Source organism: Chloracidobacterium sp. (genome assembly GCA_025057975.1).
Lineage (GTDB): Bacteria > Acidobacteriota > Blastocatellia > Chloracidobacteriales > Chloracidobacteriaceae > Chloracidobacterium.
The window spans coordinates 1-57,671 of sequence record JANWUV010000009.1 but is presented as its reverse complement, the minus strand read 5'-3'; the positions used below and the strand labels follow the sequence as shown (position 1 = coordinate 57,671).

The window sequence follows — 57,671 nt, the reverse complement described above, 5'->3', positions numbered from 1 at the left end:
TTTGAGGGAACGGAAGAGTTGTTTATGGATACGCCATTTGGGAAGCCCTCGGATGCGATCATCACCGGCCGGCTTGACGGCGTACCAGTGGCGTTTCTACCGCGCCACGGACGCGGACATCTACTGCTGCCGTCGGAACTACCGTTCCGCGCCAACATTTACGCCCTCAAAATGCTCGGCGTCGAGTTCATTATCTCAATCTCCGCGGTCGGCTCGCTCAAAGAAGAACTCAAACCGCTCGATGTCGTCATTCCCGACCAGTTTTTTGACCGAACGCGCGGGCGGACGCAGGAATCCACCTTCTTCGGCGACGGCATCGTGGCGCATGTGACCTTCGCTGACCCAGTTTGCTCGCTCCTATGTGATTATCTCGAAGCCGCCGCCCGCGAACTAGACAACGTTCGGGTCCACCGGGGCGGGACGTACCTGTGCATGGAAGGCCCAGCATTCTCAACCCGCGCCGAGTCCAACGTTTATCGCCAATGGGGGATGTCGGTCATCGGCATGACGAACCTACAGGAAGCCAAGCTCGCCCGCGAAGCCGAAATGAGCTATGCGACGCTGGCCATGGTGACGGATTACGATTGCTGGCACGAAGGCCACGCCGATGTCACAGCCGAAATGGTCATTGACTTCCTCAACCGCAACGTCGCCACGGCGCAGCGCATTGTCCGGGGGACGCTGCGCCGGCTGGCCGCCGACAACCCAACCTCGCCCTATGCTTCGGCGCTCAAAAACGCCATCATGACGCGCCCGGATTTGGTTTTCCCCGAAACTCGGCGGCGGCTAGCTGCGATCATCGGGAAATACTTGCCGCTGTGACTACCGCCAACTCTCCACCACGCCTCCTTGGTCGCGGCAAGCGGCCTTTGTCGGGCGGCATACGTTGCCTAGGGCAGGCGGGCGACGCAGGTGTAAAAAAATGTTTTCCATCTGGTCGAACGGCGAGTCCTACGCCATACTTCGTGTTCCCCACACCGTCTTAGCCTTCGACGGGACGGCGGACTGCACCCCCAAAGCGTTTTCCTGTGCTCAGGTCGTAGTCGTTCAATGATCAAAGCCACGCTTCCGGTTCTGCTTTGCCTGCTGCTTGGCGGCGCGTTGCAAACATCCGCGTTTGCCCAATCCGAGCGACCGGGCGATGTGCCGCGCCCACGCGCCTACGCCATCGTTAACGCCCGCTTGATTCCCGTTGCGAAGCCGCCCATCGAACGGGGGACAATTGTTGTCCGCAACGGTCTCATCGTCGCCGTCGGCGCGGATGTCAAGCCGCCGGCTGATGCACGCCAACTGGATGGAACAGGCCTCACCGTCTATCCCGGCCTGATGGACGCCGTAAGCCACGTCGGCTTTCAGGCCGCCCCCGCGCCGGCAGCGCCGCCGACCGGCGTTGTCCGGGCCGCGCCTAACGCGCCGCCGCCCGCCGTCCCCGTCGGCGGTCTCGTCAACTCAACCCGACCAGCCGGTTTCCAACCGGAGCTGCTCGCCGCCGAACTGGTGCGTCCTAATGGCGATGGTCTAGAACCGGCTCGGCAGGCCGGCTTCACCACAGCGCTTACTATCCCGCGCGACGGCATCGTGATGGGACGGTCGGCGGTCATCGCCCTGGCAGGGGACACCCCCCGCGAGATGGTCATCCACACGCCAGTGGCGCTACACATCACCTTTCGCGTTGTCGCCGGCGACCGCTATCCGAACTCACTAATGGGCGTCTTTTCAATGGTGCGGCAGGCGTTTTTGGACGCACAACAGTACCAAGCGCACTGGGCGGCCTATCGCGCCAACCCGCGCGGTATGAAGCGCCCAACCGACGACCCTTCGCTCGAAGCGTTGCTTCCGGCGCTCAACCGCGAGATGCCAGTGGTCTTTCACGCCGATACCGAACGCGAAATCATTCGCGCGCTCGACTTCGCTCAGGAATTCAACCTGCGACCCATCATTGCCGGTGCGCGCGAAGCGGACAAAGTCGCCGACCGCCTCAAGGCGGCCAAAGCGACGGTGCTGCTGTCGTTGAACTTCCCGAAGCGGAATACGGCTTTCTCGCCGGAAGCCGACCCAGAACCGCTGTCGCTCCTACGGGCGCGCGTGGCGGCGCTCAAGACGGCCGCCGTGCTCCACACCGCCGGTGTGCCTTTCGCCTTCCAAACTGGCGGACTCGCCCCGGCCGATGCGCTTTCCAACGTCAAGAAAGCCATAGACAACGGACTTCCGGCCGATGAGGCGCTGCGGGCGTTGACCATCCGGCCGGCGGAAATCTTCGGCTTGGCCGACCGGCTTGGCACACTCGAAGTTGGTAAAGTCGCCAACCTCATTGCCGTGCGGGGTGACCTCTTTGACGCCAAGCGCAAAATGGCCTTTGTCTTCATTGACGGCGTGATGATGAACTTGCGCGGCTCAAACATCGCCCCCGTCGAAGTTGTCGGCGCTTGGGAAGCCAAAGACATTAAGCTGACGTTCACCCGTGAGAACGGGGAACTCAAAGGTAAAGCTCGGATCGGCGACAAAGACTTTGAGTTGCGCGAGCTGCGCTTGGGTCTCGATGACGACGCCTCGCTGTCGACCATCCGCTTCGTCGCTGACCTCCCGCGCGACGGAGCGACCAAAACGGCGACGTTTACCGGCAAATACCACAGCGACGAACTACGCGGCGGCTTTGTGGTGGACGGCCGCGCCGAACCAGAGCTTGTTTTCAAGCGCAGCGCCGCGCCGCCGCCCGCAAACACCGCAGCCGAAAATGCTGGGGCGTCTGTTTTTGACTTCACCGGCACATGGAGTCTGACGGTTTCGTTCGGCTCGCAGAGCTTCCCGGCGACGCTGACGCTGCGCCAGAGCGGAACCGACCTAAACGGAACGCTGGCGCTGGGACCGCTGGGCAACGTTGAACTGAGCGGCGGCAAAGTCACTGGCAATCGGATGGAGGCGACAGCACGAGTGGATTTCGGCGGGCGTAGCTTCGAACTGCAACTTAGCGGCGTCGGCAACGGCGACAGCCTTGAGGGTTCGGTGACATCGCCCCAAGGAACAGCCGCCTTTACCGGAACACGCCCTCGGTAACTGGATGCGCCCGGCGGGCGAAACGGTATGAAGTTCTGGTCGTTTCTACGCGCATTTTCAAGACGACGCCCGGCGGCCGAGCTGTCCCTCACGTTTGCGGCGGCCGCCGAGGCCGGAGCGCTTTCAACGCCGCAGGTGTTGGATTTTGACCCGGCGACGCTGCGTTGGAGAGACCGTTCTGCAGCGGATGTCGAAGGGTACATTGCCGCGTTGCCTACTGCAGAACGCGCCGCCTTCGGCGATGCGCTGCGGTCATGGCGCGACCTAGGCTACGCCGTTTTTCCGCAGGCGATTGACCACGCGCTCATTGACGCCTACTTGGCCGATATTGAAGAACTTTACGACCGGCGTGGCCGCGGCGCGCTGATTCTCGGTGAAAGGTTTGGGATTCGGCCGGCGCGCGAACTGACGCGCGAATTCCGCCGAGGTGAAAGGTTCTAACTTCGCCGCGCCGCCGCAGTAAGGCTTGTCCAACGTCGGCGGCGGGCCGCCGTCAAGCTTGCGTGAAAAAGGAGTCTGAAAGCGATGACATTCTGTTTGCTTATCCGGCGCTTGGCGTTCGCCTCGGCTCTGGTTGTGGCGTTTTGCCCGACCGGGCTGTGGGCGCAGCAGAGGTCCAAAGCAACGCTCATCAAAAATGCGACGCTGCTGACGGTCACGAAAGGCACGCTCGAAAACAGCGACCTGCTGATTGAAAACGGCAAAATCGCCAAAATCGGCAAGGGACTGACCGCTCCCGATGGCGCGCGCGTCATTGACGCCACGGGCAAGTACGTGCTGCCGGGCATCATTGACTGCCACTCACACTCGATGATTGACGCGGTCAACGAAGGCTCGCTGTCGGTGACTTCGATGTGTCGCATCCGCGACGTCCTCAATCCGAACGATGTTGACCTCTACCGCGCGCTAGCTGGCGGGGTAACGGCGCTCAACCTGTTGCACGGCTCGGCTAACCCTATTGGCGGACAAAATCAGGTCGTCAAAATTAAGTACGGCCGGCCCATTGAGGAGTTTCTCTTCCCCGACGCCCCGCCTGGCATCAAGTTCGCGCTGGGCGAGAACCCCAAGCGATCGAACTTCCGCTTTCCAGGTCAGACTCAGCGCTACCCCAACTCGCGCATGGGCGTTGAGGAAACGATTCGAGACGCCTTCGTGCGGGCACGGGACTACAAGCGGCAGTGGGACGAGTATGCGGCGGCCAAGGCGCGGGGTGAAAACGTCCCGCCGCCCAAGCGTGACTTGCAGCTTGAGCCGCTGGTCGAGGTGCTAGAAGGCAAGCGGTACGTTCATGCGCACTGCTACCGCGCCGAAGAAATTCTCATGCTGATGAACTTGGCCGAGGAGTTCGGCTTTCGGGTGCGGACGCTTCAGCACGCGCTAGAGGGCTACAAAGTCGCGCGTGAGATCGCCAAGCACGGCGCCGGCGCGTCGGCCTTTGCGGATTTCTGGTCATACAAAGTGGAGGCCTACGACGCCATTCCGCATGACGCGGCGCTGATGATGCGCGCCGGCGTCCTCGTCTCGCTCAACTCGGACGACGACGGCCGCGCGCGGCGGCTCAATATGGAGGCGGCGCGGGTGATGAAGTACGGCGACCTGACCGAAAACGAAGCCTTGCGGCTCATCACCATCAATCCGGCGATCCAGCTTGGGATTGACCGGCGCGTCGGTTCACTTGAAGTCGGCAAGGACGCCGATTTGGCCATTTGGACGGCGCATCCGTTGAGCGTCTATGCGCGCGTCGAGACGACATTTGTGGACGGCGAAATCTTCTTCGACCGTCAAACCGACTTGGCGCGGCGTGCGGAACTGGCAAAAGAGCGCGCCGAACTCGAAGCCGCTGAGGTGAATCGTCCGCAGGCGGGCGGCGCGCCGCCGCCGGTCCCGGCGCGACGGCGTCCGGCCTACCGCCTGGGCGACAACTGTCTGCAGATGACGAAGGAGTAAGACGATGTGTGTGGAGTGGTTAGCTCGGTTACCTCGGGCCGTCCGGGGCGGGATCGGGGCGCTTGTCCTCGGCGGGTTGGTTTCAGGCGCTTCCGCACAGCAGAAGCTGGACATCGCGCCGCGCGCGACGGTCGCCATTCGGGATGCGCGGCTCGTCACAGTCAGCGGCGAGGTCATTGAACGCGGAACGCTGGTCATTCGGGACGGCAAGATTGCGGCCGTCGGTGCCCCGGCGGCGATCCCCGCCGGGGCGCAGATCATTGACGGCCGGGGTCTAACGGTTTATCCGGGGATGATTGACGCCGCAACTTCGCTGGGACTGGTGGAAATTCCGGCCGTGGCGGCGACGGTGGATCAGGGCGAAGTAGGTGACTACAACCCCAACGCGCGGGCGCTGGTCGCCGTCAACCCGCACAGCGCTCATGTGCGCGTCACGCGCTACAACGGGATTACAACAGTGGCGACGATGCCCGACGGTGGCGTGATTTGCGGGCAAGCGGCGCTTATCAATCTCTACGGCACGTCGCCGCAGGAAATGGCGGTCGTTCCGTCGCTGGGCCTCGTCGTCAACTTTCCGCGTCTGAATCTAGGTGGCGGCGGACCGTTCGGGGCGTTTCGCCAGCCACCCCCAGCCAACTTGGCGGAAGCGATCGCCACACGCGACCGGCGCGTCGAAGAACTACGCCAAGTGCTGCGAGAAGCAGCCGATTACCTGCGCGCTAAAGAAGCCGCCGCCGCCGACCCAAAGATTCCGCGTCCGGCGACGAATGTCGTGTATGAGAGCCTCATCCCGACGCTGCGCCGGGAAACGCCGGTCTTTTTTCGCGCCGACCGAGCGCAGGACATTCGCGCCGTCTTAGCATTCGCCGAAGACATGGGCTTGCGTCCGATCATTGTCGGCGGCAATGACGCTTGGATGTGCGCTGAAGAACTCAAAGCCAAGCAGGTTCCAGTCATCCTCACCGGCGTCCTAGATTTGCCAGCGCGTGAAGACGACCCCTACGACGTACTCTACGAAAACGCAGCAAAGCTGCACCGGGCGGGCGTAAAGTTTTGCATTTCGACGGGTGACAACGGCGCGCATGTGCGCGACCTGCCGTATCATGCGGGCATGGCGGCCGCTTTTGGGCTTGATCCAAAGGAGGCCCTGCGCGCCGTGACGCTTTCGCCAGCCGAGATTCTTGGGGTGAGCGACCGGCTCGGTTCGCTCGACGTTGGGAAAATAGCCAACGTCGTCGTCGCAGACGGTGACCTGCTCGAACCGCGGACGCGCGTCAAGTACGCCTTCATTGACGGCCGCCCAGCGCAGTTGACAAGCCGACACACCGAGCTTTACGAGCAGTTTAGGGAGCGCAAGTAAAAAGGATGGTGCTGTGCGTCTTCGGCTGACCGACGCCGGACGCCACACCCCGATGGCGTCTTGGTCGCCTCATGGTGGGAGCTCGTCCTAGTGAACCGCCTTCTCGGTTTCTACAGCGGAGGGTTGAGCCGCCAGTTTCGGTTTACGCCGATAGTCGCCGCGACTGAAGTACTTTTCCAGCCATACGTAGCAGCAAATGAAAAAGTACCGGCTGCCCATTTCCTTGATTTTGAGCTTGGCTAAACCGGTTCGCCGATTGCGCCACGTAATCGGAACCACCGTCCACGTGTAACCCCGAACAATCGCCTTGAGCGGTAATTCAACCGTCAGGTTGAAGTGCGGCGAAAGGAACGGGCGGCAACCTTCGATGACCTCGCGGCGGTACGCTTTGAAAGCGTTTGTCGTATCGTTGAGTCGAATGCCAAACAACACACGCAAAAAGGTGTTCGCCAGCCGGTTGAGGATCAACTTCACGATGGGATAGTCAATCGTACCGCCACCCTTAATGAACCGGCTGCCAAAAACGCACTCGTAGCCCCGATTGAGTTCACGCCAGTACCGAACGACATCGCGGCAGTCGTCCGATTCGTCGGCCATCATAATCACCACGGCGTCGCCCCTCATGTGCTCGAAACCACAGGTGACGGCGCGGCCGAAGCCATGTTCACCAAGGTTGCGCACCGGCCGGAGTGTCGGAATGTCGGCGCAAGCGGCCTGAAGAACCTCCCACGTGGCGTCCGTACTGCCGTCGTCCACAACAATAATCTCATGGGGGATGTTGTTGAGGCGCAGTTCGACGTGCAAATGCTCGATCGTCGAGCGAATGCATTCGGCTTCATCCCGCGCAGGGATGACAACCGAAAGCAACTTGAGCGGCGGTAGTTCAGGGTCGGGCGCAAGCATCGGATTGGCGTTGGGTTGTTTACGGCACAGGCCGGGATGCAAAACCAACGGAAGGCGCTCACCAATGGACAATCAACCAGCAGACGCCTTCACTCAGCAGAGACAGCCGACACCAGTTGTTACTCATTCATGTACTTCTGAAACTCCTTGGCGAAGTACACGAAGGTTTTCATCCACTCTTTGATGTTTTGCTCCGTCACGCCGCCGGTGAGTTCATAGTCACTTTCCAGAACGGGGTCGTTTTCGTCATCAAGGTAGGCTTTAGCGAACCGCTTGGCCCGATTCCACTCGTTGATACGGCTCAGCGTCATACGCTGACCGCCCCAGGCGGCTGATAGCATCAAGCTCTTGTCGCGTTTGACTAGGCGTATTTTCAGCCCGTCGCTGAGCTGGATGAGGTAGTCGTTGTTGTCCAACTCACGCCACTGCACGTCGGTAAACGAACGCAGAATGCGCTCGACGCGCGTCGTCGTCATCGTGTCAAAGACTTCCTGCTGTTGCACCGTTGGTTGCACCGTTGGAAACTGCATGCTAACAGCCGCCGGCGTTTGGAGCGCCGGCACTAGCAGGCCAATCAGCAACATCCCGACCAAGCCGTAACGAACAACCATCGGTTTGTGGAAAACAAACCGGGAAAAGTTATCGTGGGTCATCGAAAAACATCCTTTCTCGTCATTGGGCATGACAGAGCTGAAGGCAAACAATAGCCGGACGACCGAGCTAGTCCACAAGCGGCGACCCGCCCACGCCAGCCAATGATAAAGCCGCCGGACAGTGGGACGCTGCATCATAGGTGGTCGTCCCGAACCGCACAAGAAGATGGTTGACAAGGCTGCGCGTCATGCGTTCCCTATGAAGCGCATATATGAGTTGGATTCAGTTGTTCCATCAAGCTCCTGAAAGTTTTCACACACATACTTTGTTATTTGAGCCGAGGAATTGCCAATGAACCTAAGCGCACCGCAACGCCGAGCGTCCATCCGGCTGTTAGTCGGATTGTGGCTCATGCTGCAACTTTTCAGCTTGTGGCAGGGTGAGCCGGCGCAAGCCCAAACCACCACCGGCACCATTCTCGGTACGGTCATTCAGCGCGACGCCACGCCGGTGTCCGGCGCTATTGTTCGCATTATCAACAAACTCAACGGCCTGACCCGGACGGCGCGCACCGACGCCAACGGCGTCTATCGTTTTGACCTAATTTTGCCGGGCCTGTATGACATCCGTGCGCAAGCCGAGGGGTTCCGCGAGAACGCCATCGAAAACTTCGTTGTAGAAGTTAACCGCGAGAAAATCATCCAACCGCCACCCATTATCCTAGAGCCGCCGACGGCGCCTGCGCCTGCGCCGCCGGCCCCGACGCCAACGCCGGGCGCGCCGCCGCCGCCTACGCCGGGGACGACGCAGGCGAATATCGCCGACCCTGCATTGCGCGGGAGCGCCACGGCAGAGTTTATTTTGGCCCTGCCTCTGCGCGGGATACGCAACTTTGACACCTTTGCGCTGCTATCGCCGGGCGTCGCCCCGCCCCCGGCCTTCTTCGGCGTGAGCGGCCCTGGCATTGGCCCGAACGTGGGCGGCGGCGATTTTGTGGTCAATGGCGTCCGGGCGCGCGGCAACAACTTCACGATTGACGGCGCGGATAACAACGATCAGGAAGTCGGCGGCCGGCGACGCGGCTACGTAGCGACCGCTCCCCAGACGATTGAAAGCTTGCGTGAGTTTCAGATCACGACGCTGCTGGCCGACGCCGAAAGCGGGCGCAACGGCGGCGGACAAATCAATGTCGTGTCGCGCACCGGCGAAAATGAGTTTCATGGCAACTTTTATTCGTTTTTCAACGACGCGCGGCTAAACGCACGCGATCCGTTTGACTTCCGCGCCGGTTCGGTGCGAATCGGCAAACCAGCTTTTACTCGTCACCAGTCAGGGGGAACGCTGGGCGGGCCACTGCGGCGCAACCGCTGGCACTTCTTCACGGCTTTTGAACGCATCGGCGTCAATCGTACGCAGGCGACGCATTTCGCCGTGCCCACTGCTGCTGAACGCGCGGCGGCGCTGGCAATTGGCCAGCCTCAAAGCCTGCTTGGACGCGATTTACTTGACCTCTACCCGCTGCCGAACAATCCCCTTGGGCCGCACGGCGGCAACACGCTGACGCAGTTTTTGGCGGGCAACAGCGCAGCAACGCTGTTTTCCATCCGCAGCGACTACCAGTTTGAGCCGTTCGGCCGCCCGACGCTCTTCACGGCGCGCTACAACCTCAGCGACGACCGGGGACGCCTTCCCAACGTCGGCGACGCCATCAACTCCGGGGTGGACTCGCATACGCGAACCCACAACGTCGCGCTGGATTTCACAACGCGCTTCTCCGACCAATTCTCAAACCAGCTGCGACTCTCCTACGGCCGCCAACGGTTGGGCTTTGACGAACTTCCGAGCAGTCCATTCATCTTCCAAACCCGCTCGATTGGCGTGGACCTGACCGGCGACGGGCGTCCCGATGGCCGCAGCGGCCCGGTGGGGCGTGTGGTCGCCCTACCCTACAGCAGCATCGGCGTTGATCCGAGTATTTTCCCGCAGGGGCGCGTCACCAACACCATCCACGTCGCGGATACTTTCATCTGGAATCACGGCCCCGGAACGCTCAAAGCCGGCGCGGACATCCGCGTGATTCGCTCCAACAGCTTCGCCGATCTCAACTACCGGCTGACGCTAAGCTTTGCGCCGAACATTGTCATCACGCCTACCGGCTCGCCACGTTACGCCAGCGGGATTGACTTTGTTGGCCTGGGATTGCCGTCTGACATCCGGCAGACATTCGTGCAGGACCCAAACTCCACTTTGGGCTTGCAAACGACGGAGTACAACGTTTTTGTGAGCGAGACGCTACGGCTCGGTTCGCGCGTCGTCGTCCGGGGCGGCGGTCGGTATGAGCTTAACACCGTGCCGGAAACCGCCGACGGACGGTTGCGCCGCCGGCTCGCCGTCCGTCCGGAAGACTTCCCCGTCGCGCCGACTGACCAACCCCGCACCGCAGCGTTCTTTGCGGCGCTGAACAACTACCGGGCATTCGTTAACGGACGGCGCGGTATATATGACCCGGCGCGCACCAACGTCGCCGGCCGCGCCGGGTTGGCGTGGGATGTTTTCGGGGACGGTCGTACGGCGGTGCGCGCCGGATACGGCATGTTTTTTGACATCATCCCCCTGACGATCGTCGGACAGTCGCGCAACCTGTTTCCCAATAGCACGCAGGCCAATTTCCGGTCAGGAATTGTTTTCCCCGACATTTTGCGCTCCAATCCGGCGATCTTCTTGGGGCCGTCCGGCGGCGGTACCTGCGGCGGGCGCGTGCCGGGACTGCCCGCTGCGACGAGTGAGCAAACCTCATCGCCGACAGCGGCAGGCTGCGTACCAATCATTGTCGGCTCACCGGCTGTGTTTCTGGGCGACTTGTTTGACCGCCGGAATTTCGCGCTGGCTTTCACCCTGCCGCGCCGCAACATGCAGGTGGCGCGGGTACAGCAGGTGTCGCTCTCTATCGAGCAGGTCATTGCCGACCGATTGACGGCGACGGTAGCGTATGTCGGCACATTCGGTGGGAACATCATTCGTCCCGGCACGCCCAACGGCGGGCCGCTGACGCCGCTTTACTATGTTCAGGCTGGGCCGGGACGGCCGTTTGACGAAGTCATCGTTCTTCAGCGCCGCAACGACAACCGCGCCGGCGCGATTTCAGGGTTTTCAACGGACACGGACGCCACCTACCACGCCCTCCAAATCAGCGTTCGGCAGCGGTACGCCTCCGGACTGGCGTTCCAGTCAGCCTACACGTGGTCGCATGCGATTGACAGCATTTCCGACCTCTTTGATACCGCTGGCAACGCCAATCGGTCGCAGAGCGAGTTGGACCTTCCCAACATCACCCGCTTGGAGCGCGGCAGCGCCTCATTTGACATCCGGCATCGGTTTACAACAGCCGTGCAGTACGACCTGCCGTGGGGGGCGTCCAACCGCTGGCTGGGAGGCTTTCAGGTGTCGGGGATTGTGACGCTCCAGACCGGACAGCCCTTCACGGTCATTACGGGACTGGACACCAACCGCGACGGCAACCGCACCGACCGGCTAGCGACGACGCAGGGTTTGATTGTACGCAACCGTGGGGCGCAGCGGCTGGCCCTTGCGCCCGGCGTGAATCCGCTTTCATTGACGGCCTTTAGCCTGACGCAACCGGGCGAGGGCGTCGTCGGACGGAATACATTTCGCGCGCCGGGCGTGGCGTTGGTGGACGCCGCCGTCACCAAACGCTTCGCCTTCTCGGAACGGTACGCACTGCTGCTGCGCGTGGAGGCGTTCAATCTCTTCAACCGCAGCCACTTTGGGACGCCGGTGCGCATTCTGGAAGCCCCGGCTTTCGGCCGCGCCGTAGCGACGGCCGTCCCACCACGGCAGATGCAATTCGCCATGAAGTTTCAGTTTTAGCCAAGTTGCAGGGGCAGGCGCACCGTAAAGGTTGTTCCCTGCCCCACCACACTTTCCACGGCGATACTGCCACGGTGCGCCGTCACAATCCGCTTGACAATGGCAAGGCCCAGACCAAAACCAAGGCTGCTGCGCCTGGCTCTCTGACGGTAGGGTTCAAATATCGCCGCCTGAAATTCCGGCGGGATGCCGGGCCCGGTGTCGGCGATGCTTACAACGACCCACCCGCCGTCCGTCGCGCCGCACACCGTGATGCGCCCGCCCTCCGGAGTGAACTTGACGGCGTTGGAGAGCAGATTGGAAAACACCCGCTCCAGTTTCGGGCCGTCGCCGACAAACGGGGGCAAGTCCTCAGGCAGCTCCACCGCCAATGTAATGCCCTTGTTTTGCGCCTGAAGGGCGATTTCGTTCAGGCAGCGTCGCAACAGCAGGTTTGGAAACACGACGCCTTTCAGCAACGTCATACCGGTCTGGTTGGCGCGGAACAGTTCCAGAAGATCGCCGGCTAAGCGCAAGACTTTGTCGAGACCTTGCCGGGCGACCGTCATCATTTCCCGGAGCGTAGCGTCGGTGTAGGCGTCACGCTGCTCGAAAAAGTCCAGCGCCATCTGCATCGCCGTCAGGGGCGAGCGGATGTCGTGCGCCACCATCGCCGTGAAGTCTTCGCGCAGGCGTTCCGTCGTTTTGCGCTCCGTGACATCCCGGATAATCGCTACAAACGCTTCGTCTCCATCTGGAATGACCCGCGCTTCGAAATCACACCATCTCCCCTGACACTGCGCGCGATATTCAACAACCTGCTGGGATTCGCCTCGCAAGCACTCGATGGCTTTTTGAATCGCGGCGGCGCCCTCCGGAGGCAGGACGTCGGCTATCTGCGTGTCGTGGTTCAGCGTCAGTTCGAACATCTCCGGTGGACAAGTTTCACCGGGCTTGAGATAGGTCAACACGCCGTCGCGCCGCCCACGAACAACCATATCCGGCAGGGCTTCCACCAGCGTGCGATACTGTCGCTCCTGCGCACGGCGTCTGACTTCGCTTTGCGCCGAACGAATCAGATGGTGCAGGCGACGAGCAAGCACCTGAAGATTGATGGGTTTGGCGATGAAATCCGTCGCGCCGGCCGCAAAAGCTTCGTCGAGAGCCGATTCAAAGTCATAGGCGGTCATCAGCAAAATCGGCAACGTTTCACCAGCCGGTAGAAGCCGGATTTGGCGACAGACCTCCATTCCAGAGCCGTCAGGGAGCATAGCATCGAGCAACAACGCATCCGGCAATCCATCCCGCCCGTACGCCAAAGCTTCCGCAACGCCGGCCGCGCTCAAAACACGATACCCATGTTGCTCTAAAAAGAGTTTGAGCAGTCGTCGCTGAGCGGCGTCATCCTCAACAACCAAGATCGTAAGAGGCGAGTCTGATGACATAGCGGGCGGAAAAAATTGACGAGTGATAGTAACATGCCCCGGCATGGGAGCGAATGTTGGCCTGTGGAGGTCGCCTGTCATGCGTTGTTTGCAGCCGTCGCTTTGGTGCTTAGGCCTACTTGGTTGGCTGTTTTGGGTTGGGCAAGGGCCGGTTTCGGCGTCGTCGGTGCGGCTCTTGGAGGTTGAGACGCCGCCCACTGCCGCATCGGAGGCCTTTGAGCGTTTGCGCGCCGCCGGTTTTGACGCACTCTACAACCTTGACTACCGCCGTGCGCGCGCCGCGTTTGAAGAACTCACCCGGCTCGACCCAACCCACCCGGCCGGCTACCTCGACATCGCCAACTGTATGTGGGCTGAGAAACTCTACCGGCTACGCCGCCTACAGGCCACGACATACGCCGGAACGTCCTTTTTCGCCGATACGACAGAAATCTTCGACCGTGATTTCGATCAACGCTACCGAGAAGCCATTGCGCTGGTCATACGAGTCGCCGACGCCCGGCTCAAAACCAACCCGCGCGATACGGTGGCCTTGTACTACAAAGGCGCAGCCCATGGTCTGCTTGGGGCTTATGAAGCCACCATCACCCGCGCCTTTCTCGCGGCGCTTAGTCACAGCAACCAGGCGGTCGCCCTGCATCGCGAGGTGCTCAAACTTGCCCCCGACTACACCGACGCCAACCTTTCCATCGGGCTGTACAACTACGTCATGGGGTCGTTGCCGCTGCCGGTCAAAATCCTTGCGGCGCTGGGCGGTGTTCGCGGTTCGAAGAAGCGCGGGCTTGCATTGGTTGTCAAAGTCGCCGACGAAGGGCGTACGGCGCGTGAAGTAGCACGACTTCTGTTGATCGCGCTCTACAAACGCGAGAAACGATACGCGGAGGCGCTCCCCTATCTGGAAGCTTTTGCGCGCCAGTATCCGGCCAACTATGTAGCGCGCCTCGAACTGGCGGACACCTTGGTGCGTCTGGGGCGAACGGATGAGGGCATCGCGCTTTTTGAGCAACTGGTCCGGGAGCCGTCCGCCAGCGCTTACCGAGACGCCATTCATTATCAACTCGCGGATGTCCTCATCACCGTTGGGCGCATTGACGCCGCCCTGCCGCACCTGCGCGCCGTCACAACATTGACTGGCGCAAACCCCGATTTGGTGACGCTGGCGCAGTTGCGGCTGGGTGAGGCGCATGACGCCGCCGGCCGCCGCGCCGAGGCGGTTGCCGCCTATCAGGCGGTTCTTCGGCGGCGCAACGTCTTCGACGCTCACGCACGGGCTCAAGCCCACCTGAAAAAGCCCTACACCCTGGCTACGCCAGACACTACCGCGCCTACAGTGGAAGAATAAACGCTGCAGCCATGACGCACAAAAAGCCTCACCTGCCGGAGAAAATTTGTCCGGTATGCGGACGACCGTTTACGTGGCGCAAAAAATGGCGCAGGGATTGGGAGCATGTCGTGTATTGCTCAAAGGCCTGCGCCGGACGCAAGCATGACGCGCCAAACGCAGGAACTATTTTCGCGAAGTCGCCCAAAGCGTGAGAGACGGGGGAACTTACGTGAAACCACGCTAGGCGGCGCAGCGCCGTCGTTTTTGGGTTGACAAGACTCTTTCACTACTGCCTAGGCCCTTCCGAAGGATTTCCTCGGCGGTAAATAGCTTGTAAAGCAGGTTGTTTGTGAAGGCGACCAGTAAGGAGCTTTATCGTTATGTCACCCTCAGTCCGGCGGCAATGGACGCCGTGGATACTCATCATCAGCTTCGCACTGATCAGCGGTTTGGCCTCCAACCTGTCAGCTGTACGGTTGGGGTATACAGCTACCGTACCACAAACAACCACTTCCGACGGTTTTGATGTCGCCGCGCACTACACCAAAACCGAAGTCGCTATCCCGATGCGTGACGGCGTCAAGCTCTTTACGAGCATCTACGCGCCGCGCGACACCTCCCGCCCCTACCCCATCATGCTCAACCGGACGCCCTACAGTTGCGCGCCCTACGGCGAGGGCTACCGGCAGCGGATCGGGCCGTCGGATGAAATGATGCGCGACGGTTACATCTTCGTGTTTCAAGACGTACGGGGGCGCTACATGTCGGAAGGCGAGTTCGTCAACATGCGCCCGCACAACCCCAACAAGCGCGGACAGGAGATTGACGAAGCCTCCGACACCTACGACACCATCGAGTGGCTCCTCAAGAACGTCCCAAACCACAACGGGCGCGTCGGCATGTGGGGCATTTCCTATCCGGGCTTCTACGCCGCCGCCGGCATGATTGACGCGCACCCGGCGCTCAAAGCCGTCTCGCCGCAAGCCCCCATCGCCGACTGGTTCATCGGCGACGACATGCACCACAACGGCGCGTTCTTTCTCATTGACTCGTTCACGTTTTTTTCATCGTTCGGTCAAGCGCGCCCGGAACCGACCACCAAATCTCCGCCCGGCTTCCGCTTCCCGACGCCCGACGCCTACCGGTTTTTCCTTGATGTCGGCTCGCTGCGCAACATCGAGGAACGCTACTTCAAAGGCAGTATCCGGTTCTGGACCGAGATGGCCGCGCACCCGAACTACGACGCCTTCTGGCAGTCGCGCAACCTCGTTCCCCACATGAACCGCGTCGCCCCGGCGGTGCTCTTCGTCGGCGGCTGGTTTGACGCCGAAGACCTGTACGGGCCGCTCAAGCTCTACGCCAGCACCGAGCGGCGCAACCCAAACGTCCGCAACATGCTCGTGATAGGGCCGTGGTCGCACGGCGGCTGGGCGCGCAGCGACGGCCGCCGCCTTGGAGTTATTGACTTTGGGCAGCCGACGGCTGAGTTTTACCGCCGCGAAATCGAAGCCAAGTTCTTCGCCCATTACCTCAAGGATGCGCCCGACCCGCAGCTGCCCGAAGCCTACATCTTCCAAACCGGCTCGAATGAATGGCGACGTTACGCGCAGTATCCTCCGGCCGGTCTCAAGCCGGCCAAACTGTACTTCCACGCCGACGGTCGTCTGGCGTTTGAGCCGCCCACCGCGCCGTCCGGCGCGGACGACTACCTGAGCGACCCGCGCACGCCCGTGCCGTACACGAACCAGATCACAAACCGGCGCGGCATCACTTACATGGTCGAAGACCAGCGGTTTGCGGCGGCGCGACCCGATGTGTTGACCTACGTGACCGAGCCGCTCACTGCGCCGGTGACGCTGACAGGGCCGCTGGAGGCAGAGCTTTTCGTGACAACCACCGGTACGGACGCCGATTTCATCGTCAAGCTTATTGACGTGTTCCCCGACGACACCCCGGACCCCGAAGGGCTGCCGCCGGGCGTTCACTTGGGCGGCTACCAGATGCTCGTCCGCGCCGAAGTCATGCGGGCGAAGTTTCGGAACAGCTTTGAACGTCCTACGCCACTCCGGCCCGGGCGAGTCGAGCGGATCGCCTTCGCGCTGCAAGACGTGGATCACTGCTTCAAGCCCGGACACCGCATCATGGTGCAGGTACAGAGCACGTGGTTTCCCCTAGTGGATCGCAACCCACAGGTTTTTCTGGAAAACATCTTTCAGGCGCGCGACAGCGACTTTCAGCGCGCAACGCACTGGATTCACCGGAACGCGCGGCATGCGTCGGGCGTCCGGGTTAACCTCGCGCCGTAAAGCCTAGGTGTGGGAGCCGCCGGCCCGCAGCAGGATCGCAACGAAAAAACTTCAAGCCGTCTTGGAGGCCGTACACCCGGTGCGGTGTCCCCAGTTGGAGCTTGATTACGCCTTCAGCAAGAATGGACTGAGAGCCATGATTCACCGGCTGTTGGTGCGCGGCGTCAACTGGGTCGGCGACAGCATGATGACCTTGCCCGCGCTGCGCGAACTGCGCCGCCTCTTCCCCAACGCGCATCTGACGCTCATGGTACGCCCATGGGTCGCCGACCTCTTCGCCGATACGCCGCTGGCCGACGACCTGCTGCCGTACGACAACCGACAGGCGTCCTTCCTCTCCGGCGTCGCCAAACTGCGCGCCGGCCGCTTTGACGCGGCCGTTCTTTTCCAAAACGCCTTTGAAGCCGCCGCGATGACGTTCGCCGCACGCATCCCGCGCCGCATCGGCTTCGCCACCGAAGCGCGCGGCGTCCTCCTCACCGACGCCTTCCCCGTCACGGCGGCGACGCGACGCAAACACCAGATCTACTACTACCTCGACCTTGTTGCGCAGTTGGAGACACGGCTGACCGGCGCGACGCAGGTCAACTACGCATCGCTTGACTACCGGCTGCCGGTCGCACCGTCCGCCTACGCCGCGCTCGACGCCAAGCTGCCAAACGTAGGGCGAAACGGCCGCCCCGTCGCCGTCGTCCCCGGTGCCGCCAACAGCCGCGCCAAGCAGTGGCCGCCCGCGTCGTTTACGGCGCTCCTCGACCGACTGGCCGACCACCCCGACCTGCAACTGTTTCTCCTCGGTGCTTCCAACGAACGCCCGTTGTGCGACGCCATCCGCAGCGCCATGCGCCGTCCCGAACGCGCCGTCGTCTTGGCCGGCGAACTCGCCTTGCGTGAAAGCGTGGCGCTGCTGTCCCGCTGCGCCGTCGTCGTTAGCAACGATACGGGTCCGGCCTACGTCGCGGCGGCGCTGGATCGTCCGTTGGTGACAATCTTCGGCCCAACCGATCCCAACCAGATTTCACCCTTCTCGCCGACAGCCCGGATCATCCGGCGGCTTGTTCCATGTGCGCCCTGCCTGCTCAAGGACTGCCCGATTGACCACCGCTGTATGACCGGACTGACGCCGGAAATGGTCTATCAGGCGACGCGCGACGCCCTCGGCCTCACATAGGGCTTGCGTCCGAGCGTCCGAAACGCTAAGGTCACCACAACTTATTCGTTTCTCGTTCTTGTATGCACGCGCGCAACTTTACGTTTAGCGGCTATTGGTACTGGTGGAGCCTCATCGGGAAGGCTTCGGCCGGCCGGCCGGCGCGCGCGATTGACGACTAAACCAACGCTCCGCCAGCTTTCTTCAGAGCCGCCGACCTTCCCAAGCTGGGAGGTCGGCGGTTTTGCTTTTGGTCACTTTTTCAACTGTGAGGAACCGCCACGATGCTTGCTCGCCGAAGTTCTCCGTCCCACCACACCACGGTTTCCATCGCAGGCGTCCCTATCGGGGAACAGCCGCTCGCCGTCATCGCCGGCCCCTGCGCCGCCGAATCCGAGACGCAACTCCGCACCGTCGCCGAAACCCTCACCGCGCTTGGCGTCCGGCTGCTGCGGGCCGGCGTCTATAAGCCCCGTACGTCGCCCTACAGCTTTCAGGGTCTTCAGGAGGAAGGGCTGGAACTCCTCAACGCCGTGAAACGGGACTACGGCCTCGGCGTCGTCAGCGAAGTTATGTCAGTCGCCCACCTCGAACGCGCCTACGACGTGTTCGACTGCTTTCAGGTCGGCTCGCGCAACATGCAAAACTTTGAACTGCTGAAGGCGCTGGGACAGGTACGCAAGCCGGTGCTTCTCAAGCGCGGGCTGGCCGCCACCATCGAAGAATTCCTTGGCGCGGCAGAGTACATCCTTGCGGGCGGCAACCCGCAGGTCATCCTCTGCGAACGCGGAATTCGGAGCTTTGATCCGGCGACGCGCAACGTCCTCGACCTTGGTGCCGTCGCCCTGCTCAAGCGCCTGACGCACCTGCCGGTCATTGTGGATCCCAGCCACGCCACCGGACGCCGGGATTTGGTTCTACCGGCCGCGCGGGCGGCGGTCGCCGTCGGTGCCGACGGCCTCATCGTGGAATGCCACCCAGTACCGGAACAGTCCGTCTCCGACGCGGCGCAGGCGCTGTCCCTTGACGAGTTGGCGCAGCTTGTTGCCGAAGCGGCAGCCGTCGCGCAGGCGGTGGGACGCCACCTGCCCTACCGAATGGAGCGCGCGGCATGAGTTGTCTGACGGTTCTTTCCGACGCCGTGACCCCGGCGGCGCTCTACAATGAACTGGCCGCCGCCTCGGATGTGGCGTTCCTGCTGGAAAGCGCGGAAGGCGACGCGCGTCTGGCGCGGTATTCTATCATCGGCGTCGAGCCGCGTTTGGTGGCGGCGTTTCACGGCCGCCGCGTGACGGTTCACGACCTCCACCGCCGAACCGAACGCCACACCCAAACCGACGATCCGCTGCGGTTTCTTAGCGAACTGCTTGACCGGGAAAGCGCCTTGGTCGCCGACCAGCGCCGGTCGCTTCCGCCGACGCTGCCGTTTTACGGCGGTTTCGTCGGCTATCTGGGCTACGGCGCGACGGCGACGCTCGCCGGCGTCCCCGTACAGTCGGCGGCGCCCTACGCCGCGCCGGACGGTTGCTTCGGTCTCTACGACACGTTTGTTGTGTTCGACCACCTGTACCGCAAGCTGCACATCGTCTCCTACGGCGGCGACGCCATGGTTGAACAGGTGTACGACCGCGTTCGCCGCCGAGCGCCGCTGCCGCCGCTGCGCGACGCCGCCGACGCTCTGCGCGGGCGCGATGTCTTCGCCGGCGTCGAGACGACGCTGGACGACGCGGCCTTTGCACGGCTGGTCGAACAATGCCGCGCCTACATCACCGATGGCGAAGTGTTCCAGATTGTCCCGTCGCGGCGTTTTTCGCGGCGGACGACGGCCGCGCCGTTCACCATTTATCGCGCGCTGGTGGCGCTCAATCCCTCCCCTTACGCCTACTGCCTGAAGTTTGGGCGTTACACGGACGCGCCCGGCTTTACCTACGTCGGATCGTCGCCGGAAACCTTCGTCACGGTGCGGGACGGCGTGGTGACGCTGCGCGCGCTGGCCGGGACGCGGCCGCGCGGCGCGACGCCCGAAGAGGACGAGCGACTGGCCGCGACGTTGCGCGCCGACGAAAAAGAACTCGCCGAACACCGCATGCTGGTTGATTTGGCCCGCAACGATGTCGGGCGCATCGCCGAAATCGGGACGGTCACGGTCGGCGAGATAGCACGGCTGGTACGCTACACGCACGTCATGCACCTCGCCACGGATGTCGCCGGACGTTTGCGGTCGGGACTAACGGCGTTTGACGCCATGCGCAGTTGCTTCCCGCGCGGGACGGTGACGGGCGCGCCGAAAATCCGCGCCATGGAACTGCTGGCGCAGCTTGAACCTGAACGGCGCGGTCTCTACGCCGGGATGGTGGGCTACATTGACTTCGCCGGCCACGCCGACAGCGCCATCGCCATTCGCTCCGCGCTGATTCAAGACGGCGTCGCGCACGTCAACGCCGGAGCCGGGGTCGTGTTCGACTCGCAGCCGCAACTCGAAGCCGACGAAACACGCAACAAAGCGCGCAGCGTTATCACGGCGCTGCACCTAGCTGAAGCCGCTGAAGCAACGCTCGAACCACGACAGCCGCTTGACGGCAGCTGACACCTTCCGCAACCGCGCTCAACGCCATGCTGGTCATCATTGACAACTACGATTCGTTCACGTTCAACCTCTACCAAATGCTCCAGATGCAGACGACCGAGGAAGTCGTCGTCGTCCGCAACGATGCGGTGGATTTGGCGACTTTGCGCGGGTGGCGGCCGACGCGCATCGTGTTGTCGCCGGGGCCGGGGCGTCCCGACAACCCGCGCGACTTCGGCGTGTGTTGGGACGTGCTCACCGCCGCCGCGACGCTCGCCGTCCCCATCTTGGGCGTCTGTTTGGGTCATCAGGGGATTGCGGCAGCGTACGGCGGGCGCGTCATCCGCGCGCCGCGCATCGTTCACGGGAAAACTTCCGAAGTCATCTTGACCGCGCCTTCGCCGCTTTTCGCCGGTCTGCCGGAACGCTTTTCGGCGATGCGCTACCATTCGCTCATCGCGGACGAAGCGACGCTGCCGGACTGTTTGACCATCACGGCGCGCACTGTCGCCGACGGCCTCATTATGGCGGTGGCGCACCGGGAGCTGCCGGTGTACGGCGTGCAGTTCCACCCGGAGTCCATCGGGACGCCGGACGGCGCGCGGCTGCTCGCCAACTTCCTGCGGCTTGGCGGGTGAACCAGCGACATTAGGCGTCACGCAGGTACGCCAGAAACGTTTCGACCTGTCGCCGGACAATCCCGCTCGCCAGCAAGTCGGCGGCCAGCGCCGCCCCTTCCGCCAAGGTCGCCGCCCGTCCGGCGGCGACAAAGCCCAGCCCGGCATTGAGCCGAACGCTATGGTAAGCCGTCGAAGTGGTATCCACGCCCGCCACAATCCGCCGGAACAGCGTCAGGTTGGCTTCCGGCGCGCCGGTTGGGATGTCTTCCATCACCGGCTCAAGCGCCTCTTCGGACGCCCACGGACACTTCCTGACGCACTGCGGCGCGACATCGTAGATGACGGACGTTCCCAGCGGCGTGAGTTCATCACAGTCCCCCTCGCCGCGCACGACCAACGCGCGCTGCGTCCGCCCATCATTCGCCAACCACTGCGCCGTAAACGCCTGCATGCGCGGATGCGAGACGCCGACCAGCCGGCGCGTCGGTCGCAGCGGATGCAGCAGCGGCCCAATGTAGTTGAAAAGCGTCGGTCGCCCGAACCGTCGTCGCGCCGCCGCCGCTGCCTTGAGCGCCGGGTAGCACTGCGGCGCATAGAGAAACGCCAGATTCGTCGCTTCCAGTAAGGCGGGCAGCTGTTCCAACGGGTACTCGACCGGCACGCCCAATCGTTCGAGCAGATCAAAACTCCCACTTGCGCTCGTGGCGGCGCGATTGCCGAACTTCACAACCCGCACGCCGCCAGCGGACAGGACGAAAGCGACCGTCGTGGAGACGTTGAAACGCGGACGCCCACCGCCGCCCGTCCCGCAGCAATCCAGAATGTCGCCGTCCACGGCCGGCGGCGGGACGGCGGTGGACGCGACGGCCGCAATCAGCGCCGTGAACTGCTCATAGGTTGCGGCGTCGGGCGTCAAACGGGCCAGCAGGGCGTCGGCTTCGGCGTCCGCCAGCTGGCGGCCAGCGAGCCAATCGGCGACCAAGTTTGCAACGGCGGGGTCGTCCATGGCAGGCGTCGCAGTGCCCGGCTCAGATGTCGCACCGCCCACCGGCGCACGCGACGACATCCCTGAAACTGGTGTAGTCCGCCGCCTCGTTGAGCGCGGCATAGTCCACCGGGTTGTACTTCAGGGCGTTCCAGCGCGCGATGTCCTGCGGCGTCGTCACTTCTTCAAGCGGCGCTTGCGGGTAATCCTTGTCGCCGCTGGCGGGCAGAATCGAAATGCCGGTGAAATAATCGCGGTTTTCCCAGATGTAGTCCGCGACGGCGTCCCACTCATGCGGCCGGACGACGACCGTGTTCGAGACGTTGTGGTACAGCCCCGGATTGTAGTCCTCGTGCGCCGTACCGGGCTTGACCCAGTTTTCCTGCACCAGCTTCACAATCTCCAAAAACTTCGTCGCGCTGAGGTCTTTCTTCGTGATCGCGCCTTCGGGCGCTTCAACGGGGAACGTGATCACGTCGGTGGTGTCCGCCTTCATGCCGTACACCTCGGTCATGTGCGGGTTGTACCGGCGGAAGAACTGGTAAACCACCTCGGTGCGTGCGGCTTGGACGCGCCGGAAATAGCGTTTGGCATGGTGAGGATGGATGCCGCTCGCCGTACCCAGCAGCAGCGACGCCGTCCCTTCCGGCTTGACGCAGGTGACGCGCGCGGCGCGATTGATGCCGATGACCTTCGCCAGCGCCGCATTCGTCGCCTTGGCGATGTCCGCGCCGCGCCGCAGAACGGCCGGGTCGAGCAGGACGGTGGGGTTGTCCATGACGCCGCAAATCGAGACGCCAAGCAGCGCTTCACGTTCGTTGATGACGCGCGTCACAGGCCCTAAGTAGGGCATGTCGGTGTACGCCGCCTGCAACGTCCCGATGACCGCGGCCGTGCGACACAGCGCGTAGAAGTCTTCCGGGGTTCGGCACGCGCGGCCGTTGATGGTGGAGAGGTTGCAGTGCTGCCAGCCCGAAACGGTATCGCCGACTTTTAGCGGTTGGTCGTAGCCCAGCGCCCGGAGTTTGGCCAGGGTCGGCTCGTCCACCGTCATCACCGGCATGAGACCAATCTCAACACACGGGTTGGCGCCATACTCCGTGTTCTCGGTGAAGTAGAAACCGGGTTCGCCGAACTGTTTGACAGCGTTGAACAAGGCTTGGAACTGCTCGCGGGAAGCCTCGCGGCGGACAAGGACAGCACTGTTGTTGGAAAACTGCCGCTGCGGATGAGCGACAAACCAATCACCGGTCTTGGCGTTGGTCATTTCCTCGTCGTCGGCGCTGAACAGCGCGATGGTGGCGCTGCGGCGGACGCCGCCCGAAATGACGGCGCTCGCGGCGTACATCAAAATGTCGTACGCCTCGATTGGCTTGAGCTTCCGGCCTACCGCCCGATCCAACACGCCGCGCATGGCTTCCAACGCCCGCTTGAGCGGGAGATGTCCCGGCGCGCGTCCGCCCGACGTGCGTAGCAGGCTGCCTTTCGGTCGAATCTGCGAGTAGTTGAACTCAACATAGACACCCGCATAGTAACTGTGGATGAGCTGATCCACCGCATCCGCCCAGCCTTCAATACTATCGGGAATCGTGAAGTGAACCACCGGCAGCTCGTCGATGCTTTTCCGCAGGGGGAGCGGCGGCAGCTTAGCGACGTGGTGTTTCTGAACGGAAAATCCGACACCCGTTCCTGACAACAGGAGCCACGTCGCTTCGGCGAACTTACGGGGGTGGTCAATGTGGCCGAAGCAGCAATTGTACATCCGGGCGTGATTAACCTCAATGGCCTTGCCGCCGAACTGCAGCGAACGCATTGAAGGTAGCGCCCGGCGGTCGCGGACATCCCGCTCGGCCTGATCAATCAGCTCACCGACGGTGAGCCCAAGTTCGGGGACGGAACGGTCGAGGACAGCGCGAAAATGCGCTCGGTGCATCTCGAAGACGCGCGCAACGGCTTCCGGCCACAGTTCACGTCGTCCCAAATCTTCGCGGTAACGGGTGTACCGGCTGACGGCGATGTAATCGGCGAGACCGTTCTCCACATGCTTGTGGATACGCGCTTCGGCTTTCTTTGCCCGATAGAGCACGTAGCTTTTCGCTACGTCGAAATGACCAGCGCCGGCAATCATCATCTCAACGATGTCTTGCACCTGTTCGACAGTGGGGTTTTCGCCCCGGTGGAAGCGCAGATCAACGTTGTTGATGACCATGTTCGTGATGCGGAGCACTTCGGCATGGTCTTCTTCGCTCAGGCCGTAGCGGGCTTCACGGTCGTTGCTGAAGGGGTTGGGCGCGTTGTTGTGCCGAACGGCGTAGAAAGCCAACGAAATCGCGCGGACGATGCGCTCCGGGTCCCAGCCCACCGTACGCCCGTCGCGTTTGACAATCACCCGGCGTTCAACAGACGGGGAGACCTTTTCGAGAATAACAGCGGTATGCATAGTTTCCTGCCTGTAGGCTTGTAATGCTTGTGTGCGCTATGAATAGCGTTTTATGCGTGCCGTATCAACGACATATAGTGCTTCTAGGCCGAACGGTTTGCGGACGCCTCGGCTTGGGCGGCGGCTGGTCGCTCCAGTTGCCGCCAGATGATGACGCCGATGACCATGGCTCCACCTAGTACGGCCGTCGCCGCCGGACGTTCGCCCGTCGCCAACGCCACCCAGACTGGATTCAGGATTGGCTCCAGCATCGCCAACAGCGTACTTTCCAGCGCCGAAACGCGACTGACGCCCATCGCAAAAAACACGTAGGCGACGCCGATCTGGAGGACGCCCAACCCGGCCAGTAGTCCCAACGTTGACGATGGCAGAGGCAACGCGGCAAGCATCGCAGGCGCGCACAGCACGGCGGCTAAGGCGTTGCCGAGCGCGATGAGGACAAGGCTGGACGGCGGCGAACCGCCCGCCGGCGGTTGCGTCCGGGCGTCGGCGCGCAGACAGAGGGCGATGGCGGCGAAGCCGATCCCGGCGACAATCGCCAGCAGGTTGCCGGCCATCCCTGCCCAACTCAACTTACCGAAGAAGAACCACGCCATGCCGAATAAACAGCCGCCGATGGCCCAGCGGTCGCGGCGGGTGATCGGCTCATTGAGCAGCGGTCGCGCCAACAGAGCGACGAAAATTGGCGCCGTGTACTGCAGCAGAATCGCGTTGGCGGCCGTCGTCAGCTTGTTGGCCCAGGTGAAGGAAACCATGGTCAGCGCGTAGCCGGCCGCTCCCCACCACACGTAGCGCCGCCGCAGCGTATCACTTGCTTGGAAGCCCTCGCGTTGCATCCGCCACAGCAACACCGCGACCAGAACAAACAACGCGAAGAAGCTCCGAAAACCAGCGATGGCGAAGGGATTTGTTTGTGCCGTTTTGATGCCGACGCCGCCTAGACTCCATAGGGCTGCGGCTGCGATGACACAGGCCGCGCCGATGAATCGTTCGCGTTGCATGGGGCGATGCTCTTCCAGCCGGTTAGGCGCGTCAAGCCACCGCTCGCCGGAAAGCATCCGGCCAACGGCCGCTGCACCGGCCATAGCCCACCTACATTGGTGGGCTTTTGAAGGATGAAGCGCCGTCAGGACGGTCTATAGTGAAAGTGCATAGGGGTTTAGGAAAAACGCCCAACATCGTCGCAGCGCTCCAAATTATGCTTTCCGTTGACAGGTACGAGGTTTACATCCTTTCCTTACATCGTGCATAACACGTCCTAGGGCGTCAGCGCCGGCCCGGATGTCCCGGCGCAAGTCACTTGGAAGGACATGCTCCGCCATGCCCACCGTCAGCTCCAACCACGCCAAAACCATCGAACTCGTCTACCAAATCCTGTGCGACGACGTACGTCTCGAAGTCGGCAACAAGCTCAGCTTTATGGGGGTGTTTCAGGAAATCTACGCCCCGGAAATCCCCTTCGGACTGGTGCGTATGGCGGTGTGCAATCACTGGCGCGGGACGGGCGAGTACCTGTCGGAAGTCCGCATCCTTTCTCCCGGACGCCGTGAAACGCTCGCCGTTTCGACGCCGTCGCGCCTGAGCCTGCCGGCGCAGGGCTTCAACACGAACGTGACGTTTTTTCTGAACCTGCATTTTCCGCAGGCTGGGGAGTACGTTGTGCAGACGCTGCTTGACTCGCGCTTGTTTTGCGAGACGATCTTGCGGGTTGGACGCCTGACGCCGCCGTCCGACCACCACCCCAATCCGCTGCTGAACTGAGGTGTGACAGGGAGCAGACGGCTGCACCTGAACCTTTAGCCTTGCCTCCACTCTTGCATGGTATGCGCCGTACGCCCCCCTTCTCCGAAAAACAAGGCGACCGTCTGACGCGCTGCGCCGTGGCTGGCTTGACACGTTTTTTTGACCGATGCTATCTTGCTGTGACATTTTTGTGCTAAGAAAAACAACAGTTTATGGGCAAAAGGCGGGCGGTTCACAAACTGGACGAACGTAGCCACGAGCTGTTGTTGACGCTCGTACGCCTTCACATTGCCACTGGTGAACCCATCGGCTCGCGGACGCTCTCCAAGCAAATTGGGCAAAAGCTCAGCCCAGCCTCGATCCGCAACATCATGGCGGATTTGGAAGAGCAAGGGTATGTCACCCAACCCCATACATCAGCTGGGCGCATTCCCACCGATCAAGGCTACCGCTACTACGTAGATACGCTGGTCGCCAACTTTGACGCTCGCCCATCGCGGACGGATGAGGAAATCATCCAACGTAGCCTGTTTTCCGACCCCAACGTCACTGGAGAAGACGTCCTCGCCCGCGCTTCCCACGTCCTGTCCAACTTGTCGTCGTACGTTGGGATTGTTCTGTCGCCCCCCCTGTCACGCGACATTCTGCAACATATTGAGTTTATTCGGCTGGAAGCACGCCGCGTGCTGGTCGTCACAGTCTCACGCACTGGACTCGTTCGCAACTTTGTCGTCCGGGTAGATGAAGACCTTGCCCCGGCCGAACTTAGCCGGACAGCGCACTACCTGAATGAACACTTCGCTGGGCGCACTTTGTCTGACATTCGCCTTGAGTTGCTCAAGCGCATGTCGGAAGAAAAACATCTTTACGACCGGTTGCTCAAAAACGCGCTGGTGCTATGCAACCGTGATCTCGACGCCGATGCTTCCGAAGCTGACGTGTATGTGGACGGTACGGCCAACATCCTTGACGCGCCGGAATTTGCGGACACAGCCCGGATGCGCGCCCTCTTTCGGATGTTTGAGGAAAAAGGGCGGCTGGTGAAAATCCTCAACGCCTGCTTGGCGCAGGCGGAAACAACTGGCGGCGTGGTGGTGCAAATCGGTATGGAGCATCACGTACCCGGTCTGCGGGATTGTGCCATCGTCACGGCTCCATACCACTATCGGCATGATTCAGTTGGAAGCCTTACGGTCGTTGGGCCAGTGCGAATGAAGTACGGGCGCGTTATGCGGCTGGTTGGGTATATGGCCAAGATATTTGATCAGCTTTTGAACGACACCGCCCCTGCGCCCTTTCCGCCTACGCTGGTGGGACAAGCCGGTGGTCGCATCCAAGTTGTACACCTCACTGGGTGAATCCTTCGCCGGTTAGTCGCCTGTGACCGTACGGGTTTCCCACTCCCTGCCTAGTGTTACAGCGTCCCAGCCCAACGCCGGACATACTTTTCTGGCGAGCTGTTTTAGGAGGACATCACGGTGAATACGCCCGCCGGGAATGTAATGCCACAGCTTGACGTGGCGCCGCCAAAGCGGCGCACGGTTGAGATCGAACTGCCAACGGACGCCGCGCTATCGGAAGCTTCGCCAAGCCGCCGCCCTTCCCCGCCGTTTACCTCATCCCTCTCGTCCGGCGGCGGGGACGCTTTCTTCACCGCCGCCCCCCTTGCGGCTGGTGAAACGCCAGCAGCTTCAGCAGCGACTCCCTATGAGACCGAAATGGGAGCCGCCGCGCCGCTCTCCGATTCCGCCGAAGAGTCAGCCGGCGAGGCGTCTCCCTCGCCCGCCGACACTTCACCACACACCTTACCGGCGGCTGAGTCGGATCAACCGGTTGTTGCGGAGAGTACATCCGGCGGCCCACGCAAAGGCCTCTCGGAAGATGAAACCATTCGGCTGTTGATGGATTTGGCCAGTCTGCAGGAAGACCTAGAACGCGCCCGCGAACAAACCAACTCGGCGCGACGCCATGTCGAACTCGTTAAGGAGCAGTTGGCCAAGGCCACCAGCGAGAAAGCGGCGATGCAACAACAACTCCAGCGCTTGATGTTCGAGTTTGACAATTACCGCAAGCGCGCTGAACGCGAGAAAGCGGAGGCGGCGGAGCGCAGCAAACACGCTGTGTTGCTCAAGATGCTGGACGTACTTGACAATCTGGAACGCGCGCTGCAAACGGGGCGCGCCGAGGGCGGTAGCCTCGCCGACTTCTTAGCTGGCGTCGAACTGATCCAACGGCGGCTCATGGATGACCTTGCTGGCTTTGGCGTCCAACCCATTGCAGCGGTTGGTGAAGTTTTTGATCCAAACGTTCACGAAGCGATTGCCACAGACGAAACAGACGAGTACAAACCCAATACAATACTGGCGGAACTCAAACGCGGGTACAGAGTCGGCGACCGGCTGTTGCGCCCGGCGATGGTGCGTGTCGCCGTCCGCCCGGCTGTTTCCTGACGCTGATAGACTCCGCAGGAAAGGCCTTGCAAACGGGTTGGGACAAACAAGAGCAATCCCCTGTGCATGTCGGGTGGACATGCCTAGACTGACGCCATGGGTAAAGTAATCGGCATAGACCTTGGGACAACCAACTGCTGCGTCGCCGTGATGGAAGGTGGAACGACGCAGATCATCCCTAACAAGGAGGGAGGACGCACAACGCCGTCAGTTGTTGGCTTTACAGACAAAGGTGAACGACTGGTTGGGCAAATCGCGCGTCGGCAGGCGATCACCAACGCTGCCAATACCATCTATGCCGTCAAGCGACTCATTGGCCGCAAGTTCAACTCGCCTGAAGTCCAGCGCGCGCGGGAAATCTGCCCGTACGAGATTTGCGAGTCCTCCAACGGTGACGCCTGGGTGCGGGCGCAGGGCCGCGCTTACAGCCCGCCCGAAATCTCCGCCATTATCCTGCAGCGCCTGAAAGCCGCCGCCGAAGACTTCCTCGGTGAACCGGTGGAAGAAGCCATCATTACCGTCCCGGCTTACTTTGACGACTTCCAGCGGCAGGCGACCAAGGACGCCGGTAAGATTGCAGGGCTGAATGTGCAGCGCATCATCAATGAGCCGACGGCGGCGGCGCTGGCGTACGGCGTCGGCAAGCGGGAGTCCGAACGAATTGCCGTCTATGACTTGGGCGGCGGCACGTTTGACGTGTCGGTGCTTGAAATGAACGACGGCGTGTTTGAAGTACTCTCGACCTGCGGCGACTCTTTCCTCGGCGGAGAAGACTTCGACCAACGCATCATTGACTGGCTGATTCAGGAATTCCTACGCGAAACAGGCATTGACCTACGCACCGACCGGCTGGCGCTCCAACGCCTAAAGGAAGCGGCGGAGCGCGCCAAGTGCGAGCTGTCTTCGACGCTCGAAGCCAACATCAACCTACCGTTCATCGCCGCCGACCCAGCAACGGGCCCGAAGCACCTCAATCTTACTCTCACCCGCGCCAAGTTTGAGGAACTGGTCAGGGATTTGGTTGAACGGACGGTCGAGCCGTGCCAGAAGGCGCTGTGGGACGCACGCCTCAAACCCGAAGATATTGACCAAGTGTTGCTGGTTGGCGGACAAACGCGCTCGCCGATTATTCACGAGTGCGTCAGGAAGATTTTCGGGCGCGAACCCAACGCGAGCATCAACCCGGATGAGGTCGTGGCAATTGGCGCAGCGATTCAGGGCGGCGTCTTCACTGGACAAGTCAAAGACTTGGTGCTGCTGGATGTGATTCCGCTCTCGCTAGGCATTGAGGTGCGCGGCGGCCTATTCCAGAAAATCGTTGAGCGAAACACCACCATTCCTGTCCGCAAGTCGCTGACCTTTACGACCGTTGTCGACAACCAGTCCTGCGTCGAAATTCATGTCCTGCAGGGCGAACGTGAAATCGCCAAAGGCAATCGTTCGCTGGGACGATTTGAACTGGTCGGCATTCCGCCAGCGCCGCGCGGCGTCCCGCAAATCGAAGTTTCGTTTGAGATTGACGCTGACGGCATCGTAAAGGTGTCGGCGCGTGACAAAGCCACTGGGCTTGAGCAAAACATGCGCGTTACGCCGTCGTCGGGGTTGTCGCCGGGCGAAATCGCCAACCTCATCGCGGAAGCCCAACGCAACGCCGAAAGCGACCGCCGGTTAAAGGAGTTGCTGCTCATGCAAAGCCGTCTCGAAGGCTTGCTACAAAACACGCAGCGTTCTTTCGGCGAATTCGGCTGGATGCTGCCGGCGGAAGAGCAGGAACTGGTACGTGAAACGATCACCGGCGCAAAGGAAGTCCTCAACATCCAAGATGCGGCGGTGCTCAAGCAGTGGCTTGAAGCGCTCGAAAATGTCGCTCAGATTATCACCAATGCCATGTTCAATACGCCGGCGAGCGATGCGCCGCCGCCACCGGAAACCGGCGGCGTAAAGATGTTGACGGAATAACGATCGGCGGTGATGGTAGAGCCTAGGGCGGACTTGCCGTCACGCTCGTGCCGCCAGTTGGTAGTGTGCGAGCGCTCGGCGGGAGGCCGTCGTACGCAACCTTGGCTCGGTTTCGGAAGGATGAGGGCATGGCAAGTAAGCGGGATTACTATGAAGTGCTAGGCGTTGCGCGGAACGCGACCGAGACGGACATCAAAAAAGCGTACCGTCGCCTGGCGATGAAGTACCACCCGGACAAAAACCCCGGCGACAAGGCGGCTGAGGAGAAGTTTAAGGAAGCCGCTGAGGCCTACGCCGTGCTTTCTGACCCCGAACAGCGCGCACGGTATGACCGCTTCGGCCACGCTGGCGTCGGTGCGGCGGCAGCCGGCGGTTTCAGCGGGTTTGCCGGCTTTCAAAACTTTGAAGATATCCTTGGCGACCTCTTCGGGTTTGGTTTTGGAGGTGGCGGCCGCCGTAGTCAGGTGCAGCGCGGAGCTGACTTGCGCTACGACCTAGAACTGACGCTGGAAGAAGCCGCCAAGGGCGTGACGACGCAGATTCGCGTACCACGTTTAGAAACCTGCGATGACTGCGGCGGCAGCGGCGCCGCCGCTGGCACGACGCCGGAAACCTGCCCAACCTGCGGCGGCCTCGGCCAAGTTCGGTATCAACAGGGCTTTTTTAGCGTCACTCGGACCTGTCCCCAGTGCCATGGCGTCGGGCGGATTATTCGAAACCCATGCCGTACCTGCCGTGGCGAAGGGCGCGTCCGGCGTGAAAAACGCATCGAAATCAAAGTGCCGGCCGGGGTGGACAATGGTATGCGCCTCCGCGTCGCAGGCGAGGGGGAAGCTGGCGTTGGCGGCGGTCCGCCAGGCGACTTGCAGGTGGTTATCCACATCCGGGAACACGAGATTTTCGAGCGGCAGGACAACAACCTGCTGTGCCAAGTTTCCATTGACTTTGTGGAAGCGGCGCTTGGGGCTGATATTGAAGTGCCGACCCTAGATGGGTACGCCATGCTGAAGATTCCTGAAGGGACGCAAACCGGGACGGCCTTCCGCCTGCGCGGTAAGGGCATGCCAACGCTGTCTGGGGAAGTCGGCGATCTCTTCGTCATCGTCAATGTGGTCACACCGACCAACCTGACCCGTGAACAGCGCCGACTGCTTGAGGAGTTCGCCGCCTTGCGCCCCGGCGGCGACGGGCGCAAAGCGACGCGCAAGCCTGAAGAAAAGGGTTTTTTCGACCGCGTGAAGGACGCCATCTTCGGCGGTTGAAGCCGCGACGCTGGCACGCCGTCCGGTCGCCTGCACCCGGCGGTTTCACCGGGCGGCGACGTTCTGGCGGAGGGTGTTCCGCAACTGCCCGAGGTTGAAAGGCTTCGGCATTACCGTCACATTCGGCCAGTCGCGAAGCCGGTTTAGGCGCGCGTCATCCTGGAGGGCTGTGATGAGGATAATCGGTAGGTCAGGCCGTGCTTCGTGGAGACGTTCGATCAACTCTTCGCCGTCCATGCGTGGCATGAACAAGTCAGTGATGACACACTGAATCACGTTTCGGTGCTGCATGTATGTCTCAAGGGCTTCGACGCCGTCTTCAGCCGTCAGTACTTTGTACTCAAGGCTTAGCACGGAAACGAGCAAGTCGCGGATATACGACTCATCATCTACAATCAGAATCGTGTGTGAAGACATAACCCTGAAACTACGCAGCACCGGAGCCAGGCCGGCGCATCAAGATCATCGAACGCAAAAGTCACTCGGCTTCGCGCCGGCCGGTTGCGCCGGAACGAGCACCGCCAAAGAACCTCATACCGGTGGGGCTGAAATTTTACGCCTTTCGGATTGAAAATACTCTCACATTCGCCTTCTGGCTGTCCACCTTGAGGTATATCGCCGAAACAATTCGGTCGAATGGAATTTCCGTCAGGCGGAAACGGATTGGCAACCGTGGATTTGTCTCACCTTGAAGTTTTCACGGCGGTCGTCGAAGAAAGGCACTTTTCGCGGGCGGCACGGCGGTTGGCGCGGACGCAGGCGGCGGTGAGCCAGACCATCAAGAAGCTGGAACATGAGCTGGGAACGGCGCTGCTTGACCGCAATGCGAAGGGCGTCATCCCCACCGCTGCCGGCCGTCTGCTCTACGACTATGCGCGACGCCTGCTCGACCTCCGCAACGAAACGACGCAGGCGCTGCGTCAACTGGACGAACTGACCGCCGGGCGATTGGTTATTGGGGCGAACGAGCAAACCGTTACGTACATTTTGCCGTGGCTGGAGCGCTTCATTCGGGCCTACCCGGCGGTTCACGTCGAGGTCAAGCGTTGCCGCGCGAGTGAGGTGCCCTCCGAAATCCTACGCCACGGCGTGGAGCTAGGCGTTGTCAGCTTTGCGCCGCCGGACAGTGGTCTGCGGTCATTGATCGTCGCCACGGATGCAGTCGCTCTCGTAACGGCGCCGCACCACGCTTTGGCTGGCCGTTCCGTCGTCTCCATCCGCGAACTAGGACAGGAAACATTCATCGCTCACAACGTTGTGTCGCGGTACCGGCTACAAGTTATCGAAGCCTTCGCCCGTCACCGGACGCCGTTGCGAATTGCGGTAGAATTGCCGTCGATCGAGGCCATCAAACGAATGGTGGAGTCTGGGGTCGGTGTCAGTATCCTGCCGCGTTTGTGTGTGGCGGCTGAAACGGCGCGTGGGCAGTTAGCGGCGATGCCCATTCGCGAGATGCGTTTGGCGCGCAAACTGCGCGTCGTTTATCGGCGACAGTCGCCGCTGTCGCGGGCGGCGCAGGCGTTTGTCAACTTGGTGCGAACAACAGAAATCAACGGCGGTTAGGGTACACTCTGCGCGAAGGCAGTGCAGAGGCCGACGCAGTTGGCGGTTGGCGCACGCCTCCAAACAGACCTGCCCTAACTGGACGGCAACGGCTCAACGGAAACGCTTACGTTGTCTAGGACAACCCGTCCATCGCGTAACGTAATGGCTCGGTCGGCGGCGCGTGCCAGTTCTTCGTTGTGTGTCACCATCACCAGGGTCGTTCCCGCCTCGCGGTTGAGTCGGCGCAGCAGCTCAAAAACGCGCATCCCATTGGTGTAATCAAGGTTGCCGGTCGGCTCGTCCGCTAGAAGGATTGGCGGCTCGTTGGCGAAGGCGCGGGCGATGGCGACGCGCTGCTGCTCGCCGCCTGAAAGCTGCGCTGGGTAGTGGTGGGCGCGGTCGCTCAGCCCAACCGCCGCCAGCAAAGCTTTTGCGCGTCGTTTGGCGTCACGCCGACCGACGATTTCCATCGGAATCTGGACGTTTTCCAGCGCTGTCGCCGTCGGAACGAGATGGAAAGCTTGAAAAATGAACCCGATGGTACGGCTTCGAAAAGCCGCCAAGGCGTCTTCGCTGAGGCGTGTAATCGAGGTACCGGCGAGGATAACTTCTCCTGTGGTTGGCGCATCCAGCCCGGCGATGAGTCCCAGCAGGGTGGATTTTCCGCTCCCGGATGGCCCCAAAACGGCGGCGAACTGTCCGGCGGGAATCGTCAGGTCAAGCGGGTGGAGAATAGTCAGGGTACTGTTGCCGCTTGTCGCTTGCTTTGAGACTCGCTTCAATTCAATCATTTGGCGCAGCCAATCGGGTTGCGAATCGGCAGGACAAGCGTTATAGGCGTTTTCCTATGGCGACACAACGGATTTGGGCGGTTTGGTTGCTGGCGGGCGTTTTAGCTGGAGTTGGTTGTGGACGCGCCAACCCTGATCTTGCCGAACCACTACCGGTCATTGCGCCGGCTTCCGAAGAGGCATCTCGCTTGGCTCGACCGCGCATCCTGTTTTTGGGGGACAGTCTCACGGCCGGTTATGGGCTCCGCCGAGAAGCGAGCTACCCGGAGTTGCTCCAAAGCAAACTCGACGCCGCCGGGTTGAACTACCAAGTCGTCAACGCTGGCGTATCGGGGGACACGTCAGCCGGCGGGTTGGAACGGCTGAGTTGGTCGCTGGAGGGAGATGTTCGCATTGTTGTTGTCGCGCTTGGTGCCAATGACGGACTGCGGGGTTTGCCGCTAACGCAGTTGGAAGCTAACCTACGTGCCATCATTGAACGCTCACAGGCGCGCGGCGCCACGGTCATTCTGGCCGGCCTCAAAGCGCCGCAGCAAGCAGGCCCCGACTATGGGGCGCGCTTTGAGGCGGTCTATACCAAGCTAGCCAAACAGTACAATCTACCCTTTATTCCCTCGCTACTCGAAGGCGTCCTCGGCAAAGAAGACCTTAACCAGAGCGACGGCATCCATCCGAACGAAGCAGGCGCACGGATCGTCGCCGACAACGTGTGGAAGGTGCTTGAGCCGGTCGCTCGTCGGGCGGCGGCAACATCTTCCCAAGCCCAACGGTAGCCTGTTTGTTTGATTCACAATGCCGACATACGACTGGCAGGACACCATCGCAGCGATTGCGACGCCGCCCGGCCGGGGTGGGATTGGGATTGTTCGTCTCAGCGGCGACCGCGCCTTGGCCATCGGCGCGGTTTTGTTTCGTGGGCGGCGGTCGTTGGCGGCGCATCCGTTTCGCCCACTGCGCGGTTTTTTCTATGACGAGGCCGCCGACGAGACGATTGATGACGGGCTAGCGATTTACTTCCGTGCGCCGCGCTCGTTTACCGGCGAAGACGTGGTGGAGTTGCACGCTCACGGATCGCCAGTCATTCTGCGGCGCATCATTGCCTGTGCGTTGCGCGAAGGCGCACGGGCAGCTCGGCCGGGCGAATTCACGTTGCGCGCCGTCCGCCATGGGCGGCTTGATTTGGCGCAGGCCGAAGGTTTGCGCGACCTGATTGCGGCACAGACGGCGTACCAAGCCCGCTTGGCGGCGCAGCAGATGCGCGGCGCGCTCTCCACGCGCCTGCAACCGTTCAAAGAGCAGCTTTTGACGACGATTGTCCATCTTGAGTCGGCCGTGGAGTTCGTCGAGGAGCAACTGGACACCCGCTCGCGGTCGGCGCTGGCCGGCGACCTCGCCAAGCTTGAAGCTGAGTTGAGCGCGTTAGCGGCCACGTACCACGCCGGGCGAGTTGTACGGGAAGGCGTGTCGCTGGCCGTCGTTGGGCGGCCCAACGTCGGCAAGTCCAGCCTGTTCAACGCCCTGCTGGACGCCGACCGAGCGATTGTGACCGACATTGCTGGGACGACGCGCGACATTTTGCAGGAAACGGCGACCATTGGCGACCTGCCCGTACGGTTGATGGACACCGCCGGCATTCGGGACACCTCGGACATTGTGGAGCGGATGGGTGTTGAACGCAGTTACAGCGCCCTGGCTGACGCCGACGTAGTGCTTTTTGTCGGCGATGCCGCCGCCGGCCCGCACCCGGATGAGGTGCGCGTGTTGGAGCACCTACGCGACCGGCGCGGCGTATGCGTTGTCAACAAAATTGATTTGGTTCGGGCGACGGAGCCGTTTGAGGCGATGCTACGCCGGTGCCGCCTCGACTTACCGGTCGTTGGCGTTTCGGCGCACACGCGGGCCGGTCTCGACGAGCTTAAGACAGTCATTCAACAAATCGCTGTTGGGCGAACGCTCGACGCCGGTCACGATTGGCTCATCACGGACGCCCGCCATGCGGCGGCGCTCAGTGAAGCGGCGGCGGCGCTGGGTCGAGCGCGAGCCTTGCTGGAACAGGGCTTTTCCGAGGAAGTACCGCTGGCGGATTTACATCGGGCGTTGCAGGCGTTGGGCGACATCACCGGCGAAACGAGCATTGAGGACATTTTCGACCGCGTGTTCGCCACCTTCTGCATCGGCAAGTAACAAGTAACGGAGATAATCTTGGCTGGAGGGTGGCTAACTTGGATTGCCAGTGCGATACTGCGGCGCAGGAACGAGCAGTTCGGATTCGAGCGTCGCTCAACGTCCAAACCTTGGGTGCGAAGCGCTTAGCTACGGCGGCTGAACACGGTTGCGGGCTGTTTTTGACGAACGATGTGCAACTGTGGGGCGCCGTACCGCTATTGCCGTCGAGGTTTTGGCGTAGGTAAAGTGGCGTCACGTATGGCATCCACGGCTTCGCTGGAAAAACCGGTTGGTTCAGACACAGAGGCGGCGCGGACGCCCGCCGTCCCGACCATTCGGATTGAGCCGACGCGCGGCTGGGTCGCTGTCAAGTTCAGCGAGTTGTGGGAATACCGCGAGCTGCTGTACTTCCTCATTTGGCGCGACGTAAAGGTACGCTACAAGCAAACCGTCTTGGGCGCGGCGTGGGCGATTTTGCAGCCGTTGTTTACGATGCTGGTCTTCAGCGTTTTCTTCGGGCGGCTGGCGGGCATCCCGTCGGACGGCGTACCGTATCCATTGTTTGCGTTGGCGGCGCTGATTCCGTGGACGTTTTTCGCCAACGCGCTGGGGCAAGCGTCGACTAGTCTGGTCAACAGCGCGCACTTGATCGCCAAAGTGTACTTCCCCCGCTTGGTCATTCCGCTGGCGAGCGTTCTTGGGGGGTTGGTGGATTTGGCCGTCGCCTGCGTGATTTTGGTTCCGATGTTGTTGTACTACAGCGTTGTCCCGGATTGGCGCATTGTCTGGCTGCCGGGGTTTGTCTTGTTGGCGGTTGTGACGGCGCTGGGGGTTGGGCTGTGGGCGTCGGCGCTCAACGTGGAGTACCGCGACGTACGGCACGTGATGCCGTTTCTGACGCAGTTGTGGATGTTTTTGACGCCGATTGTCTATCCGGGCAGTCTTGTCCCGGAGCGGTGGCGGACGCTGTACAATCTCAATCCGATGAGCGGCGTGGTGGACGGTTTTCGGTGGGCGTTGTTGGGCGCGGGGACGCCGCCAGGGTTGCCGTTTTTGGCTTCGGTTGCGGCGGCGCTGGTCATCTTGATGACCGGGGCGTTTTACTTCCGGCGGATGGAGAAGACCTTCGCCGACCGCGTGTGACGCATGGCGTAGAACATCCGGCGAAGTGGAAACCGACGAAAAAGCGGCGAGTCGGTTCGGTTTGCAGAAGGCGCGTCGTCGGTTTTGCCGTCGGCGAAACTCACGGAGACGGATATGACTGAAGAGCGGATTGTGATTGACACCGACATTCTGGGCGGCAAGCCGGTTGTTCGGGGAACACGGCTGGCGGTGGAGTTTATCCTCGACTTAATGGCGCAAGGCTGGAGTGAAGAACAGCTGTGCGCTGAGTACCCGGGGCTGTCGCGGGACGACATTCTGGCTTGCCTGCGTTTGAAAAAATAGTAGCCGTGAGTGATATTGCTATTCGCGTTATGGACTTAGGCAAGCAGTACCGCATTGGCGGCGGTAATCGCGGCCCCTTTCGGTCGCTGCGCGAGTCTATCAGCGATGTGTTGATGTCACTGTTTCGTCGCCGAGAATGCACCATAGCTTCCAGCGAAGAGACTTTGTTCTGGGCGCTGCGCGACGTGTCGTTCGACATCAAGCGGGGCGAGGCCGTCGGCGTCATTGGGCGTAACGGCGCGGGAAAAAGCACGCTGCTCAAAATCCTCTCGCGGATTACCGAGCCGACAACCGGTAAAGTGGAAATCCATGGTAGGGTTGGCTCGCTGCTGGAAGTCGGTACAGGGTTTCATCCGGAACTCACCGGCCGCGAAAACATCTTCCTCAACGGCGCGATTCTCGGCATGCGGCGCGCGGAAATTGCGCGCAAGTTTGATGAAATCGTCGCCTTTGCCGAAGTCGAGCGATTTCTCGACACGCCGGTACGGTTTTATTCCAGTGGGATGTACATGCGGCTGGCCTTTGCTGTCGCCGCGCATCTGGAGACGGACATTCTCATCGTGGACGAAGTGCTGGCCGTCGGCGACTCCGGCTTTCAGAAAAAGTGTCTCGGCAAAATGGAAAACATTGCCCAACACGGGCGGACGGTCTTGTTTGTCAGCCACAGCATGCAAGCCATACGGCGGTTGACAACAAGCTGCCTCGTTTTATCGGAGGGGCAAATTGCTTATGACGGGCATACGGCGGGCGCAATTCGGGAGTACGAGCGGCTCCAGCGCCTTACAACCGATACGGTGTCAAGCTATGTCGCCAACCCGCCGCCGCGTCACAGCCACATCGCGCGGGCAAGCGTCGTCACCTCCGCGCCTCACGGACAACACGACTGGGGGCATCCGCTGGCGTTCCGTTTCAGCCTGCGCCTTGACGAGCCAAGCCGTCACTTCGCTTTCACCTTTCAAATCATGGACGATCAGGAGCGACCAGTCATCCACTGTCACTACGTCAACCCGGTGACGAAAGCCGACTACGACTTTGGCCCGCTGGAGCAAGGCGAATATCAGATTGAATGCCGGCTTCCGCAGCCGCGGCTCTACATGGGGCGCTACACAGTGACAACGTGGCTGGCGAATCGGCGCTCGAATCAGATTATTGAAAAGCTTTCCGGGATTCTCGCCTTTGAGGTCTCCATGTTGGAACAGCCCCGCGCAGAGTATGAGCGACAGATAGGCGAAGCGGTCTATGTTGAAGACGCCGTCTGGTCGCTGCCGTTGCCGGTCGAGGCGGCGACATGAGCGACGGAGCCGTGATGAGTCCGGTCGTTCCCGGCGTTCCCGCCCGGCTCGTTGAATCGCTCGAAGCAGCGCGGCTTATCGAAAGCTACCAGCGCGATTACGGCATTGACGTAGCTGATTATTTCACTGGACTGTCGAGCGTCGGCATTTACGCCTGCCCCGTTACGGGCTATCGGTTTTACCACCCGTTCACGCTGGCCGGACGCGAGGACCTGTACGCCCAACTTGCCCGCTTTGACTGGTACTACACTGACCGCCCGGAACACGCGCTGGCGGATCGCTACATTCGTCCCGGCGACAAGGTTCTCGAAATCGGCTGCGGGCAAGGGCTGTTTCTGAAGCGGCTGGCGGCGCGCGGCGTTAGGGCTACGGGCTTGGACCTCAACACAACGGCGGTTGCGCAGTGTCGCTCAGACGGACTCGATGCCCGGCTGGAGACCATCGAGAGCCACGCCGTGACCCATCACCAAGCGTACGACGCGGTCTGCGCCTTTCACGTCTTCGAACATATTGTTGATGTTCGGGGCTTTCTCACGGCAACGCTGGATTGCCTGCGACCAGGCGGACGGCTGGTGCTGGCCGTTCCCAACAGCGATGCTTACTACGCCCATCGCTTCGGTCGGCACTTCGCCCTCAACGCTCCGCCCCATCACATGGGACTGTGGGACAAAAAATCGCTCAAGGCGCTGGCGAATTGCTTTCCGCTGACCGTGGAAGCCCTGCTTGGCGTTGCGGAGCCGGTGTCGGAATGGGAGAACTACATCGTGTTTTCAACGCTTCACAGCCCGCTGTTGGCTCGGAAGCGGGATTGGCTGCTGTGGCGATTTTACCAGCGGTTCCCGACTGGGCGCGTCCGAAGCTGGATCGAGAAAATTTTGGTCAAAAGCGGCCCAAACCACAACGTTATCGTTATTTATCGACGACGGTAGCTTGTGACAATGCCGACGCGCGCGCATTCTCGTTTGCGCCTTTGACGCGCCTAATTATCGGCGGCAACCGGCCAAGCGGACGGCAGGCGGCGAGTGTAAAATCGGGAAAACAGGGAGAAAGCGCATGAGCCTAACGGAAGCGGTTGTTCAAGGAACTTTGTACGAGGATGGCACGCTGCAACTCAATGAAAAGCCAAATCTGCCGTCGGGAAGGGTACAGGTGATTTTGCGCCGTTTACCGGAAACGCTGGCGGATGACCCGTTCTGGCAAAGAATGCAAGCCATTTGGGCTATCCCGCGAAGCGGGACTGAGGATGGCGGAGAGCAATCGCTGGAAGAGGCCCGACTTGAGCGGGAAGCGTGGGAAGCCGGCCAACGTGAACTCGAACGCTTGCAAGGTATCGAGCATTCATGAAGGTCTATTTCGATACCAACTGCATCATCTATTTGGTGGAACGTCATCCCAAGCGGGAAGCGCCGGTCATTGCTCGGATCATTAAGCTACACGCCGTCGGCGATGAATTGGTCGTCGGCGACGTATCGAGGACTGAGTGTTTAGTCGGACCTTTCAAAAGGGGCGATACGAGTTTAGAGTAATTTCCGAGAAGGTGTAGCGATACCCCGGTTGAGTCGCGTCAATGGTTTGGAGTGCGGCGGCTTGACGCCGCTTTGTGACGGCGCGGCTTGACGCGCCGGCCGGCTTCCCAGCATGTCTTTGGACAAGGAACCGCCACGCCTCCCGGCGTGGCGCGTGGCGTCGAGCCGCCACGCGGGAAAGCGGCGGAACGCCCCGCACTCCAAATAGCGGGCTAACTCGCTACGTTGTCTCGGAAACTGCTCTAGCGGCTCGTTATCAAGTCTTTTTTGCAGACCCCGATGTGAAATCGCTTCCGCAGCGCGGATTCAGGTAAAGTATGCCGGGATCAAGTTGCCGGACGCCTTACACCTTGCCACCGCCATTGAACACGGCTGCGGCTCGTTTGTGACGGCTGACGCACAGTTGGCCGTCTGCAAGGAAGTTGACGTGGAGGTGTTGAAGTGAATCGCGCGCCACAATCCACGCGCGACGGCGCGCCTTCGCGGAAAGAGAGCTAATTGTTCCGCCCGCTATTGACCAGCGAGTACCGCTTTTGACGATGCCACGCGCGCGTATTCTTGTTTGCGCCTTTGATGCGCCCAACTTCACCGGCGGGCCAAACAGTTGGCTGCGGCGGTGGAGCGCCTTTCTCACGGCCCAAGACTGTGAAATACGCGCGCTGGTCCTTGTCTCGGAAGCGCCGTCTCACCGCTTGCCGGAGGACTACCCTCTGCTCCGGTGGCTCGATCAGCAGGGCATCGGCTTCGACGCCTTTCCGTACTGGGAAACCATCGAGAAGAAAATTCACTGGATACTGGCGCAGGTTGCAGCCTTCCGGCCGACGGTCTTTGTGTCGAACTTCGTCATACCGGCGATGTACGCCTCGCCTTGGCTTCGTCCGGCCGGACTGCCGACCATCGGCGTCATCCACTCCGACGACGCCTACCATCGCGCCTTGCTGGAACGGTTTGTCGCAGGCCAACCGGACTACCGGCTGACCGACGTGGTGACGGTTTCGCGCTACCTGACCAGCGCCGTCGAGCCGCGCGCAACTTCCGAAACGAGCGTACACTGCATCCCGTACGGCGTGCCCGTCCCGGACGCGACGGCGCACTGGACGGAAGGCGAGCCGTTGCGTCTGCTCTACGCCGGACGCCTCGAAGAAGAACAAAAGCGCATCTCGGACGTGACGCGCGCCCTGTGCCGCGCCGCGCAACTCCCGAACGTCACCGCCACCATCGCCGGCGACGGCCGCGCTCGCCCCGCCGTCGAGCGCATCATTGCCGAGGAAGGACGCGGGCGCGTCGCCTACGTCGGGCTGGTGGACAACGCGCGAATCCAAGCGTTGATGGCGGAGCATCACGTCTTTGTGCTGCTTTCCGACTACGAAGGGCTGCCCATCGCCCTGATGGAAGCCATGGCGGCCGGACTCGTCCCGATTTGCACGCCCATGCGCAGCGGTATCGGCGAACTCATTGACGACGGCCGAACGGGCGTTATCACGCCGGATCGCGCCGACGGTTTTCTCGCGGCCGTGAAAAGCCTTGCGGCGTCCCCGGACACCTGGCGGCGACTGTCGCAGGGCGCGCGCCGCCACATCATCACGGCGGGGTACAGCTTGGACGACTGCCTCAGCCGGTGGCTTGACTTGCTCACAAAGCGCAGCCAAGCGGCAACGTATGACGGACGGCCTCTGCTGCGGCGGCGGACGCGGCGGTTGGGATTGCCGCCGCCCCACCCTGACCTTGAAGAAGACCAGTGGCGCGAGCCGTCGCCGTTGGTGTACTACAGCCGCGTCGGACGCGCCAAACTGCAAGCGGCCGTCGGGCGACTCTTCCGTCGGCGTCGGACGTAACCGCCTCTGCTTGCCTATGCTTGAACGCCGGAGCTACATTCAACGCCCCGATTACACGCCGACTTCGCCCCACGAGGCGTTCATCGTTCCCTTGTTGCGGCGGGAGATTGAGCAGGCGCTTCAAACCTACGCGCAGCCTTCCACGCAACCGCCCGGCAAGGCGCTGGACGTTGGCTGCGGACGGCAACCGTTCCGCCCGTGGCTTGAGCAACAGGGGTATCAGTACCATAGCCTTGATGTCGAGCAGAATCCCGAAGGCGCGGTGGATTTCATCTGCGAGATTGACAAGCCGTTGCCGGAAGCTCTGTTGTCGGCTGCGCCGTTTCGCTTTCTCATCTGCCTTGAAGTGCTGGAACACGTCGCCGACTGGGAAACATCATTCGCCAACTTCGCCGCGCTGACCAATCCCGGCGCGCGCATCCTCATCACCTGCCCGCACTTTTACATGCTGCATCTAGAGCCGCATGATTTCTGGCGGCCGACGCCCTACGCCTTTCAGTACTTCGCCGCCAAGTACGGCTTTACGGTCAAGTTCCAGAAAGCCGCCGGAGATGGGTGGGACATCTTAGGTACGCTGCTGGCAAGCAGTTACCCACAGCCTGTCGGACGCTCGCTCGTCAACCGACTTGTCAACCGCGCCTACTGGTTGGCGCATCGCCTGATGCTGCGGGGACTCATGTCGGGTTGGTTGCAGGCGCGGGTCAGTTGGAACAGCCGCTTCACGTTCTACCTGTCAAATGTCGTGGTCTTGGAAAAACAATGAAGTGGGCGTTTGTCTCCACGATGGAAGGGTGTCCGTGGGGCGGGAGCGAGGAACTCTGGAGCCGCGCGGCGCGGCGGCTGCTTCGTGAGGGACACGAAGTTCATGCCAGCGTGAAGTTCTGGCCGGCCCCGGCGCGACAAATCGCCGACTTGCAGGCCGCCGGCGTACAAGTTGTTTTCCGCCGCCTCGACCGGCGCAAAAAACTCACCAGCTTGGCGCACCGGCTGGCCGGCGGCGGCTATGTGCCGCCGGTTCACCTTGACTGCCGCCGGTGGCTGGAACGCCTCAAACCGGAAGCCGTCGTCATCTCGCAGGGTGCCAACTTCGATGAATGGTCGCTGTTTTTTGCCGAGGAGTGTCGGCGATTAGGTGTTCCCTACGCGGTGATTACGCAAGCCAACAGCCTGCTCTGGATGCCCTCGGACGCGCTAGCTGAGCGCGTCGCTCGCATGTTTGTGGAAGCGCGTCGCGCCTATTTCGTTTCGCAGGGGAATTTTCAACTGCTTGAAAAACAAATCGGCCGGACGCTCTCCAACGCCGAAGTGGTTTTCAACCCCTTCAACGTCGCCTTCGACGCCCGCCCGCCGTGGCCGGCCGAAGACCACCCGCTCCGGCTGGGGTGCGTTGCGCGAATGGAGCCGGCGGCCAAGGGGCAGGAAGTCTTGCTCGAAGTTCTGGCGCAACCGAAGTGGCGAAAGCGGCGGGTCGTTGTTTCATTCGCCGGTACGGGTCCGTGGGAGGCGTGGCTGCGACGCTACGCCGCCGACTTGCAGCTTGAAAGCGCGCATTTTGTCGGCTTCGTCGAGAACATCGAAGCCTTCTGGCGCCACCACCACGCACTGGTTCTTCCGTCGCGGCACGAGGGGATGCCGCTGGCGTTGATTGAAGCCATGCTGTGCGGGCGGGCGGCGATCGTCACCAATGTGCCCGGCAACGCTGAACTGCTGGAAGAAGGCGTCACCGGCTTTATCGCACGCGCGCCGGATGTCGTGTCGCTGGATGAAGCGCTTGAACGCGCCTACGTGTGCCGCGCCGACTGGCAAGCGATGGGGGAACGCGCCGCCGAAGCGATTCGTCGCCAAATTCCACCTGATCCGGCCGGCGTCTTTGCCGAGAAGCTTCAGGAGGCGTTCGCATGACGAAGCCGTTGGTCTCGGTCGTCCTATGCGTTCACAACCGCGAAGACTTTCTGGCGGAAGCGATGGCGAGCATCCTTGGTCAGACGCTCGACGACCTTGAACTCATCATCGTGGACGACGCTTCAACCGACGCCTCGCCGGAAGTCGCGCGCAGTTTCAACGACCGGCGCGTTCGGTATTTCCGAAATGAGACCAACCTTGGGCATGCCGTCTCCCTTGACCGTGGGATTGCCGAAGCACGCGGTCAATACATCGCCCTGATGGACAGCGACGACATCAGCCTGCCGGAACGCCTCGAACAACAGGTCGCTTTTCTGGAAGCCAACCCGGCCGTCGCGCTCTGCGGAGGATGGGTGGAAACGTTCGGGGCGTATGCGGAAACGCGGCGGTTCCCTTATGAACCGGAAGACCTGAAGGTGCATCTGCTGGCGGCTTGTCCGCTCTCAACGCCGACCATCCTGCTCCGAAGAACGACAACGGCAAGCCGGCGCTTTAGCGCACAGCGGTTTGAGGTGGCGCACGATTACGCCTACTGGGTTGATGTTGCTTTTGAAGAGCCTATCGCCAACCTGCCGGAGGTGGTGTTGCGCTACCGTGTGCACGCTGGACAGATCACCTTGACGCGCCGCGCCAAGCAGCTTGCCGAAACTCGCATGGTTTTGCGGCGGCAACTGGAATCTCTGCTGGGCTATGGAAACGACGCCGACGTGGCCGCGCTCGAATATGTCTTTGTCAACGAGGCGCAGCCCGACCCGCCTCTACCGCGGATTGGCGACCTTTTTGAACGGATGCGCGCCGCCAACCGTCGCCGAAGACGCTACGATCCCGCGCGGCTCGATCGGATGTTGGACGAAAAATGGACGCATCTTGTCGCCGGACATGCACCAAGCGCGTCCGAGATGTGGAGGCAGGCTCTACGGCGGCCGGGGCTGTGGTCGCTCCGGCTGGGTGAAGCCTGCGTCCGTCGCGCCCTACGGCCGCTCAAGCATGGGTGGCGGAAAGCACAGACGGCATGAATGTGCTGCACATCAACGAGTTCGACCAGTTGGGAGGCGCGGCGACCGCTATGTGGCGGCTGCACGTAGGGCTGCGGCGGCTTGGCGTCAACTCACAGGTCATGGCGGCCCACATCAGCAGCGGCGGGGCGGAGGTTCACCGACTACCGCCGTGGCGCCGGCGCGATTACCAACTGGCGCGGCTGGGGCGGTGGCTGCGCTTCCCCGATGTTTTCATCACCAGTACGTTCGACATCGCCCGCGAGCCGGTCTTTCAGGCGGCGGATGTCGTTCACCTGCACAACCTCCATCACGGCTACTTCAACTACTTGGCGCTGCCGAAACTCCTACGGGGCAAGCGGGCGTTTCTGACGCTGCACGATATGTGGGCCGTGACCGGGCACTGCACGTACAGCGCCGACTGCGGGCGGTGGAAAACCGGCTGCGGACGATGCCCGTACCCAAAAGTCTATCCGTCCATGCGATTTGACACCTCGGCGCTGGAATGGCGACTCAAGCGGTGGTCGCTGGCCAAAACACTGACCGGCGTCATCGTCTTGAGCCGGTGGATGGAAGCCGTGGCGAAAGCCGGCTTCCTTGGCGATTTGCCGGTGTATCGCATTCCGGCGGGGCTGGATACGGAGGTTTATTGCCCGTATGACAAATCAGACTGCCGCCGAATGCTGGGCATCGCGGACGACCGGTTCGTGTTGATGTTCGCGGCAATGAATGTCAATGATCCACGCAAGGGCGGCGACTTGCTCTTGGCGGCGCTCCGGCGACTGCCAAACAGCCACCGCCGCCGCCTGACCTTGCTGGTGCTTGGGGATACGCCGCCGGACGGCTGCGCCGCGCTCGACTGCCAAACAACACTTGCAGGTCGCATCACCAACGACCATCTCAAGGCCCGCGTCTATTCGGCGGCCGATGTGTTTGTCAGTCCGGCGCGTGAAGAAGCCTTTGGCCTTGTGCTTCAGGAAGCGATGGCCTGCGGCGTTCCGTGCATCAGCTTTCACGTGGGCGGTATGCCCGATCTTGTCCGCCATGGCGAAACCGGTCTGACGGTTGAACCGGAAAATATCGCCGGACTAGCTGACGCTATAGCGTCGGTGATGGACAACGATACGGAACGAGCGACCATGGGACGCCAAGCGCGCCGGCTGGTCGTCGCCGACTATGGACTCCAATCCCAAGCGCAGCGGTGCATGGCGGCGTACGAAGGCCGGACGCAACCCGACGCCGAGACGCTATGACGCCGTCCGTCAGGTTTCCAATGAAAATTGCCTTAGTCACACGCGAGTTCTTTCCGCTCACCGGCGGCCTACAGGTTCTGGCCGCCCAACTTGGACGCGAACTCAAAAAACACGGACATGATTTTCTAGTCATCACCCGTTTCACTCGGACGAGACTTGATCTCAGAAACCACCTTGTCAGATCACAGCTGGACGAAACGCTTGAAGTCGGCGGCGTCAAAGTTCAGGTTGTCGGCCACAGTCGGTCCTTCGGCGTCGTCGTGGATGTTCTCTACAAGACGCTCTTCAAGGAAGGCATGGAGGGGTTTCTCATACAACCCTTCGCCCAAACCTATCAAAACAAAATCGGCAAAGCGGTGGAAACCTTTGATGTCGTGCATTTTCTTGGACAAGGACTTGAACTGCTTGGCTTCGCAGCGGCTTCAAGCGCAAGAAATTTGGGAAAGCCGTTCGTCGTCGAACCCTGCGTTCATCCGGGGCAGTGGGGCGACCATCCGGTTGATCTCAAGCTGTATCGCCAAGCCGACGCCCTCATCGCGCATTCGCATTTCGAGCGGCGATTCCTTGAAAGCAAGGGCATTGATCCTCGGAAGATCACCGTTCTCCACGGGTTCGAGGATCGAACCGACGGTGATGGAGCGCGATTCAGGAAGAAACACAACATCCCGAACTTCATGGTGCTCTTCCTTGGCAGGCGCTCGAAAGACAAAGGGTATCCGGTTGTTGTTCAGGCATTCGTTGACTTCCTCAAACGACATCAGGCCGACGCCGTACTGGTTGTCGCCGGCCCGACCGACGAGGAACGAATCCAAGCGCCGGCGCCGTACGCGGAGCGTATCTTGGAACTGGGGAAGTTGGACGAAGATGAAAAGCATGACGCCTTGGCGGCGTGTGACGTTCTCTGTGTCCCATCGGAAGGGGAGTCGTTCGGTATCGTTTACATGGAGGCATGGCGCTACAAAAAACCCATCATCGCCAGAAGAATACCCGTCCTTGAGGAAATCAACGGCGATAGTCCGGGCGGCGTCCTTGTGGAAAACAGCCCTGCGGTCGCCGCCAATGTCTCGGAAGCTTTATCCTTGCTCTTCCAGAACGAGCGACTGCGGCGCGACCTTGGCGAGCGTGGTTTTCACATTGCCTCCCGCTTTGTCTGGGAAAACGTTGTCGCAGGCTACCTTGAGGTTTACCAACAGGCGCGCGCTTGGAAAGACGAGAGACCGTAAGCGGCGCCGTCCGTCTCACCACACCGTAACCGATTCGTCGAAGCCAGAGCGCCGAGCCACTCGCCTTGCCCGCCGTTTCCATCGTCGTACCGCTCTACAACAAGGCCGCCTACGTGGCGGAGACCATCCGCAGCGTGCTGGCGCAAACGTACGCGGACTGGGAAATGCTCATTGTGGACAACGGCTCAACGGACGGCGGCGCGGACTTGGCGCGCGCCTTTGACGACCCACGCTTGCGCGTCGTCGTTTCCCCACGGCGGGGACCCGGCGCGGCGCGCAACTACGGCGTCGGGCTGGCGCAGGGCGAGTGGGTGCAGTTCCTCGACGCCGACGACCAGCTCGCGCCCGACCAACTCGAACAACAACTGGCTACAGCCGCACGGCATCCCGAAGCGATGATCGTCGCGGGCGGCTGGCGGGAATATCGCGCCGACCGCCCCCACCAAGTCGTCGTCCAGCGTCCGGCGGGCTATGGCAAAGGGATTGCCGCCCTCCGCGACCTTGCCGTAGCCTTCCCCCCGTGGGCGGTTCACGCGGCCATCATCAAACGTGAAAAGCTCACGGCCGATTATCTCTGGCCGGAAGAACTCGACCATCTTTCCAATGAGGACGCCGTCTTCTGGTTTCGACTGGTCATGACCTGTACCGTTGTCTTTAGTCCGGCGACCGGTGCGTTCTACCGGATGCAAACGCCGACGGCGCGCAACCGGTTTGACGACCCGGCTCGCCGGCTGCGGGAGTTTGACTTGGCGGCGACCTACAACTTACGGTGGCTCGCCGAGCAGGAACGCCAACCGACGCCCGGCCAAGCCGCCGCCCTGATGCGCGTTTATTCAAGCGTGTACGAACAAGCCCGGCGCGTCGGCGACCCGACAACGGCGCAAACGGCGCTCGAACAAGCCGAGCACTGGCTGGAGCAATACTTTTCCCTAGCCGGGGCTTCCACTTTCGCTATGGGCCTGCGTCGGTGGATGGGACTCAAACGGTATATCCACATATCATCCCTGATACGCCGCTTTGCGCCTGCATGACGCCTATGACCCTGTTGGAAGCGAGCTGAAAAAGACGTGTCTGTTCGTCCCGAATGTTCCGTTGTGATTCCGGTCTATAATGAAGAGGAAAACCTGCCGGAAATTCACCGCAGAATGGAAGCCATCCTGAATCAGCTGTCGCCAAACAGTGAAGTGATTTTTGTTGACGACGGCAGCCGGGATCGTTCTTTGGAGATCATGCGGGACATTCACACCAGAGACGCGCGCTTTCGGTACGTTAGTCTGGCGCGAAACTTTGGCCACCAGATTGCCGTGACGGCCGGTTTGTACTACACCAGCGGCCAAGCCGTCATTGTCATGGACGCCGATTTGCAGGACCCGCCAGAAGTGATCGCCGCTATGCTGCAAAAGTGGCGGGAAGGCTATCACATTGTTTACGCCCGCCGCCGGCGCCGCAAACAGGAACGCTGGCTTAAGCGGTTTCTCGCCTACTGGTTCTACCGCGTCATCCGCATTTTGGCGGAAGTGGACATTCCCCCCGACACCGGTGACTTTTGCCTGATGGATCGGCGGGTGGTTGACATTCTCAATGCTATGCCAGAACGTAACCGATACTTACGCGGGCTGCGCGCGTGGGTTGGTTTCCGGCAAACGGAAGTGGCGTACGACCGCGAGCCGCGATTCGCCGGCGAAGTCAAGTACACTTTTCGCAAATCTTTTGCTCTCGCCGTCAACGGCATTGTGTCGCTGTCCCGCGCCCCGCTGCGGTTGGCCACGTACTTCGGACTCAGCGCCGCCGGTTTGGCTATGCTGATGGTGGCGCTCGTCATTTACTGGCGGATTTACTACCCGTCGCCCACGTTGGTCGGCTACGCCATTATCACCGCCGCCATCTTCTTCTTCGGCGCTGTCCAACTGATTTGCCTAGGCATCCTTGGCGAATACATCGGACGCATCTACGAGGAGGTCAAAGGACGGCCGCTGTTCACCGTTCAGGAGGTGGGCGGCGTCCTATCAACCAGCCATGAACCACTCAGACAAAGCCACGCCGCGACCCGCAACGTTTGACGCCTTTGCGCCCGGCTACAGCGGAGGCATGGAAGACCCCATCAAAGGCTTACTTGCCGGTGATGCGTTGGCTTACCTGCGTGTCAAGGCGGATTTATTCCTAGACGATCTGGAACAGGCTCAGCCGAATGCGCGACATCAACCCGACTGTTGCTATCTTGATTTCGGCTGTGGCACGGGCGACTTTATGCACCTGTTGCAGACGTGCGGGGTTCGTTGGACGATGTTCGGCTACGACGCCTCACGCGGCATGCTTGATGAAGCCATCAAGCGGTGGCCGCAGGTGTGCTCAACCGATAATCTCCGGCACGTCACCGAACCTACTCAAATTCTTCCCGATCACTTCGACCTGATCACCGCGATCTGTGTTTTTCATCATATTCCACCATCTGAATGGGAAACCTACTTTGCGGCGCTCTACAACGGACTTCGCCCTCGTGGGCGCTTGTATGTGTTTGAGCATAATCCGATCAATCCAGTCACACAGATCATGGTGTCGCGGGCGGAAATAGACCGGGATGCCGTTCTGCTGTGGCCGTTCTCAACTGTTCAACGGCTTCGCCGCATTGGATTTCATGTCAGAAAACTTTCTTTCTTTCTCTATGTTCCTCCACGTTTTTCAAAACTGCTGAAGTTTGAACGTTGGTTTTCCAAACTTCCTTTTGGCGGTCAATATATGATTGTCGCCGAGAAAGCATGAATCCACCGGACAACAATCGGGACACGAGTCATTCTGCTCTTTTCCTCGCTGTTCCAATTTTTTGCCTGTTGATCCTGCCTTCCGCTTTACCTCGTCACTGGTCGTTGCTGGATGAGCATCGCGTCTGGGTCCTCACGAAAGACTACGGTTTGACGGACATTCTCCTGGCCCGGAATGATGGCGAGCGTTACCGCCCGGCGTACTGGCTCTATCAGGCGTTCGCCTTCCATCTTTTCGGTCTCTCACGAACGGCGCATCACCTCCTGCAAGCCGGACTGACGTTGGCGTTCGTGCTTTTCCTTGAGCTGCTCACCCGCCGTACGGAAAAGCGAACACTGCTTGTCTCACTTCTGCCGGCGCTGTTCTTGATCCAGTCACCACTGGCGGAGAATGTTTACACCTTGCACAAGCCTGATTGGTTGTCAGCGCTGGGGCTGTTGGGGGCGCTGACCTTCGGCGTCAAGGCCGTCCAGCAACCGCAGCGGGCGACGTTGTGGCTTGGTGCGGCAAGCTTCTGCGCGGCCGCGGCTCTGTTGTCCAAGGAAAGCGGCTTGGTGGCGCTCGGTACGTTGTGCCTGATCGGTTTGTCCGGCTATGTCGCGGGAAGCTGGCGACGGCGCGGACTTCTCTGGTGGACGGCGGCGGCGTTCGCCGTGTTCGTCGGCGCGTACTGGCTACCGTCGAAGTACCTCATTCAGCCGACGGTGTACCGCCTGACGTTGGCCGACGTGTCGCTGCGCAGCATGGCCTTCAATGGCTACACGTACCTGACAAAATACTCTGAGCTGTTCCTACTCGGCGCGGCCGTCATGGTCGGGTTGGCGCTGGAGCGGGACAAAGCGCGGCGGCGCGACGCCGGCTGGCTGCTGGCGGCGACGGCGTTTCTTTCGGGGACGGCGGCGCTGGCGCTGCTGATCGTCTGGAAATGGCCGTGCGGCTACTTCCTGATTCCGGTCAATGCCTGCTGGCTGGCGGCACTGATACTGGTCGCCGATGCCTTCACGCGCCTGTCCCAACCGCAACGTACAGCGGCGGCGGTCGTTGGCGTTGTGTGGCTTCTGCTCAACGTCATCGGCTTTGCACAGACGGCGCGGCTACAACGCGCCTGTTGGCGCGGCTTTGGGATGTTCGTTGAAACCTACGCTCGGCAGGGCGAGCCGGGTTCGCGGCTGTTCTTCCCTGAACAGGTGGCGGAGGCTGAAGTTCCAATTGAAGCAAACAACCAAGTCAAAATGCTGGGCGGTCCGCAGCTTGGCGCACTCGCCGGCGCGGGCGCGTTTGCGCTGGCCGGCGATCCCGCCAACCAAGACTTACGCCCGCCGACACAGGGCGACTACCTTGCTCTGCGACGCTATGAACACGCCTTCGGGAAGCATGTCCGGCTATTTCAAGATTGCGCGACGGCGCGGCTGTTGCCCCGTTTGCAGGCGCTTGGCTGGCGTCTCACGCCCGTGGGCGAATACAACTTCCGTATGCCCAATTTCGTGCCGGGACGCGACCTTGGGCGAACGGTCGTCATGGAACATGCGCTCTACCGGCTGGACGCCGCCCCGCCTGTACGTTTTGCGCTCAACGGTGGTCTGTGGCGGACGGACGACTGGGCCGGCCCCGAACTGACGCTGCTTGTTCACCAGCCGGGCAGCCTGCGCATTGAAGGCGAACTCCCGTCGGAAGCGCCCGCGCCGGTGACGATCCGCTGTCTGGCGGATGGTCGAACGCTCCACAAGCAAACGCTTCGGCCGGGTGAGCCGCTTCAGTGGGAAGCCAACATACCGGCTATTGCGCCGCGCCAAGCCGTTGAGGTCCAGCTTGTCGCCGACGCCGCCGTACCGGCCGAACAACTCGGTTTACGTCCCAAGGGTGAACGGCTATCGTGGCGTCTTCGCCGAGTCACTTTCATGCCATCAGAGGACAGCCAAAATCATGTTCGGCATCGTCGTCACCACGATTTACGACGGCGCGTTTATTGACGCTTACTACGAGCACTTCCGGCGGCGCGGCCGCCTTGAGGATGTACGGTTTTACGTTGTCGGCGACCTAACAACGCCGGACGCCTGTGCTGAACGGGTGCGCGCCTACGCCCAACGCGGACTGCCGTGGCTGTTTCTTGCACCTGACGACCAGCGGGCTTTTCTCGCCGACTTCCCTGAACTCGCTGCTGAAATCCCGTGGCGCAGCGACAACCGGCGTAACGTCGGCTTTTTGATGGCCTACCGCGACGGCTGCGACCCCATCATCAGCATTGACGATGACAACTACCCAAAAGATGACTGGGATTTTCTCGGCGAACACGCCGTCGTCGGGCGCGACGCAACGCTCCGCGTGGCGATCGGCTGCAACGGCTGGTTCAACATCTGCTCGATGATGACGGTCGCGTGTCCGCCGCTGGGCGGCGGCAAGACGGTCTATCCGCGCGGCTTTCCCTACCCGCGTCGGACGCTCGATTGCAGCGCCGTCACGGATGAAGCCGAAACCGGGCGCGTCGCCGTCAACGCCGGGCTGTGGTCGGGCGATCCCGACGTGGACGCTGCGACGCGCCTTGTGACGCGCTGCGCGGCAAGTGAAGCTTTTGCGGAGAGCTACCTGCTGGGGCGCGGCGTTCGCTCGCCCATCAACACGCAGAACACGGCGATTCTCCGGGCGGCGCTGCCGGCGTATTACTACGTCAAGATGGGCGTGTCGCTCGCCGGGCTGAAGCTTGACCGCTTCGGGGACATTTTCAGCGGCTACTTTGTGCAAATGTGCGCCGAGGCGGTCGGCCATCGCGTCCGCCTTGGATCGCCGGTGGTTGAGCACCGCCGCACGCCGCACAACCCCTACGTTGACCTGTGGAACGAACTGGCCGGGATGGTTGTGCTGGACGACATGCTGCCGCTGCTCGAAACGCCGCTGTCGCCGACGGACGACTACGGCGCAGCGGCGCTCGAACTCGCCGACCGCATTGAAGCTTGGGCAGGTGAGCAAAAGGGCTTCCTGTGGGGCGAGGCACTCCGGGATTATTTCCGCAATGTCGCAGCGAATATGCGGCTGTGGGTTGCTGTTTGTCGGCGACTTGACTGAGGGATGACGACGGAAGCTCGCTACGCGCCGGTGTCGCTGGTGACGACGGTGCTCAACGACCTCGCCGGTTGTCAGGCGTTTTTCGCAGCCATGGAAGCGCAGACGCTCTGCCCGCGCGAAATCATCATCGTGGACGGCGGCTCGCGCGACGGGACGTGGGCGTTCCTACAGGAGTACCGCCCGCGCCGTGATTACGAACTGGTCGTCGCACAGGAAGTCGGCTGCAATGTGGCGCGCGGACGCAACTTGGCGATTGCGCGTGCGCGCTACGACGTGATTGTGTCCACTGATGTCGGCTGCCGGTGGGACGACCGCTGGCTTGAAGACCTGGTCCGGCCGCTGCTGGATGATCCGACGCTGGATGCCGTGATGGGGAGTTGGGCCGTCCGGCGCGAAGACCTTCCTGACGACGACTGGGCGCGCGTCGAATTCGCTTTTCACGCCGACTATGCGCTACGCGCGCGGCCGGATTCACATGCTTCGTCGCGCGCCATCGCCTATCGCAAGGCGCTGTGGGAGCGGCTAGGCGGCTACCCAGAAGACCTGACGCTGGCGGCTGACGATATGGTGTTTGCGCTTTTGCTGCATGCGACGACAAAGCGCGTCGCCGCTGCACCGACGCCGCGCTGTTTCTGGGAGCGGCCGGCGACGCTTCGGCGCTTCCGCCGCGAAGCCGAGCGCAACTTTTTCGGCGCGGGCGAAGCCGACATCTGGCGCAAGCATGGGCTGTTGGTTGGCGGCCGGCTCATCGCCGAAACGGCTGCGCCGCTGCTGGGACTAAGCATCGGACTCATCGAGTTATGGCTGGGGCGGTGGCCGTTCGTAGGCGGCTCACTATTTGTCATCGGCGCTATGCTGGTCAGCGCGCGGCTGTGGCGACTGCGACCAGCGGCGGCGCGTTATGCGGCGGCCGGCGGCGCGTGGGTCTGGCCGCGCGTCATATGGTTCGAGTACGCCGTCAAGTGGGCCGGCGTACGGGGTTATTGGCGCGGTTGGTGGACCGGCCGCCGCCGTTGCCAAGCCTGCCGCGCGCGCCTGCGGCAAGTGGGGGTGTCGCCGTGGTGAGACGACTGCGCGCAGGAACCGTCATTGTCGCGCTCCTACTGATCGCCGGGCTCGGACTGGGCGCGGCGGCCGTTTGGGGCAACTGGTTCGGCGCGCGGCGGGCGCTTTACCTCGACCGGCGGATTCATGCGGTCGCTTTTCCGGCCGCCGGCCAAGTCGTTCAGCGCCGGGCGGACGGCGCGGCGCAGATGATGGTCGTCGGGCGCGTTGGTTGGTTGGCGCGAACGGTGGAAGCCGCCGTCGCCCACGACGCTGATCCGGTCATCAGCGAAAACGACTGGCAATTGCTCGGCGCAGCGTCGCGGACGAGTTTTCAGGGGGCGCTGACGCTCCCGACCGGCTGCCACCGGCTGTTCGTGCGGGTGGGCGAGCCGCGCCCGCTGAAGGCGTTCAACCATGTTGAAACCTGCGAAGTCTGTGTTGGGGAGGTGTTCATCGTCGCTGGGCAGTCCAACGCCGCCGGGAGCTGTGACGTTCTGTTTTCGTCCGTCTCGCCGCTGGTCCGCGTCGGGCTAGTCGGCGACGACGGGCGCATCACGTGGAAACTCTGCGCCGATCCGCAGGTCGCTAACGGCGGCGGGTCGGTGTGGCCGCTGGTCGGCGACGCGCTGACGCAACGCCTGAACGCGCCGACGGGCTTCATTAACCTCGCTGTAGGCGGCAGCAGCGTTCGAGAGTGGCTGCCGGGGACGCCGAATTTTGCGCGCCTTGCCGCGACCTTGCGCCGACTCCAACCGCAGGGCGCGCGGGCTGTTTTATGGCATCAGGGCGAAAGCGATTCCGGTATGTCGGCGGACGAGTACGCCGCGCACCTCAGCGCCATCATCCAAGCGGCGCGGCAGGCGGCCGGCGGCGACGCGCCGCCTTGGTTGGTCGCGCAGGTGTCGTTCAAGGACGGGCGGCGCTACGACGGCCCACGCGCCGGACAGCGCCGCGTCTGCGAAAGCGGCCTCGCGCGGCTAGGTCCCGACACCGACGAGCTTGAACTCGATATGCGGCAAGCCGACGGCGTACACTTCAACGAAGCCGGTACGCGCGCTGCCGCGCAACGCTGGACGCAGGCGATTCTGACGGAAATTTTCCGCCTGCCCCCGGAGCCATGACGCCCGCATGACGCGCCGGTTGCTGCACTTTGTTGAAGAAAGCTACGGCGGCGCGGCCGACTACGCCCATGCGCAATCGAACGCGCTGGCGGATCTCGGCATTGAGGTGCATCTGCTGACGACGCCGAACTATCCCCTACGTCCCGACGCGCGCTATCACCGCCGGCCGGAACTCCTTGAGCTGCGTCCGGCGCAACCCTTGCCGACGCGCGCGCAACGGGCGACGCGATTCGCCTACGTGAAGCTGACGAACTACCGGCGACTGGCGGCCTGCATTCGGCGCGAAGGTTTTCAGCAGGTTCTCATTGGGTCATTTGGCGAGTACCTTGCACCGGTGTGGTCGCCGTGGCTGTGCAAGTTGGCGCGTGAAGGCGTTGTGTTTGGCGCGGTCGTTCACGATCCGGTTCGGGATTACATCGTCGGCCCGCGCTGGTGGCATCGGTGGTCGGTGGCGGCGGCCTATGCGCCGCTCCGGGAAGTGTTTGTCCACGAAGCGACGACGCTTGACACGGGCGGGCAAGCGTTCGTGGCGCGCGTCACGGTCGTACCGCACGGCGTTTACGATTATCCCGCGCCGGCTCGGTCGCGCAGTGAAACGCGGCGGGCGTTGGGCATCCCCGAATCGGCGACGTTGTTTCTGGCGTTCGGCAACATCCGCGACGGCAAAAACCTCGACCTCTTTCTGCGGGCGCTGGCGCAGACAAGGGATGATTTTCCCGACGCGCACTTGTTGGTTGCGGGCGACGTACGGTCGGCCGGGCAGAAGCCGGTTGCTTATTACCAGACGTTGGCGGCGGAACTTGGTCTGGCTGCACGCTGCCGCTGGCGAATTGGGGACATTGCGCCGGAGGAAACGGCTGAGCTATTGACGGCGGCCGATGTTATGGTGCTGACCTACGCGCGCGCGTTTCGCTCGGCCAGCGGCGTCTTGGCGCTCGCGGCGCATTACCGCGTTCCGTGCTTGGCGGCGGGCGGCGACGGGCCGTTGCGGCGGGCGGTGGCGGACTACGGACTTGGGGTATGGTGCGCGCCGAACGATGTCAATGCGCTGGTCGCTGGTCTGAAGCGATGGCGGGCGACGCCGCCGACGCCGCGCTGGGAGGACTACCGCGCTGATCATTCGTGGGCGGTCAACGCGCAGCGGGTGGCGGAGCGCCTGTTTGAGCTACAAGCGGAACGGTTTGCGGAATAAACGGAAAGGACAGGCTAAAGACCAATGCTGCTGACGCTCGTACTGTGGGCGCTGATGGCGGTTGTCGCCTACGCCGTCGGGATCGGGCTGATTCCGCCGGGGACATTTGCGCGCGTCGGCGACCGCATTATGGCGGCGCTATGGGTGGGCTTTGTCGTCGTGTCGAACGCCTGGCTGGCGTTGGCGCTCGTTATGCCGCTGACGTTTTGGCGGACGCTGGGGCTGACGGCGCTGGGCGTAGCGGGGCTGTGGCTGTATCGCCGACGGCGGACGCCGGAGTGGACGTGGTTGCCCAAGGTTGACTTTGCCGCCGTTCCGCCGTTGCTGTGGTTCATCGGCGCGCTTGGACTAGCCGTTCTTGCCGTCTTTGCGGCCGGACCCGTGACGCAGTGGGATACCGGACTGTACCACTACCCGTCGGTCAACTGGCTTAAGACCTATGGCGTAACGCCGGGCATCGCCCTGCTTTATTTCCCACTCGGTTTTTCATGTTCGTGGTACGCCTTTGTCACCCCTTTTGATGTCGGGTGGTGGGACAAGAG

Annotated in this window: 51 protein-coding genes (1 of these 51 running past the window's edge); 43 read left to right on the top strand and 8 right to left on the bottom strand. The window is 61.8% G+C overall.

All coding sequences use genetic code 11. The features are described 5' to 3' along the window. The 5 genes from mtnP to NZ585_09360 form a co-directional block, all read left to right on the top strand. Positions 1 to 822: the 3' portion of an S-methyl-5'-thioadenosine phosphorylase gene (mtnP, locus tag NZ585_09380; protein ID MCS7080248.1), read on the top strand. It extends 72 nt beyond the left edge of the window; 822 of the gene's 894 nt are visible here — the last part of the coding sequence; the start codon falls outside the window, past its left edge; its stop codon occupies positions 820 to 822. A 228-nt stretch (positions 823 to 1,050) separates the two neighbouring features. Then, positions 1,051 to 3,054 (top strand): amidohydrolase family protein, encoded by a 2,004-nt coding sequence (locus tag NZ585_09375; GenBank protein MCS7080247.1) that lies wholly within the window; start codon positions 1,051 to 1,053, stop codon positions 3,052 to 3,054. Positions 3,055 to 3,081: 27 nt separating this feature from the next. Beyond that, positions 3,082 to 3,495, top strand: a complete 414-nt coding sequence (locus tag NZ585_09370) for a hypothetical protein (GenBank protein ID MCS7080246.1) — start codon at positions 3,082 to 3,084, stop codon at positions 3,493 to 3,495. Between the two features lie 84 nt (positions 3,496 to 3,579). Beyond that, positions 3,580 to 5,001, top strand: coding sequence for an amidohydrolase family protein (locus NZ585_09365; protein ID MCS7080245.1), 1,422 nt, complete (start codon positions 3,580 to 3,582; stop codon positions 4,999 to 5,001). A gap of 4 nt (positions 5,002 to 5,005) precedes the next feature. After that, positions 5,006 to 6,361, top strand: a complete 1,356-nt coding sequence (locus tag NZ585_09360) for an amidohydrolase family protein (GenBank protein MCS7080244.1) — start codon at positions 5,006 to 5,008, stop codon at positions 6,359 to 6,361. Positions 6,362 to 6,448: 87 nt separating this feature from the next. Here the strand turns inward: NZ585_09360 and NZ585_09355 are convergent, their stop codons facing one another. Continuing rightward, on the bottom strand, positions 6,449 to 7,264 hold the full coding sequence (locus NZ585_09355; GenBank protein ID MCS7080243.1) for a glycosyltransferase family 2 protein: 816 nt from the start codon (positions 7,262 to 7,264) through the stop codon (positions 6,449 to 6,451). Positions 7,265 to 7,383: 119 nt separating this feature from the next. Next, positions 7,384 to 7,917, bottom strand: a complete 534-nt coding sequence (locus NZ585_09350) for a YbjN domain-containing protein (GenBank protein MCS7080242.1) — start codon at positions 7,915 to 7,917, stop codon at positions 7,384 to 7,386. A 292-nt stretch (positions 7,918 to 8,209) separates the two neighbouring features. On the opposite strand from NZ585_09350, the gene NZ585_09345 reads away from it, so the two are divergent. Beyond that, positions 8,210 to 11,746: a carboxypeptidase-like regulatory domain-containing protein gene (locus tag NZ585_09345; protein MCS7080241.1), complete on the top strand. Its 3,537-nt coding sequence runs from the start codon at positions 8,210 to 8,212 to the stop codon at positions 11,744 to 11,746. On the opposite strand, the gene NZ585_09340 is transcribed toward NZ585_09345, so the two are convergent. Continuing rightward, the gene (locus NZ585_09340) at positions 11,743 to 13,170 is read right to left on the bottom strand and encodes an ATP-binding protein (protein ID MCS7080240.1); all 1,428 of its coding nucleotides are present in this window, start codon (positions 13,168 to 13,170) and stop codon (positions 11,743 to 11,745) included. The genes NZ585_09345 and NZ585_09340 overlap by 4 nt on opposite strands. Positions 13,171 to 13,249: 79 nt before the next feature. Here NZ585_09340 and NZ585_09335 point away from each other — a divergent pair, with 79 nt between their 5' ends. The 7 genes from NZ585_09335 (at position 13,250) to NZ585_09305 (ending at position 21,154) form a co-directional block, all read left to right on the top strand. Next, the gene (locus NZ585_09335; protein ID MCS7080239.1) at positions 13,250 to 14,512 is read left to right on the top strand and encodes a tetratricopeptide repeat protein; all 1,263 of its coding nucleotides are present in this window, start codon (positions 13,250 to 13,252) and stop codon (positions 14,510 to 14,512) included. 11 nt (positions 14,513 to 14,523) lie between these two features. Continuing rightward, a complete protein-coding gene (locus NZ585_09330; protein MCS7080238.1) occupies positions 14,524 to 14,706 on the top strand; it encodes a DUF2256 domain-containing protein in 183 nt (60 codons plus the stop codon). A 168-nt stretch (positions 14,707 to 14,874) separates the two neighbouring features. After that, positions 14,875 to 16,800 carry a CocE/NonD family hydrolase gene (locus tag NZ585_09325; protein MCS7080237.1) on the top strand — a complete coding sequence of 642 codons (1,926 nt, stop codon included), beginning with the start codon at positions 14,875 to 14,877 and terminating at the stop codon, positions 16,798 to 16,800. A gap of 136 nt (positions 16,801 to 16,936) precedes the next feature. Further along, a complete protein-coding gene (gene waaF / locus NZ585_09320; GenBank protein ID MCS7080236.1) occupies positions 16,937 to 17,971 on the top strand; it encodes a lipopolysaccharide heptosyltransferase II in 1,035 nt (344 codons plus the stop codon). A 263-nt stretch (positions 17,972 to 18,234) separates the two neighbouring features. Beyond that, on the top strand, positions 18,235 to 19,065 hold the full coding sequence (locus NZ585_09315; GenBank protein ID MCS7080235.1) for a bifunctional 3-deoxy-7-phosphoheptulonate synthase/chorismate mutase: 831 nt from the start codon (positions 18,235 to 18,237) through the stop codon (positions 19,063 to 19,065). Next, the gene (locus NZ585_09310; GenBank protein ID MCS7080234.1) at positions 19,062 to 20,537 is read left to right on the top strand and encodes an anthranilate synthase component I family protein; all 1,476 of its coding nucleotides are present in this window, start codon (positions 19,062 to 19,064) and stop codon (positions 20,535 to 20,537) included. The genes NZ585_09315 and NZ585_09310 overlap by 4 nt, the downstream gene beginning before the upstream one ends. Before the next feature lie 26 nt (positions 20,538 to 20,563). Continuing rightward, the gene (locus NZ585_09305; protein MCS7080233.1) at positions 20,564 to 21,154 is read left to right on the top strand and encodes an aminodeoxychorismate/anthranilate synthase component II; all 591 of its coding nucleotides are present in this window, start codon (positions 20,564 to 20,566) and stop codon (positions 21,152 to 21,154) included. Positions 21,155 to 21,164: 10 nt separating this feature from the next. Here the strand turns inward: NZ585_09305 and trpD are convergent, their stop codons facing one another. From trpD to NZ585_09290, 3 genes are all read right to left on the bottom strand, one after another. Then, positions 21,165 to 22,142, bottom strand: a complete 978-nt coding sequence (gene trpD / locus NZ585_09300; GenBank protein MCS7080232.1) for an anthranilate phosphoribosyltransferase — start codon at positions 22,140 to 22,142, stop codon at positions 21,165 to 21,167. Positions 22,143 to 22,164: 22 nt separating this feature from the next. Next, entirely contained in the window at positions 22,165 to 24,561 is a 2,397-nt protein-coding gene (locus tag NZ585_09295) for an ATP cone domain-containing protein (GenBank protein MCS7080231.1), read from the bottom strand. Positions 24,562 to 24,644: 83 nt separating this feature from the next. Further along, the gene (locus NZ585_09290) at positions 24,645 to 25,646 is read right to left on the bottom strand and encodes a DMT family transporter (protein ID MCS7080230.1); all 1,002 of its coding nucleotides are present in this window, start codon (positions 25,644 to 25,646) and stop codon (positions 24,645 to 24,647) included. A 235-nt stretch (positions 25,647 to 25,881) separates the two neighbouring features. Between NZ585_09290 and NZ585_09285 the strand changes: the two genes are divergently transcribed. From NZ585_09285 to dnaJ, 5 genes are all read left to right on the top strand, one after another. Beyond that, positions 25,882 to 26,322, top strand: coding sequence for a hypothetical protein (locus NZ585_09285; protein ID MCS7080229.1), 441 nt, complete (start codon positions 25,882 to 25,884; stop codon positions 26,320 to 26,322). Between the two features lie 194 nt (positions 26,323 to 26,516). Beyond that, a complete protein-coding gene (hrcA, locus tag NZ585_09280; GenBank protein ID MCS7080228.1) occupies positions 26,517 to 27,662 on the top strand; it encodes a heat-inducible transcriptional repressor HrcA in 1,146 nt (381 codons plus the stop codon). A 120-nt stretch (positions 27,663 to 27,782) separates the two neighbouring features. Next, entirely contained in the window at positions 27,783 to 28,754 is a 972-nt protein-coding gene (gene grpE / locus NZ585_09275) for a nucleotide exchange factor GrpE (protein MCS7080227.1), read from the top strand. A gap of 96 nt (positions 28,755 to 28,850) precedes the next feature. Then, the gene (gene dnaK / locus NZ585_09270) at positions 28,851 to 30,713 is read left to right on the top strand and encodes a molecular chaperone DnaK (protein ID MCS7080226.1); all 1,863 of its coding nucleotides are present in this window, start codon (positions 28,851 to 28,853) and stop codon (positions 30,711 to 30,713) included. Positions 30,714 to 30,841: 128 nt separating this feature from the next. Then, on the top strand, positions 30,842 to 31,975 hold the full coding sequence (gene dnaJ, locus NZ585_09265; protein ID MCS7080225.1) for a molecular chaperone DnaJ: 1,134 nt from the start codon (positions 30,842 to 30,844) through the stop codon (positions 31,973 to 31,975). A 45-nt stretch (positions 31,976 to 32,020) separates the two neighbouring features. Here the strand turns inward: dnaJ and NZ585_09260 are convergent, their stop codons facing one another. Further along, positions 32,021 to 32,392, bottom strand: a complete 372-nt coding sequence (locus NZ585_09260; protein ID MCS7080224.1) for a response regulator — start codon at positions 32,390 to 32,392, stop codon at positions 32,021 to 32,023. A gap of 219 nt (positions 32,393 to 32,611) precedes the next feature. Here NZ585_09260 and NZ585_09255 point away from each other — a divergent pair, with 219 nt between their 5' ends. Further along, positions 32,612 to 33,538, top strand: coding sequence for a LysR family transcriptional regulator (locus NZ585_09255; protein MCS7080223.1), 927 nt, complete (start codon positions 32,612 to 32,614; stop codon positions 33,536 to 33,538). 74 nt (positions 33,539 to 33,612) lie between these two features. Here NZ585_09255 and NZ585_09250 read toward each other — a convergent pair whose 3' ends face one another. After that, complete coding sequence (locus tag NZ585_09250; GenBank protein MCS7080222.1) at positions 33,613 to 34,311, bottom strand: ABC transporter ATP-binding protein; 699 nt, start codon at positions 34,309 to 34,311, stop codon at positions 33,613 to 33,615. Positions 34,312 to 34,367: 56 nt separating this feature from the next. On the opposite strand from NZ585_09250, the gene NZ585_09245 reads away from it, so the two are divergent. The 24 genes from NZ585_09245 to NZ585_09130 all read left to right on the top strand — a co-directional run. After that, on the top strand, positions 34,368 to 35,084 hold the full coding sequence (locus NZ585_09245) for an arylesterase (GenBank protein MCS7080221.1): 717 nt from the start codon (positions 34,368 to 34,370) through the stop codon (positions 35,082 to 35,084). A gap of 19 nt (positions 35,085 to 35,103) precedes the next feature. Continuing rightward, a complete protein-coding gene (mnmE, locus tag NZ585_09240) occupies positions 35,104 to 36,495 on the top strand; it encodes a tRNA uridine-5-carboxymethylaminomethyl(34) synthesis GTPase MnmE (protein MCS7080220.1) in 1,392 nt (463 codons plus the stop codon). Positions 36,496 to 36,735: 240 nt separating this feature from the next. Continuing rightward, positions 36,736 to 37,620: an ABC transporter permease gene (locus NZ585_09235; GenBank protein MCS7080219.1), complete on the top strand. Its 885-nt coding sequence runs from the start codon at positions 36,736 to 36,738 to the stop codon at positions 37,618 to 37,620. 114 nt (positions 37,621 to 37,734) lie between these two features. Beyond that, entirely contained in the window at positions 37,735 to 37,923 is a 189-nt protein-coding gene (locus NZ585_09230) for a DUF433 domain-containing protein (GenBank protein ID MCS7080218.1), read from the top strand. 5 nt (positions 37,924 to 37,928) lie between these two features. Then, positions 37,929 to 39,215: a polysaccharide ABC transporter ATP-binding protein gene (locus NZ585_09225; GenBank protein MCS7080217.1), complete on the top strand. Its 1,287-nt coding sequence runs from the start codon at positions 37,929 to 37,931 to the stop codon at positions 39,213 to 39,215. Continuing rightward, positions 39,212 to 40,144 (top strand): class I SAM-dependent methyltransferase, encoded by a 933-nt coding sequence (locus NZ585_09220; GenBank protein MCS7080216.1) that lies wholly within the window; start codon positions 39,212 to 39,214, stop codon positions 40,142 to 40,144. Before NZ585_09225 ends, NZ585_09220 begins: the two co-directional genes overlap by 4 nt. Positions 40,145 to 40,268: 124 nt before the next feature. Next, the gene (locus NZ585_09215) at positions 40,269 to 40,559 is read left to right on the top strand and encodes a hypothetical protein (protein MCS7080215.1); all 291 of its coding nucleotides are present in this window, start codon (positions 40,269 to 40,271) and stop codon (positions 40,557 to 40,559) included. Beyond that, entirely contained in the window at positions 40,556 to 40,741 is a 186-nt protein-coding gene (locus NZ585_09210) for a hypothetical protein (GenBank protein MCS7080214.1), read from the top strand. The genes NZ585_09215 and NZ585_09210 overlap by 4 nt, the downstream gene beginning before the upstream one ends. Positions 40,742 to 41,027: 286 nt before the next feature. Then, positions 41,028 to 41,186, top strand: coding sequence for a PIN domain-containing protein (locus NZ585_09205; protein MCS7080213.1), 159 nt, complete (start codon positions 41,028 to 41,030; stop codon positions 41,184 to 41,186). Between the two features lie 94 nt (positions 41,187 to 41,280). Further along, complete coding sequence (locus NZ585_09200) at positions 41,281 to 42,576, top strand: glycosyltransferase family 4 protein (protein MCS7080212.1); 1,296 nt, start codon at positions 41,281 to 41,283, stop codon at positions 42,574 to 42,576. Between the two features lie 16 nt (positions 42,577 to 42,592). Beyond that, positions 42,593 to 43,339 (top strand): class I SAM-dependent methyltransferase, encoded by a 747-nt coding sequence (locus NZ585_09195; GenBank protein MCS7080211.1) that lies wholly within the window; start codon positions 42,593 to 42,595, stop codon positions 43,337 to 43,339. After that, complete coding sequence (locus tag NZ585_09190; protein MCS7080210.1) at positions 43,336 to 44,478, top strand: glycosyltransferase family 4 protein; 1,143 nt, start codon at positions 43,336 to 43,338, stop codon at positions 44,476 to 44,478. Before NZ585_09195 ends, NZ585_09190 begins: the two co-directional genes overlap by 4 nt. Then, positions 44,475 to 45,494, top strand: coding sequence for a glycosyltransferase (locus NZ585_09185; GenBank protein MCS7080209.1), 1,020 nt, complete (start codon positions 44,475 to 44,477; stop codon positions 45,492 to 45,494). Before NZ585_09190 ends, NZ585_09185 begins: the two co-directional genes overlap by 4 nt. Further along, positions 45,491 to 46,726, top strand: a complete 1,236-nt coding sequence (locus NZ585_09180) for a glycosyltransferase (protein ID MCS7080208.1) — start codon at positions 45,491 to 45,493, stop codon at positions 46,724 to 46,726. The genes NZ585_09185 and NZ585_09180 overlap by 4 nt, the downstream gene beginning before the upstream one ends. Before the next feature lie 20 nt (positions 46,727 to 46,746). Next, positions 46,747 to 47,949, top strand: coding sequence for a glycosyltransferase family 4 protein (locus NZ585_09175; protein MCS7080207.1), 1,203 nt, complete (start codon positions 46,747 to 46,749; stop codon positions 47,947 to 47,949). Positions 47,950 to 48,014: 65 nt separating this feature from the next. Continuing rightward, entirely contained in the window at positions 48,015 to 48,980 is a 966-nt protein-coding gene (locus tag NZ585_09170; GenBank protein MCS7080206.1) for a glycosyltransferase, read from the top strand. A 36-nt stretch (positions 48,981 to 49,016) separates the two neighbouring features. Beyond that, the gene (locus tag NZ585_09165) at positions 49,017 to 50,009 is read left to right on the top strand and encodes a glycosyltransferase family 2 protein (protein ID MCS7080205.1); all 993 of its coding nucleotides are present in this window, start codon (positions 49,017 to 49,019) and stop codon (positions 50,007 to 50,009) included. 28 nt (positions 50,010 to 50,037) lie between these two features. Beyond that, entirely contained in the window at positions 50,038 to 50,709 is a 672-nt protein-coding gene (locus NZ585_09160; protein ID MCS7080204.1) for a class I SAM-dependent methyltransferase, read from the top strand. A 149-nt stretch (positions 50,710 to 50,858) separates the two neighbouring features. Further along, on the top strand, positions 50,859 to 52,679 hold the full coding sequence (locus NZ585_09155; protein ID MCS7080203.1) for a hypothetical protein: 1,821 nt from the start codon (positions 50,859 to 50,861) through the stop codon (positions 52,677 to 52,679). After that, on the top strand, positions 52,633 to 53,769 hold the full coding sequence (locus tag NZ585_09150) for a hypothetical protein (GenBank protein ID MCS7080202.1): 1,137 nt from the start codon (positions 52,633 to 52,635) through the stop codon (positions 53,767 to 53,769). Before NZ585_09155 ends, NZ585_09150 begins: the two co-directional genes overlap by 47 nt. A gap of 3 nt (positions 53,770 to 53,772) precedes the next feature. Continuing rightward, entirely contained in the window at positions 53,773 to 54,834 is a 1,062-nt protein-coding gene (locus tag NZ585_09145; GenBank protein MCS7080201.1) for a glycosyltransferase, read from the top strand. Beyond that, a complete protein-coding gene (locus NZ585_09140; GenBank protein MCS7080200.1) occupies positions 54,828 to 55,937 on the top strand; it encodes a sialate O-acetylesterase in 1,110 nt (369 codons plus the stop codon). Before NZ585_09145 ends, NZ585_09140 begins: the two co-directional genes overlap by 7 nt. A 7-nt stretch (positions 55,938 to 55,944) precedes the next feature. After that, on the top strand, positions 55,945 to 57,129 hold the full coding sequence (locus NZ585_09135) for a glycosyltransferase family 4 protein (GenBank protein MCS7080199.1): 1,185 nt from the start codon (positions 55,945 to 55,947) through the stop codon (positions 57,127 to 57,129). 24 nt (positions 57,130 to 57,153) lie between these two features. After that, a partial coding sequence (locus NZ585_09130; GenBank protein MCS7080198.1) for a hypothetical protein occupies positions 57,154 to 57,671 on the top strand: 518 nt, incomplete at its 3' end.

Bases quoted from the DNA above. Each gene is read 5' to 3' on its own strand.
- NZ585_09375 (MCS7080247.1), top strand. From the start codon at position 1,051: ATGATCAAAGCCACGCTTCCGGTTCTGCTTTGCCTGCTGCTTGGCGGC.
- NZ585_09370 (MCS7080246.1), top strand. From the start codon at position 3,082: ATGAAGTTCTGGTCGTTTCTACGCGCATTTTCAAGACGACGCCCGGCG.
- NZ585_09365 (MCS7080245.1), top strand. From the start codon at position 3,580: ATGACATTCTGTTTGCTTATCCGGCGCTTGGCGTTCGCCTCGGCTCTG.
- NZ585_09360 (MCS7080244.1), top strand. From the start codon at position 5,006: ATGTGTGTGGAGTGGTTAGCTCGGTTACCTCGGGCCGTCCGGGGCGGG.
- NZ585_09355 (MCS7080243.1), bottom strand. From the start codon at position 7,264: ATGCTTGCGCCCGACCCTGAACTACCGCCGCTCAAGTTGCTTTCGGTT.
- NZ585_09350 (MCS7080242.1), bottom strand. From the start codon at position 7,917: ATGACCCACGATAACTTTTCCCGGTTTGTTTTCCACAAACCGATGGTT.
- NZ585_09345 (MCS7080241.1), top strand. From the start codon at position 8,210: ATGAACCTAAGCGCACCGCAACGCCGAGCGTCCATCCGGCTGTTAGTC.
- NZ585_09340 (MCS7080240.1), bottom strand. From the start codon at position 13,170: ATGTCATCAGACTCGCCTCTTACGATCTTGGTTGTTGAGGATGACGCC.
- NZ585_09335 (MCS7080239.1), top strand. From the start codon at position 13,250: ATGCGTTGTTTGCAGCCGTCGCTTTGGTGCTTAGGCCTACTTGGTTGG.
- NZ585_09330 (MCS7080238.1), top strand. From the start codon at position 14,524: ATGACGCACAAAAAGCCTCACCTGCCGGAGAAAATTTGTCCGGTATGC.
- NZ585_09325 (MCS7080237.1), top strand. From the start codon at position 14,875: ATGTCACCCTCAGTCCGGCGGCAATGGACGCCGTGGATACTCATCATC.
- waaF (MCS7080236.1), top strand. From the start codon at position 16,937: ATGATTCACCGGCTGTTGGTGCGCGGCGTCAACTGGGTCGGCGACAGC.
- NZ585_09315 (MCS7080235.1), top strand. From the start codon at position 18,235: ATGCTTGCTCGCCGAAGTTCTCCGTCCCACCACACCACGGTTTCCATC.
- NZ585_09310 (MCS7080234.1), top strand. From the start codon at position 19,062: ATGAGTTGTCTGACGGTTCTTTCCGACGCCGTGACCCCGGCGGCGCTC.
- NZ585_09305 (MCS7080233.1), top strand. From the start codon at position 20,564: ATGCTGGTCATCATTGACAACTACGATTCGTTCACGTTCAACCTCTAC.
- trpD (MCS7080232.1), bottom strand. From the start codon at position 22,142: ATGGACGACCCCGCCGTTGCAAACTTGGTCGCCGATTGGCTCGCTGGC.
- NZ585_09295 (MCS7080231.1), bottom strand. From the start codon at position 24,561: ATGCATACCGCTGTTATTCTCGAAAAGGTCTCCCCGTCTGTTGAACGC.
- NZ585_09290 (MCS7080230.1), bottom strand. From the start codon at position 25,646: ATGGCCGGTGCAGCGGCCGTTGGCCGGATGCTTTCCGGCGAGCGGTGG.
- NZ585_09285 (MCS7080229.1), top strand. From the start codon at position 25,882: ATGCCCACCGTCAGCTCCAACCACGCCAAAACCATCGAACTCGTCTAC.
- hrcA (MCS7080228.1), top strand. From the start codon at position 26,517: ATGGGCAAAAGGCGGGCGGTTCACAAACTGGACGAACGTAGCCACGAG.
- dnaK (MCS7080226.1), top strand. From the start codon at position 28,851: ATGGGTAAAGTAATCGGCATAGACCTTGGGACAACCAACTGCTGCGTC.
- dnaJ (MCS7080225.1), top strand. From the start codon at position 30,842: ATGGCAAGTAAGCGGGATTACTATGAAGTGCTAGGCGTTGCGCGGAAC.
- NZ585_09260 (MCS7080224.1), bottom strand. From the start codon at position 32,392: ATGTCTTCACACACGATTCTGATTGTAGATGATGAGTCGTATATCCGC.
- NZ585_09255 (MCS7080223.1), top strand. From the start codon at position 32,612: ATGGAATTTCCGTCAGGCGGAAACGGATTGGCAACCGTGGATTTGTCT.
- NZ585_09250 (MCS7080222.1), bottom strand. From the start codon at position 34,311: ATGATTGAATTGAAGCGAGTCTCAAAGCAAGCGACAAGCGGCAACAGT.
- NZ585_09245 (MCS7080221.1), top strand. From the start codon at position 34,368: ATGGCGACACAACGGATTTGGGCGGTTTGGTTGCTGGCGGGCGTTTTA.
- mnmE (MCS7080220.1), top strand. From the start codon at position 35,104: ATGCCGACATACGACTGGCAGGACACCATCGCAGCGATTGCGACGCCG.
- NZ585_09235 (MCS7080219.1), top strand. From the start codon at position 36,736: ATGGCATCCACGGCTTCGCTGGAAAAACCGGTTGGTTCAGACACAGAG.
- NZ585_09230 (MCS7080218.1), top strand. From the start codon at position 37,735: ATGACTGAAGAGCGGATTGTGATTGACACCGACATTCTGGGCGGCAAG.
- NZ585_09220 (MCS7080216.1), top strand. From the start codon at position 39,212: ATGAGCGACGGAGCCGTGATGAGTCCGGTCGTTCCCGGCGTTCCCGCC.
- NZ585_09215 (MCS7080215.1), top strand. From the start codon at position 40,269: ATGAGCCTAACGGAAGCGGTTGTTCAAGGAACTTTGTACGAGGATGGC.
- NZ585_09210 (MCS7080214.1), top strand. From the start codon at position 40,556: ATGAAGGTCTATTTCGATACCAACTGCATCATCTATTTGGTGGAACGT.
- NZ585_09200 (MCS7080212.1), top strand. From the start codon at position 41,281: ATGCCACGCGCGCGTATTCTTGTTTGCGCCTTTGATGCGCCCAACTTC.
- NZ585_09195 (MCS7080211.1), top strand. From the start codon at position 42,593: ATGCTTGAACGCCGGAGCTACATTCAACGCCCCGATTACACGCCGACT.
- NZ585_09190 (MCS7080210.1), top strand. From the start codon at position 43,336: ATGAAGTGGGCGTTTGTCTCCACGATGGAAGGGTGTCCGTGGGGCGGG.
- NZ585_09185 (MCS7080209.1), top strand. From the start codon at position 44,475: ATGACGAAGCCGTTGGTCTCGGTCGTCCTATGCGTTCACAACCGCGAA.
- NZ585_09180 (MCS7080208.1), top strand. From the start codon at position 45,491: ATGAATGTGCTGCACATCAACGAGTTCGACCAGTTGGGAGGCGCGGCG.
- NZ585_09175 (MCS7080207.1), top strand. From the start codon at position 46,747: ATGAAAATTGCCTTAGTCACACGCGAGTTCTTTCCGCTCACCGGCGGC.
- NZ585_09160 (MCS7080204.1), top strand. From the start codon at position 50,038: ATGGAAGACCCCATCAAAGGCTTACTTGCCGGTGATGCGTTGGCTTAC.
- NZ585_09150 (MCS7080202.1), top strand. From the start codon at position 52,633: ATGTTCGGCATCGTCGTCACCACGATTTACGACGGCGCGTTTATTGAC.
- NZ585_09145 (MCS7080201.1), top strand. From the start codon at position 53,773: ATGACGACGGAAGCTCGCTACGCGCCGGTGTCGCTGGTGACGACGGTG.
- NZ585_09135 (MCS7080199.1), top strand. From the start codon at position 55,945: ATGACGCGCCGGTTGCTGCACTTTGTTGAAGAAAGCTACGGCGGCGCG.